Annotated in this window: 55 protein-coding genes and 4 pseudogenes (2 of these 59 cut by a window edge); 29 read left to right on the top strand and 30 right to left on the bottom strand. The window is 56.4% G+C overall.

Features of this window, described 5'->3' with window-relative positions:
* The 12 genes and pseudogenes from U8U68_RS02070 to U8U68_RS02015 form a co-directional block, all read right to left on the bottom strand.
* Positions 1-562: pseudogene (locus U8U68_RS02070) on the bottom strand (site-specific integrase); it reaches 683 nt to the left of the window's first position.
* A gap of 77 nt (positions 563-639) precedes the next feature.
* Positions 640-843 carry an excisionase gene (locus U8U68_RS02065; RefSeq protein ID WP_322199194.1) on the bottom strand — a complete coding sequence of 68 codons (204 nt, stop codon included), beginning with the start codon at positions 841-843 and terminating at the stop codon, positions 640-642.
* A gap of 431 nt (positions 844-1274) precedes the next feature.
* Complete coding sequence (locus U8U68_RS02060; RefSeq protein ID WP_322199193.1) at positions 1275-1508, bottom strand: helix-turn-helix domain-containing protein; 234 nt, start codon at positions 1506-1508, stop codon at positions 1275-1277.
* 5 nt (positions 1509-1513) lie between these two features.
* Positions 1514-1945 carry a sigma-70 family RNA polymerase sigma factor gene (locus U8U68_RS02055; RefSeq protein ID WP_322199192.1) on the bottom strand — a complete coding sequence of 144 codons (432 nt, stop codon included), beginning with the start codon at positions 1943-1945 and terminating at the stop codon, positions 1514-1516.
* A gap of 356 nt (positions 1946-2301) precedes the next feature.
* Positions 2302-2460, bottom strand: a complete 159-nt coding sequence (locus tag U8U68_RS02050; protein WP_322199191.1) for a hypothetical protein — start codon at positions 2458-2460, stop codon at positions 2302-2304.
* Positions 2461-3471: an ABC transporter permease gene (locus U8U68_RS02045; protein WP_322199190.1), complete on the bottom strand. Its 1011-nt coding sequence runs from the start codon at positions 3469-3471 to the stop codon at positions 2461-2463. It abuts the gene before it with no gap.
* 2 nt (positions 3472-3473) lie between these two features.
* Positions 3474-4340, bottom strand: coding sequence for an ABC transporter permease (locus tag U8U68_RS02040; protein WP_367575775.1), 867 nt, complete (start codon positions 4338-4340; stop codon positions 3474-3476).
* 128 nt (positions 4341-4468) lie between these two features.
* A complete protein-coding gene (locus U8U68_RS02035) occupies positions 4469-5317 on the bottom strand; it encodes an ABC transporter ATP-binding protein (RefSeq protein ID WP_304578575.1) in 849 nt (282 codons plus the stop codon).
* Positions 5314-5469 (bottom strand): hypothetical protein, encoded by a 156-nt coding sequence (locus U8U68_RS02030; RefSeq protein ID WP_304578574.1) that lies wholly within the window; start codon positions 5467-5469, stop codon positions 5314-5316. Before U8U68_RS02030 ends, U8U68_RS02035 begins: the two co-directional genes overlap by 4 nt.
* 167 nt (positions 5470-5636) lie before the next feature.
* On the bottom strand, positions 5637-6713 hold the full coding sequence (locus tag U8U68_RS02025; protein WP_322199188.1) for a HAMP domain-containing sensor histidine kinase: 1077 nt from the start codon (positions 6711-6713) through the stop codon (positions 5637-5639).
* Positions 6710-7378, bottom strand: coding sequence for a response regulator transcription factor (locus U8U68_RS02020; RefSeq protein WP_322199187.1), 669 nt, complete (start codon positions 7376-7378; stop codon positions 6710-6712). Before U8U68_RS02020 ends, U8U68_RS02025 begins: the two co-directional genes overlap by 4 nt.
* A 6-nt stretch (positions 7379-7384) precedes the next feature.
* Positions 7385-7570: a helix-turn-helix domain-containing protein gene (locus tag U8U68_RS02015; protein ID WP_322199186.1), complete on the bottom strand. Its 186-nt coding sequence runs from the start codon at positions 7568-7570 to the stop codon at positions 7385-7387.
* Between the two features lie 148 nt (positions 7571-7718).
* On the opposite strand from U8U68_RS02015, the gene U8U68_RS02010 reads away from it, so the two are divergent.
* The 4 genes and pseudogenes from U8U68_RS02010 to U8U68_RS22270 form a co-directional block, all read left to right on the top strand.
* Positions 7719-8063 (top strand): helix-turn-helix domain-containing protein, encoded by a 345-nt coding sequence (locus tag U8U68_RS02010; protein ID WP_322199185.1) that lies wholly within the window; start codon positions 7719-7721, stop codon positions 8061-8063.
* Positions 8064-8466: 403 nt separating this feature from the next.
* Complete coding sequence (locus U8U68_RS02005; RefSeq protein WP_322199184.1) at positions 8467-8676, top strand: integrase core domain-containing protein; 210 nt, start codon at positions 8467-8469, stop codon at positions 8674-8676.
* Between the two features lie 327 nt (positions 8677-9003).
* A complete protein-coding gene (locus U8U68_RS02000) occupies positions 9004-10233 on the top strand; it encodes a helix-turn-helix transcriptional regulator (RefSeq protein WP_322199183.1) in 1230 nt (409 codons plus the stop codon).
* 178 nt (positions 10234-10411) lie between these two features.
* Positions 10412-10618 (top strand): annotated as a pseudogene (locus U8U68_RS22270) (MerR family transcriptional regulator); the annotation flags it as partial.
* A gap of 540 nt (positions 10619-11158) precedes the next feature.
* On the opposite strand, the pseudogene U8U68_RS22265 reads toward U8U68_RS22270, so the two are convergent.
* Positions 11159-11800 (bottom strand): annotated as a pseudogene (locus tag U8U68_RS22265) (recombinase zinc ribbon domain-containing protein); the annotation flags it as partial.
* A 167-nt stretch (positions 11801-11967) separates the two neighbouring features.
* On the opposite strand from U8U68_RS22265, the gene U8U68_RS01990 reads away from it, so the two are divergent.
* The 24 genes and pseudogenes from U8U68_RS01990 (at position 11968) to leuS (ending at position 39363) form a co-directional block, all read left to right on the top strand.
* Positions 11968-12903, top strand: a complete 936-nt coding sequence (locus tag U8U68_RS01990; protein ID WP_322199181.1) for an alpha/beta hydrolase — start codon at positions 11968-11970, stop codon at positions 12901-12903.
* The gene (locus U8U68_RS01985) at positions 12893-14179 is read left to right on the top strand and encodes a hypothetical protein (protein WP_322199180.1); all 1287 of its coding nucleotides are present in this window, start codon (positions 12893-12895) and stop codon (positions 14177-14179) included. The genes U8U68_RS01990 and U8U68_RS01985 overlap by 11 nt, the downstream gene beginning before the upstream one ends.
* Positions 14166-14825 carry a DUF6320 domain-containing protein gene (locus tag U8U68_RS01980; RefSeq protein ID WP_322199179.1) on the top strand — a complete coding sequence of 220 codons (660 nt, stop codon included), beginning with the start codon at positions 14166-14168 and terminating at the stop codon, positions 14823-14825. The genes U8U68_RS01985 and U8U68_RS01980 overlap by 14 nt, the downstream gene beginning before the upstream one ends.
* A 297-nt stretch (positions 14826-15122) precedes the next feature.
* On the top strand, positions 15123-15656 hold the full coding sequence (gene infC / locus U8U68_RS01975) for a translation initiation factor IF-3 (protein ID WP_322199178.1): 534 nt from the start codon (positions 15123-15125) through the stop codon (positions 15654-15656).
* A 142-nt stretch (positions 15657-15798) separates the two neighbouring features.
* On the top strand, positions 15799-16002 hold the full coding sequence (gene rpmI, locus U8U68_RS01970; RefSeq protein WP_066539144.1) for a 50S ribosomal protein L35: 204 nt from the start codon (positions 15799-15801) through the stop codon (positions 16000-16002).
* 57 nt (positions 16003-16059) lie between these two features.
* Positions 16060-16413 carry a 50S ribosomal protein L20 gene (rplT, locus tag U8U68_RS01965; RefSeq protein ID WP_322199177.1) on the top strand — a complete coding sequence of 118 codons (354 nt, stop codon included), beginning with the start codon at positions 16060-16062 and terminating at the stop codon, positions 16411-16413.
* A 199-nt stretch (positions 16414-16612) separates the two neighbouring features.
* Complete coding sequence (locus U8U68_RS01960) at positions 16613-17434, top strand: TrmH family RNA methyltransferase (protein ID WP_322199176.1); 822 nt, start codon at positions 16613-16615, stop codon at positions 17432-17434.
* Positions 17427-18689, top strand: a complete 1263-nt coding sequence (locus U8U68_RS01955; RefSeq protein WP_322199175.1) for a DNA-processing protein DprA — start codon at positions 17427-17429, stop codon at positions 18687-18689. The genes U8U68_RS01960 and U8U68_RS01955 overlap by 8 nt, the downstream gene beginning before the upstream one ends.
* An 85-nt stretch (positions 18690-18774) precedes the next feature.
* Entirely contained in the window at positions 18775-20859 is a 2085-nt protein-coding gene (topA, locus tag U8U68_RS01950; protein WP_322199174.1) for a type I DNA topoisomerase, read from the top strand.
* A 9-nt stretch (positions 20860-20868) separates the two neighbouring features.
* Complete coding sequence (gene trmFO / locus U8U68_RS01945; RefSeq protein WP_322199173.1) at positions 20869-22209, top strand: methylenetetrahydrofolate--tRNA-(uracil(54)-C(5))-methyltransferase (FADH(2)-oxidizing) TrmFO; 1341 nt, start codon at positions 20869-20871, stop codon at positions 22207-22209.
* 453 nt (positions 22210-22662) lie between these two features.
* A complete protein-coding gene (gene plsX / locus U8U68_RS01940; RefSeq protein ID WP_322199172.1) occupies positions 22663-23658 on the top strand; it encodes a phosphate acyltransferase PlsX in 996 nt (331 codons plus the stop codon).
* Positions 23659-23749: 91 nt separating this feature from the next.
* Positions 23750-24430 (top strand): ribonuclease III, encoded by a 681-nt coding sequence (gene rnc / locus U8U68_RS01935; RefSeq protein ID WP_322199171.1) that lies wholly within the window; start codon positions 23750-23752, stop codon positions 24428-24430.
* Positions 24430-25452, top strand: coding sequence for an elongator complex protein 3 (locus U8U68_RS01930; RefSeq protein ID WP_322199170.1), 1023 nt, complete (start codon positions 24430-24432; stop codon positions 25450-25452). The genes rnc and U8U68_RS01930 overlap by 1 nt, the downstream gene beginning before the upstream one ends.
* Positions 25427-26494, top strand: coding sequence for a GNAT family N-acetyltransferase (locus tag U8U68_RS01925; protein WP_322199169.1), 1068 nt, complete (start codon positions 25427-25429; stop codon positions 26492-26494). The genes U8U68_RS01930 and U8U68_RS01925 overlap by 26 nt, the downstream gene beginning before the upstream one ends.
* On the top strand, positions 26491-30054 hold the full coding sequence (gene smc / locus U8U68_RS01920; protein WP_322199168.1) for a chromosome segregation protein SMC: 3564 nt from the start codon (positions 26491-26493) through the stop codon (positions 30052-30054). The genes U8U68_RS01925 and smc overlap by 4 nt, the downstream gene beginning before the upstream one ends.
* A gap of 244 nt (positions 30055-30298) precedes the next feature.
* Complete coding sequence (locus U8U68_RS01915; RefSeq protein WP_322199167.1) at positions 30299-31093, top strand: class I SAM-dependent methyltransferase; 795 nt, start codon at positions 30299-30301, stop codon at positions 31091-31093.
* Positions 31080-31982 (top strand): annotated as a pseudogene (gene ftsY, locus U8U68_RS01910) (signal recognition particle-docking protein FtsY); the annotation flags it as partial. The gene U8U68_RS01915 and the pseudogene ftsY, both read left to right, overlap by 14 nt.
* A gap of 521 nt (positions 31983-32503) precedes the next feature.
* Positions 32504-33550 (top strand): RdgB/HAM1 family non-canonical purine NTP pyrophosphatase, encoded by a 1047-nt coding sequence (rdgB, locus tag U8U68_RS01905; RefSeq protein WP_322199166.1) that lies wholly within the window; start codon positions 32504-32506, stop codon positions 33548-33550.
* A 4-nt stretch (positions 33551-33554) separates the two neighbouring features.
* Positions 33555-33854 (top strand): YhbY family RNA-binding protein, encoded by a 300-nt coding sequence (locus U8U68_RS01900; protein WP_322199244.1) that lies wholly within the window; start codon positions 33555-33557, stop codon positions 33852-33854.
* Positions 33855-33860: 6 nt separating this feature from the next.
* Positions 33861-34463, top strand: coding sequence for a nicotinate-nucleotide adenylyltransferase (gene nadD / locus U8U68_RS01895; protein WP_322199165.1), 603 nt, complete (start codon positions 33861-33863; stop codon positions 34461-34463).
* Positions 34464-34989: 526 nt separating this feature from the next.
* Positions 34990-35592, top strand: a complete 603-nt coding sequence (gene yqeK, locus U8U68_RS01890) for a bis(5'-nucleosyl)-tetraphosphatase (symmetrical) YqeK (protein ID WP_322199164.1) — start codon at positions 34990-34992, stop codon at positions 35590-35592.
* Positions 35593-35637: 45 nt separating this feature from the next.
* Positions 35638-35994, top strand: coding sequence for a ribosome silencing factor (gene rsfS / locus U8U68_RS01885; protein ID WP_322199163.1), 357 nt, complete (start codon positions 35638-35640; stop codon positions 35992-35994).
* Between the two features lie 6 nt (positions 35995-36000).
* Positions 36001-36513: a hypothetical protein gene (locus U8U68_RS01880; protein ID WP_322199162.1), complete on the top strand. Its 513-nt coding sequence runs from the start codon at positions 36001-36003 to the stop codon at positions 36511-36513.
* A gap of 441 nt (positions 36514-36954) precedes the next feature.
* On the top strand, positions 36955-39363 hold the full coding sequence (gene leuS, locus U8U68_RS01875; RefSeq protein ID WP_322199161.1) for a leucine--tRNA ligase: 2409 nt from the start codon (positions 36955-36957) through the stop codon (positions 39361-39363).
* A gap of 196 nt (positions 39364-39559) precedes the next feature.
* On the opposite strand, the gene U8U68_RS01870 is transcribed toward leuS, so the two are convergent.
* Positions 39560-40072: a hypothetical protein gene (locus U8U68_RS01870; protein ID WP_322199160.1), complete on the bottom strand. Its 513-nt coding sequence runs from the start codon at positions 40070-40072 to the stop codon at positions 39560-39562.
* Between the two features lie 468 nt (positions 40073-40540).
* Here U8U68_RS01870 and U8U68_RS01865 point away from each other — a divergent pair, with 468 nt between their 5' ends.
* Positions 40541-41608: a PTS sugar transporter subunit IIC gene (locus U8U68_RS01865; protein ID WP_322199243.1), complete on the top strand. Its 1068-nt coding sequence runs from the start codon at positions 40541-40543 to the stop codon at positions 41606-41608.
* Between the two features lie 285 nt (positions 41609-41893).
* Here the strand turns inward: U8U68_RS01865 and U8U68_RS01860 are convergent, their stop codons facing one another.
* The 16 genes from U8U68_RS01860 to U8U68_RS01785 form a co-directional block, all read right to left on the bottom strand.
* Positions 41894-42364 carry a 23S rRNA (pseudouridine(1915)-N(3))-methyltransferase RlmH gene (locus tag U8U68_RS01860; protein WP_322199159.1) on the bottom strand — a complete coding sequence of 157 codons (471 nt, stop codon included), beginning with the start codon at positions 42362-42364 and terminating at the stop codon, positions 41894-41896.
* Positions 42364-43146 carry an MBL fold metallo-hydrolase gene (locus U8U68_RS01855; protein ID WP_322199158.1) on the bottom strand — a complete coding sequence of 261 codons (783 nt, stop codon included), beginning with the start codon at positions 43144-43146 and terminating at the stop codon, positions 42364-42366. The genes U8U68_RS01860 and U8U68_RS01855 overlap by 1 nt, the downstream gene beginning before the upstream one ends.
* Before the next feature lie 62 nt (positions 43147-43208).
* Positions 43209-44081, bottom strand: coding sequence for a hypothetical protein (locus tag U8U68_RS01850; RefSeq protein ID WP_322199157.1), 873 nt, complete (start codon positions 44079-44081; stop codon positions 43209-43211).
* A 3-nt stretch (positions 44082-44084) separates the two neighbouring features.
* Positions 44085-45377, bottom strand: coding sequence for a UDP-N-acetylglucosamine 1-carboxyvinyltransferase (gene murA / locus U8U68_RS01845; protein ID WP_322199156.1), 1293 nt, complete (start codon positions 45375-45377; stop codon positions 44085-44087).
* A gap of 144 nt (positions 45378-45521) precedes the next feature.
* Positions 45522-46256 (bottom strand): glycerol-3-phosphate 1-O-acyltransferase PlsY, encoded by a 735-nt coding sequence (gene plsY, locus U8U68_RS01840; protein ID WP_322199155.1) that lies wholly within the window; start codon positions 46254-46256, stop codon positions 45522-45524.
* Positions 46257-46305: 49 nt separating this feature from the next.
* Positions 46306-47634, bottom strand: a complete 1329-nt coding sequence (der, locus tag U8U68_RS01835; RefSeq protein ID WP_322199154.1) for a ribosome biogenesis GTPase Der — start codon at positions 47632-47634, stop codon at positions 46306-46308.
* Between the two features lie 119 nt (positions 47635-47753).
* On the bottom strand, positions 47754-49100 hold the full coding sequence (locus U8U68_RS01830; protein ID WP_322199153.1) for a DUF512 domain-containing protein: 1347 nt from the start codon (positions 49098-49100) through the stop codon (positions 47754-47756).
* 283 nt (positions 49101-49383) lie between these two features.
* Positions 49384-49566, bottom strand: a complete 183-nt coding sequence (gene rpmF, locus U8U68_RS01825; protein WP_322199152.1) for a 50S ribosomal protein L32 — start codon at positions 49564-49566, stop codon at positions 49384-49386.
* A 57-nt stretch (positions 49567-49623) separates the two neighbouring features.
* Entirely contained in the window at positions 49624-50115 is a 492-nt protein-coding gene (locus U8U68_RS01820) for a YceD family protein (protein WP_322199151.1), read from the bottom strand.
* A 79-nt stretch (positions 50116-50194) separates the two neighbouring features.
* Complete coding sequence (locus U8U68_RS01815; protein ID WP_322199150.1) at positions 50195-50608, bottom strand: hypothetical protein; 414 nt, start codon at positions 50606-50608, stop codon at positions 50195-50197.
* 148 nt (positions 50609-50756) lie between these two features.
* Positions 50757-52097 (bottom strand): glucose-6-phosphate isomerase, encoded by a 1341-nt coding sequence (locus U8U68_RS01810; RefSeq protein ID WP_322199149.1) that lies wholly within the window; start codon positions 52095-52097, stop codon positions 50757-50759.
* A 572-nt stretch (positions 52098-52669) separates the two neighbouring features.
* Positions 52670-53806, bottom strand: coding sequence for a D-alanyl-D-alanine carboxypeptidase family protein (locus U8U68_RS01805; RefSeq protein WP_322199148.1), 1137 nt, complete (start codon positions 53804-53806; stop codon positions 52670-52672).
* 889 nt (positions 53807-54695) lie between these two features.
* Positions 54696-55163, bottom strand: a complete 468-nt coding sequence (locus tag U8U68_RS01800) for a (Fe-S)-binding protein (RefSeq protein WP_322199147.1) — start codon at positions 55161-55163, stop codon at positions 54696-54698.
* A complete protein-coding gene (locus U8U68_RS01795; protein WP_322199146.1) occupies positions 55160-56215 on the bottom strand; it encodes a baseplate J/gp47 family protein in 1056 nt (351 codons plus the stop codon). The genes U8U68_RS01800 and U8U68_RS01795 overlap by 4 nt, the downstream gene beginning before the upstream one ends.
* Positions 56190-56534 carry a histidine kinase gene (locus U8U68_RS01790; protein WP_322199145.1) on the bottom strand — a complete coding sequence of 115 codons (345 nt, stop codon included), beginning with the start codon at positions 56532-56534 and terminating at the stop codon, positions 56190-56192. Before U8U68_RS01790 ends, U8U68_RS01795 begins: the two co-directional genes overlap by 26 nt.
* Positions 56534-56579, bottom strand: the 3' end of a protein-coding gene (locus U8U68_RS01785; RefSeq protein WP_322199144.1) for a hypothetical protein. 284 nt of this gene lie beyond the right edge of the window; 46 of the gene's 330 nt are visible here — the last part of the coding sequence; its start codon lies beyond the right edge, outside the window — the gene reads right to left on this strand; the stop codon is at positions 56534-56536. Before U8U68_RS01785 ends, U8U68_RS01790 begins: the two co-directional genes overlap by 1 nt.

Below are 56579 nucleotides of genomic sequence, written 5' to 3'. Positions count from 1 at the left end.
CGCTGATTACTTCATTGATCTGGAAGTCAAACGGGTTTTTGCGGAGGCAATCATCCTGCACAGCCATATGAAAAGCTGCTTTTAAGGAACGCTTGTTGTTGCAGATGGTGTTGTAAGCAACTCCATTTTCCTGCATACGCAAAGCCCATTCTTTCGCATCGGACAACTTCACGTTTTCGATGCTGGCCGCCCCCAGCTTATCTTCGGAAAGAAGTTTTATCAACTGCTGGCGTCCTTTTTTGGTTCCCCGCTTCACGTTGCCCCGCTGCCGGATGTACTTGGCATAAAGCTGGCAGACCGTCATTTTCTTGCCTATGGTATCAATGCCATCGTCAAGGTCTTTCTGTATCTGCTTAACTTTCTCGGGGAGTGAAATATCAGCCCGCTTCCCGGCAGGGATTTTGTCAGTAGGAACCAGCTTCCATGAGTAAACAAACTTGGTTTCTCCAAAGGCGTCGGTATATTTGTAAGCATATCTTCCGTCTGCTCGCTGGCTCTCTCCAGACTTCAAAAGGCGGCCTTTGCTGTCGCGCCTTTTTTCATCTCGTTCTTTCTTCGTCATTCTCGTCATGCTCCTTTCATGACGGAAAGAGCCTTGATACGCCTATAAGATATTATAGCACGTTCAAGGCTCTTTTTCTATATTGCATCCAAAGTGTCGATGATTTTTTCAAACTGCTTCCGCTTGATTTGAATGCGGTTGCCGTTCATAATCAGCCAGCCAGCGGTGGGGTTTTCCTCGGCCAGCTTCCGCAGTTTGTTTTCACCGATGCGGAAATATTTAGACGCTTCCTCAATCGTCAGCGTGTATTTTTCCCAAATAGGCACATCTAAATTATTCATTATGAAGCCCCCTTTCTCTTGGCTAAAAATGATAATAAAGAAAAAAGGGCAGTAAAACGGACGGCTGCTGGCACAGCTCCACGGGACTTTCACCCCCGGCGTGGTTCTCACCCGGCCCTGCTCGTTGCCTGCGACGCTTTGAACGCTCGGACTACGACGACAAGGGAGTATCATTGTCCTGCCTGTACGTCGTAGCCCGCAAGCTGCCGCGCTTGCATTGCGGCAAGGTGTCGGTCGCTCCGCTTTCCCCGTAGGGGAAAGTATCCTGGCGCACCCGCCGTCCGGCTCGGTACAGATAGAATGTATCCGTCTGCCCTATGACGCGCCGCCATTATCCTGCGGGCGTATTTGTCAAAGTGCGGCCCTGCGGCCTCCGGGGTCAGATCAGCGCGGAAAGGGTAAGACGCTTCACTGGCCGGGGGCCGGTATCGTTAATTTTTAACGATAGCCTGGATAAGCCTGATTTCCAGACAGCGTTTCATGTACTCGTCAACGCACACATGGGGCTGTCCGTCCTCGTCATAGAGCGTCCGGGTACACAGCTTTCTCATGTAGCCGTCATAGTGCCGCAAGACACTTTCCACGGCTCCGGCGTCACCGGCGCTGGCCGCCTGGCTCAACGAAAGGGGCAAAAGTTCTTTGCCTCTGTGGATAGGCTCTTTCATCCGCGTCAACCTCCTTTCGGCATGAACGCCATCAATTTTTCTCGCAACTCTTTCAGGGTCTTTGTCCTGTGACGCTGGACGGCGCTGCGGGATAGTCCCATAAGGCTGCCGATCTCGCCGTCCGCCATATCCAGGACACAGTGCAAAACCAAAATGCTCTGCTCCGTCTTTGGCAGGCTGGCAAAGGCTTCGGCCACAAGCTCGTTGTCGATATGTAGGTCATGCCCGTGGGAACTAAAGATATGGCTGTCGCTGGGGTAGTGATCTACCGTGCAGAGCTTGTCCAACTCCACCTGCGATAAGTCGCTGAACATCGTTTCACGATCTCTCTGACGCCTCATGTTCCGCAGGTAAGCCCTGGCTTCATTCCGCAGTACCGTTTTACAGAAAGCGTCAAAACGGCATTGCTCGTAATAGTCGCGGGGGGTCGTTTCCATCTTCTCACCCCCTTTCCCTGGGGGATTTAGGTGGTACTCTCCCTTTCCGCTACTACCAATCCTGCGATACCGTCTGCTACCCGCTGAATGCCTCCTTTTTTGAAAAAAGTTGAATTTTATTTCGGCCCGCAGCGCAGACCGCAGGAAACGACAAAAAACGCCCGGCTGGACGCAGACGCATACCAGCCGGGCGCAGAACGAAGCGATATGAAGCTTATTTACATGATATAGTTCACACTCATAGCCGAACCTATCCCACGGATGGGACAGGCTTTTTTGATAAGGCGGCTTTTGTTAGATTGTGTCGGTTCGATATTCGCAGCATGGCGGCATCCTCCTATATGCCGCCGTAGCTTTTACGGTGTTAGGGTCGTCGTAAGTTTCTGATAGGCAAAAAGAAACGGCGGCTCTGAAAAATCAAAGCCGCCGTCTAAAAGCATATAATCTGCTCTAATGGCCCCTTTTCCTCTTGCGCGATCAAGCAACTCCTTTGACTGCGGCTTATTATGAACCATTTATGCGTTTTTCCTCTGATGTACGGAAAGGCCAATATATAACAGGAACCATCCAATACAATGAGCTAAGAGAATAAAAATATCTTTTACTGCTGCTGTCCCGCTGCCTGTTGATAAGTCCATAATACCCTCGAATGTTGCCTGCGAAGGGACAAGGTAGCAAACTGCGGAAAGAAGCGGCTGACTTATTCCCACAAGAAAGCTCAAGATTGGTACAGCCATAAATAGCAGCATAACGATTTTGATATAAACCACGCCGACCATCAGCCCATTGGAAGCTCTGCCAATGAATAAGCCTATCAATGCTGCCACAAATGCGGAAAGCACAATAAGCACCAGCATGAGAGCCGCATTTTGCAGAGAAAGCCGGAAGCAGATACAAACCGTAATAATGGAGGATAAGCACCCGCAGATAAATCCAACAAAGAGCTTTTGCATGATATATTGGCTGCGGGTCATTGGCAAAATCTCGTTGATAAACGCAACGCCGTCCTCCTTTTCAGAAATCATGTTCATTGCGTTAAAGGTGCATCCCATAAACATAGCGACAATCAATGTAACAGCAATGAACATATCTTGAAATCCAGCCATCACATTGGGGCGCTCTAAAACGTGAACCTTTGTCTGTCCTGCGGCATTTCGCTGTTCGTATAGGTCAGGGAGCGTGTCAGCGGTTTGGCGAAATATATCCAACTCGTCGCCGGAAAGAATTGTTTTGATGCTGCTTCCATCAGCTTCCACACCGATTAGATTGGTAGACGGCTCTTTGATTGCGTCCGTCAGTTCTTCCATCGTCGGATAAGCTGTCACCGGGCCATAGCGTTCCAGCCATGTAACGGTTTGTGTCGGCAAATCGCCTTTCAGAACCCCAAAATGCAACTCGCCCAACGTAGAAAAGTCGATTGCACCGACAAAGTTCAAAGCTACCGCAACGACAATAGGTAAAAGAAAGGTCATCAGGCAAAACTTGTCATGCAACACGCTTTTCAGTTGGTAGCGTAAACCTTTCATATTCAGCCCTCCTTTCCCATTTCTCTGCGGAACACACGCTGTACGCCTGCAAATAATACCACGATTGCAGCCAGACACCCCAAATAATAGGCAAGGCTATTCGAGGGATTTCCAAAGTAAGCGTTTTTCAGGCCCATATAAATATGATAAAATGGATGAAAGTAAATCCAATCTAACTTTACCGCCGTATTTGCAGCCAAAAACACAGGGGTTGCAACAAAAATGGCAATCAGAAGATAGGCCAATGTAAACTGCCGGAAGTCTTTTAGAAGCAGGGCGCAAATCAGGCCGGTCAAGGCCATAATCAAGGACAGAAGTGCCGTTTGAAGCAACACCGCAGGCAATATAGAGGCGGTATCTAAAACTCCAACATTCAGCACGGTAAGCAGTATTGCAAAGACCAGATCGGACAGCAGAAAGATTGCCAGTTTGGACAGGATAAACAGATTTTTTTGCAACGGCAAAATGGCATGAACACGGATAACGCCCATACTTTTTTCCTTGAACAGCACAGCGGCAATCCCTAAAAACCCGACAGCGGCAATTTCAAAAAACAGCAGTTCACAGGTGATCTCTTTCCTTGCCTTTTGCTCCGGCGTATTGGAGCCAATCACCTCGGCGCTGTAATGCCCTGACGGTTGCAGGAGAGAAAGCGCGTAGTCGGCCCGGTGACGGTCAGCATTTTCTGTTCCCTCATAGAATACAAGCTGTGGCTCTCCGACGCTGGCATCAATGCCGACACCATTGGTATCATCAAGCAAAACTGCGTCAAGTGCCTCTTTTGAAGAAACTTGCTGAACCAGCGTGGAAACCGTTTTCTGTGTTCCTGTCGGGTCATACAGGTACACGTTGTATAGACTGGCATCCATGAATTTGATATATCCAAAGTTCACATACAGAGTGTAAAGAACCAAAAAGCCCAACGACATGAGGAAGAATTTCCCGGAAACCATTATCCGACAATCCTTTTTGAACAGGGAACAAAGACTTTTCCACATCAAGACAGCCCCCTTCCCGTGTACTGGATAAACATATCCTCCAATGTCGGTTCCTGGGAATGGATACTGATGATCTCGTCATGCGCAAAAGGAATACCTGCTTCTAATTCCGGGGCCTCAATCGTCTTTTCTTCCCGCTTCCCCTGATACAAATAGTCGATTACAACGCGATGATTGCTGTTACGCTCTTTCAAATTTTTTGGAGTGTCCAACGCCTTGATTTCGCCGTCCGCGATAAATGCCACCCGATCACAGAGTAGGTCGGCATCCAGCATATTGTGGGTCGTCAGAAATACCGTTGTGCCTTTTTTACGTTCTTCCTCAATGATCTTGCGGAACAGGACAGCGCCGGAGGGGTCAAGCCCGCTGGTCGGTTCGTCCAGAAACAGCAACTTGGGATTGCTGATTAGCGCCCGCGCCATGCTTGCCCTTTGCCGCATACCCTTTGAGTAGGACGAAACCGGCTTTCTCAAGAAGTCTGGCTTAAATTCCAATTCCTCCAAAACTTCCTCAATACTGCGTATTTGCTCTTTCGGATAGAACGAAGAAAAATATTTAAGATTGTCAACGGCGCTCAAATTGGCATACAGATAGGGAAACTCAAATAAGACGCCGATCTTTTGAAAAAACTCCTGCGTGTGTGCCGCAGAAATATCCTGCCCGAACAGCGACACCTTGCCGCCGTGTCCTTTCAAAATCCCGGTCAGTATTTTTTGGGTCGTTGATTTCCCGGAGCCATTTGGCCCCAGGAAGCCAAAGATTTCCCCATCTTCTACAGTGAAGTCCAGGCCGTGCAGCGCCTGTTTGTCTTTGCCGTAGGAGAACGTCAAATCCTTTACTTCAATCATTCATCATCACCCCATTTCCCGTGCTGCTCCTTTTTCTTTTCCTGCTCCCGCTTGCTCCACCACTTCATAACCTTAATCTTGAACGGGATAGAGATTGCCAGCACCGCCACGATTACCAGCCACCAGTACCATTCCAAACCTAAAAACGTCATAAAAATCACCTCCTTTGTCTGTGAGGACTGACCGTCCTCTTGTTGAGGTAAACTTATGAAAATGCGGTGAAGTCGGTGTGAGGCTGGTGTGAAATTGGCGTGAAATCTTCAAAATAAAACAGCTCTGCCTTTGAGTAAAGGCAGAGCCATTTCATAGAAAACACGGTTTAACTGACGGATGGAATAGAAAAATAAAACTCCACGCCATCGGAACAGTTTTTTACGCCGAAGTCCAGTTCCTGCATGGACAGAACTTGTGCGACGATGGCAAGCCCCAGCCCGGAACCGCTGTATTTGGAATTGCTGTCCCGGTAGAATTTCGTCCAGATTTTTGACAAGTTCTCCTGTGGAATTGTGGGGCCTTGATTGTAGATGGAAAATTGCAAAACACCCGGCTGTTCCAGCAGGGATAATTTCAAAGTACCTCCCGGCTGGACATTTTTCTTTGCATTGACGATCAAGTTGTCTAAAACCTGCTCCATACGGGTCTTATCCGTATGGACATAAACCTTGTGTTCGGGAAGCTCATAGTGCAACTCAAAGTTAGCGTCTGGCACGTCGATTAACAGCCGCCCGGCAACAGTTTCAAGAAATTCCACAAAATCAAATCGTTCCGGGACAAGCTGGGTAGCGCCGGTTTCCAACGCGGATAAATCTAATAGCGTTGTGATTAGCCCGCTCATTCGTTCCGTTTCGGTGATGATGATTTCCGAATACTTCTGTTTTTTGGCCTCGTCGGTTTCGTCCTGCAAGCCCTCGGCGTAGGCGCGGATCACGCCCAGCGGAGTTTTCATTTCATGGGAAAGCTGGTCTACCAACTCTTTGCGCTCGGCCAGCAGCCGCCGCTCCTGCTCCACATTTTTTTCAAGCCGTGTATTTGCCGCTTCCAGTCTGGCAAGGGCCTGTTGAAGATTATCAGCCATCGTATTGAGGCTTACAGTTAGTTCTCCGAATTCATCATTAGTCGTAATGGCGCATGGAGCGGAAAAGTCCAGTTTTGCCATCTTCCGGGCCGTTTGATTGAGTTTTGAAATGGGTTTTGAAATAAAGTGCCCCATTAAAAAATCGACAACAAGGACAAGGGCAATGACAAAGGCGAACCAAAGGGCAAGTGAAATATCAGGATCAATTTCCAACTTGGTCGAAAGGATGTATGAAAGGATAAGCAGAATACCAGCTAACTTAGAAACCATCAATATCTTTTTACGGACGGTGCGGAACGTAAAATTATCCTTTATTTTCATACTGTTACCTCGAATTTATAGCCGGAGCGAATAAGAGTGACAATGTGTTTTCCCTCGTCGCCTAATTTCTGCCGCAGGGTTTTGATATGCGTGTCTACCGTCCGGGTAGTTCCCTCAAAGTCATAGCCCCAAATCCTGTTCAGCAGTTGGTCACGGGTGAAAATCTGTCCGGGATTTACCATGAAGAAATACAACAGTTCGTATTCCTTATGGGTGAGCGTGATTTCCTGCCCGTCTATAAATACTTTGTGAGAGGACGGCACTACTGTTATTTTCCCGAAGCTCAATGCGTCCAACGGAACGGAGGAAGAACGGCGGAGCAGTGCGTTTGCCTTTGCAAGCAGCACCTTGGGGCTGAAAGGTTTTGTCATGTAGTCATCGGCCCCATACTCATAGCCTTTTAGTTTATCGTCCTCGCCGCCCTTGGCGGTCAGCATGATAATGGGCATATTACTCATTTCCCGCGCCATTTTACAGACAGAAAAACCGTCCAGATGGGGCATCATCACGTCCAGTATCATCAAATCCATCGGATTATTTTTCAATACCATTAAAGCGTCCACGCCATCGTCAGCGGTAAAACAGGTATGCCCGCCCCGCTGCATATATGCGGCAATGATGTCCTGCATATTCTTTTCATCTTCAACAATCAAAATATTCGCCACAGAAAATCACTCCTTTCCATCGTTAGTGCTTTTATAGCGTCTGTCAACTGGCTTTTCCGCGTCCTTTGGCACAAGCCAGATCGTCGCTATCTTCACAGCGCCGGGAATACGGCCACCAGCGCAATAATAATTCACCCGGCGCGGGGTCACGCCCCATTTCTCGCCAGCTTCTTTCAACGTCATATATTCCATTTCGCACCTCCAACGGATATATTATAATTCCTTTGCCCGAACAATACAAGGCATAAGTTGTGAATTATAAAATGCAGTTAAAACGCATATGCCATCATTCCCAACCCATACTATGAACTATAAAATGTAAGTGTTGGAGGTGAAGCGTATGGCGAAAGTCAAAGACTGCCCCGGTTTTGAAACCTTTGGAAAAGATGTTCAGACGGCGCGTGAGGCGGTGGGCCTGTCCCGCAGGGCGTTGGCCGAACAGGTAAATATAGACCCGCGCTATCTTGCGAACATAGAACTTGTCGGGGATATACCGAGTATGCCCGTAGTGATACAGCTAATCAAAATTTGCAGGCTACCCTTTGAACGGTATTTCAATCCTGAACTTGTCAAAGAAAGCAGCAATGACCGGCAGCGCATAACCCATAAATTACAGCTCTGCCCTGAAAAGTATCTGCCCATCGTTGAGGCTACCATTGACGGAGCAATCAAACTGGAAGAATAGGGGGCGCTTTGTGAGAGCGAAGCGCCCCCTAGTTTTTGCGCTCTTTTCCCGAAAATGCCTGCCTTTGGTGGGCATTTTTGCTTCTCCCAGGTGTCTTGTTAGTACGGAGGACGGGGGAAGCGGAACGGGGGGAGGGGTAACGTAGCAAGCATATGGGTGTTAAGCACATTCCATGCTGCATCAAATACTTCTTGGCTGATGTCAAATCTTGTAGAGCATAAATGCTCTGCCATTTTTTGTGTCATACTTTCTGCACCATATGAAAGCCGAAAGCTTATAGATCCTCTGACGTTCCACACCGACCGAGGTACGAACTATAAGAGCGAAAGTATTTTGTGTTTATCTAAAATCTTTGGGAGTTACGCAGTCGTTTTCAAGAGTCCGCGTTCTATATGATAACTCCATGATGGAGTCGTTCTTCTCCAACCTAAAGCGGGAAGAACTGTATCGATCAAAATACCGCTCTGAAAATGAATTCAGGGCGGCGGTGGATAAGTATATGACTTTTTACAATGAGGAGCGGCCCCACGCCACGAATCAATACAAGACGCCTGCACAGAAGGAGGCTGATTTTCTTAGTAATCATGCCGGCCTAGCAAGGACTTCAAATTAGACATGGGAGTTCGAATGTTAGGTTATTGAATTTTTTGAGTAGCCGTTTTAAGATTTTCCAATGCTTGTGTCCAAGTTAACCGGATAACGCGCGTGCCCGAAGTCTTACGAGGAGCCTAGGAAAATGGAAATCACCTATTTGCTGTCCAAACCACAGGGGGGCAGATTGCAATAGGTGATTCAGCCTATCAACTCTCATGTAAACCTCAGGTTGATATTTCACACCCACCTTCAACCATCTATATATTGTTAAAAGGTTCCGATTCCCCTATAATATTCTGGAAGGGTAAACCTGCCCTACCCCAGCAAAATGGTAAGGAGAGTTGATATGTTCGATAACGTAAAAGCTGGCCAGAAAATTGCAGATTTAAGAAAAAGCATGGGCCTGACCCAGGATGAACTTGCCAGCCGGCTGAATATCAGCCCACAGGCAGTCAGCAAATGGGAGAACGGCCGCGCCATGCCGGAGCTGTCTCTGCTGGTGGAATTGGCGGAGATTCTCGGCAGTACCATTGACGCCATTCTTTTCCCAGACAACGCTTGTCCCGTGGCAAACGCGATCTTTGAGCATATCCTGTTACCTTACGCCCCCATCGCGGACTTCTCCGGCAGGACATGGCCCCGGAGCATGGCCTACCCTGCTATGCTCCAAGCGGTCAAGCTGTTTATGGGCCTTGAGGAGCATAGAGACCCCATGGGGCGGCAGATAAACGATGACACGGAATATGTTCTCCAGTCAGCGTTTACCTCTATCTGCTTTGGGTATTCCTGGGGCGCGGATGACGCGCTGGACACCGGCCTTTCTATATACGGCCTGACCGGTAAGCTCTGCCGGGGAACAGACTGCACGGAGGAGGATTTCATCCGTTTGGCAGTGGAAAACATCCTAAGCGGGTACCCTGTCATCCTCCTCCCTCGGGAATACTCGGATATGATACTTGCGACCGGATTCTCCCATCAGGGGAAGGTGCTGAAGGGCCTTTCGTTCCTGGACGGTGACGATGAGAAAAATTCTGTGATGTCCTTTCAGCAGTTGAAAAGCTTTCCGGAATGGTTCGCGAAAAAGCCGGATATCCTGTTGATAAAACCGGGCCCCAAGCCTGTTTCCATCCAGGAAAAGTGCAGGGAGGCCATGAAAAAAGGGCTGGCGCTCCTACAAAATGAGCGCGATATTTCTGACGAGCCGATGGTTGGGTACGGAGTTGTCATATATGATAATTGGCGCCAATTACTTCAAAAAGAGAGCAACCAGGGTATGGTGGATATAGAGTGCCTGTCCCCGCATATTTTCATTCATTATGAGGGAAAACTTCGTATCAAGCAATTTCTGGAGCTATGCGTGCGGCTGATAGACGGCTTAGACCACCGGCCTATTACAACGGCGATTTCCAAATATGAGGAAATTATCAGTATGTGCGAAAAATTCCTGCAAGGACTGCAAACTCCTGAGACCGCCGGGGAGGCCAGCGAAAAGCGACAAATACTGATCGCTATTCTGCAAAGGAGCAAGGAACTGGAGATGGACGCCCTGAAAGAGATTTCATCTGTCATGCTGTAAAAATGTTTTTGAAAAGGGCTTGACTCTGCCGTTGGGGAAGCGTGTAAAATCGTAAACGCGGTACAAGAAAATTTTTCGATTTCCTTGTACCAGGCGGCAAAAAGCCGGCTTGAAAACTAATAACCAGTTTTCAAGCGTGTTAACTATCACACTCAAAACCACGGAAAGGGTGTTTTACATGACAGATTTAATCAAAATCCGAGAGGTCACAGAGCGCTACAATATCCCGGCCCGTACGCTGCGGTACTATGAGGATATGGGGCTGATTGAGAGCGCTCGGGTGGCAGACTACGCCTACCGCCTGTACGACCAGCGGGCGCTGAAACGGCTGGAGCAAATTCTTATCCTCCGCAAGCTCAATATCAGCATCAAGGACATCCAGCTCATTTTCCAGTCTGCCGGGTCGGATGTGGTTTTGGATGTGCTGGGAAGAAAGGTGGAGGACATCAACGACGAGGTGGACCTGCTCCGGGATCTGCGGGACATTATTTTGGAATTTATCGAGCAGATCAGGAAGATGGATTTCAGCAGCGACGCCGATGTGAAACTGCTCTATGAGCGGGCCGCGACCGTGGAGACCCGCATTGAGAATATTCCTTATGAGGGCAACGCCTCCAAGGCAAATCGACTGTTTGATATTTCGGAGAAGCTCAAAAAGGCCCCGGAGGTGCGGATTGTTCAAATCAACCCCTTCAAGGCGTTTTCCTCTGGCGCGGACTCTATCGAGAACGTGATGGGACCCTTCCAGGAGTGGCAGGAGGCACACAACCATCTGGTGAAGAAGATGATGTACGGTTCGCCGGACTTCCTCTGGTTCGAGGAGGACAAGGCCACCTGGATCTGGGCGGTGGAGGACGGCGTTTCGGGCGTATTTTTCGTTTTGCAGTATCGAGCACACCGTGGAGCGGTGCCATTTTCCTTGGCCGCTGGAGGTGGGTGCGCCCATCTCATCAAGCGTTTCCACAATCCTCCTCATGCTTTCCCCGGCCAGGGACCGCTCATAAATCATCTTGACGGTCTGACATATCTTATCTTGGCTCTCGCCGCCACGGTTCTGCATCATCTCCATCTGGTGGATCAGCGTACCCAGCAGGTCTGGCCGGTGAGAGGCAAGCTTATCTGCCATCAAGCAAAAAGTGTCGTACACAGCAGTTTTCCGCACAGGTCTGCTCTGGCAGTTTGCGGCGCCTGCCGCCTTATCACTGCACATCCAGTATACAGTTCCACGCAGCAGCTGCCGGCAGAAAGTACTCCCGCAGTCGGAACAGCGCAGGATGCCAGACAAACTTGAGTTGTGTTCGCGCCTTGTGGTTGTAATTCTGGATTTCTGCAGCCGTTGGGCCGCTTGAAACACCTCCCGGCTGACGATTGGCGGGTTGCTGTTTTCGATGCTTCCAACAAGCCCTACCTTGCGCGTTAAACGGAATACGGCTTTTAAGCGGCATGACGGCCCGTGAATTCTGGGCGTGTCCAAAATGAAGCTTTTAAAGGCGCAGCCCCGACGAACAAAGGGTAAAAGTCTCGCCCGCAGATGAAACCGGCTGGTGAGACTCCACTCAATCGTCATAAACTCTTCTTTTGAACGCTCCCTGAATTCTATACAATTTGACAAACTAAAATCATTGGAGTACAATATACTATTAATAGGTTATCTTAACAGGCACGAATGTTTTCCGCGTAAATCACACAACGTCCCTATGGCTATTCATTCGCCTAGAATAAAGAGGAGTCACTATGCCCATCCATAAAACCATGCTGGCAGCGCTTAGTCTATTATCATACCCTGATCTGGACATAGAAAGAACCTATCTGGTGGAACGCAAGCTGCAAAAGCTGACCGCCCGCCGTGCCAGAAAACCCTGGCTTTATCGGATATGGGAGCATAGCATCCCCTCTGGTGAGCACCATATTCCCATGCGCATTTTTACGCCCACACAGCGGAAAAGGAACTGTGTTCTGCTGTTTTTTCATGGCGGAGGTTGGGTAACGGGCTCCATTGACTCTTACGATGGCATATGCGGTGATATGGCTGCCCAGACCGGCTGCGTGGTGGCCTCAGTTGACTACCGTCTGGCCCCTGAACACCGTTTCCCCGCGGCAGTGGAGGACTGCTACGCGGCAGCTTGGGAGGTCTTTTTGCACAGTGACCTGCTGGGAGCCCCCCCTGAAAACGTGGTGCTGATAGGAGACAGCGCTGGGGGCAACCTGGCTGCCGCTGTCTCTCTTATGGCCCGGGATCGAGGGGAGTTTCTGCCCACGGGGCAGCTCTTGATCTACCCCGCGGTGGGAAACGACCATTCAGAAAACTCCCCTTTCCCTTCTGTACGAGAGAACGGGACAGGCTATTTGCTTACCGCCAAACGTGTGCGAGACTTTTTTTCCCTATACCGCGAGTGTGAATCCGACCTGGAAAACCCCTATTTTGCGCCGCTGGCCGCCAAATCCTTTGCAAATCAACCGAACACCCTGATAATCACCGCGGAATTCTGTCCCCTGCGGGACGAAGGCGAGGCCTATGGCGAAAGACTGCGGGAAGCGGGAAATCATGTGGAGATCCACCGAATTCCTGACGCTTTGCACGGTTATTTTTCTCTCCCTGTTTGGTTTAAGCAGGTCAAAAAAACGTATGCCATTATAAATTCTTTCCTGGAGGAAAATTATGAGCGATAGGAATTATCTGCCCTGGTGGCGGCTGGACAACGCCGCAAAGATATTTCCCTCCACCAGCTCGGCGCACGACTCTAAGGTATTCCGCTTTTTCTGCGAACTGAAGGAAGATGTAGATCCCGCCGCCCTCCAAACCGCTCTTGACAAAACCATGGAGCGGTTCCCTCTTTACCGATGTGTGCTCAGGCGGGGCTGGTTCTGGTACTATCTGGAGGAGAGTCCTCTGCCTGCTCTAGCGCGCCCAGAGCAGACGCCTCCCTGTTTTCCCATCTACCCCTCTTCCCGGCGCAGCCTGCTGTTTCGCGTGCTCTACTACCGTAGGCGCATCAGCCTGGAGGTGTACCACGTTTTGTCCGACGGAGCCGGGGCTCTTGACTTTTTGCGGGTCCTGGTCTATGAATATCTTTATGTCCGACACCCAGAGGATGGTCTTTCCGCTAGTGGCGTGCCGGTCTTAGGCATATCCGACCAGCAGAAGGAGGCGGATAGCTTCCAAAAGTATTATGAAAAGCCTGTACGCCGGCTGGGCCTTTCCCCTTCCGCTTACCAGATCCCTGGGGACCGCCTGCCAAAAAACCATCTGGCCATCCTGGAAGGAAGAATTTCCGTTAAAGAACTGCTGGCCTGCGCCCGCACCCAGAAAGCTACTATCACCGAACTGCTAACCGCTGTTCTGCTTCGCTCCATCTATGAGGGCATGTCGGTACGGAGCCGGAAAAAGCCAGTCGTTGTTACCATCCCTGTAAACCTGCGCAATTATTTCCCTTCATTTTCCTCACGAAACTTTTTCGCCATCATTCACGTAGGCTATGACTTCAGCAAAAACAGCACGGATCTGGCGTCTGTACTAGCCCAAGTGAAACGCGGCTTTCAAGAAAAGCTTGCTGTGGAAAAGCTAAAGGCCCATGTAGACAGCCTCTGCGCTTTGGAACACAATTTTCTCGCACGAATCGCGCCGCTGCCCCTGAAGGATGTTGTACTTCGGTATGCAAACCGTATTGCCGCGCAAGCCGCCACCGTCTCCTTTTCCAATGTAGGAAAGCTCTCCATGCCAGAGGGCGCGGAACAGTATATCCAGCAGTTCGGCGTTTTCACCTGCGCGGGATGCCTACAGGCCTGCTCCGTTTCCTTTGGAGACAGCTTTGTTATCACATTCGCCAGCCCTTACCGGTCTCGAGAAACCGAACGGATCTTCTTTCAGGAACTCTCCCGGCTGGGGCTGGATGTGACCTTGACTACGAATATGGAAGACGAGGTAGAACAAAATGCTGTTTTGTGAACAATGCAAGGTGCATATAAGGGGGGCTCTCCATTGCTGCCCTCTCTGCCAAAGCCCGCTCTCAGGCAAACAAGAGGAAACCGTCTACCCGGTTCTTCCGCCCACCCAAAAGACCATGCGGCTGTTTCTCCGGCTGGCCGCTTTGGCTACCATTGTGGTTGCGGTTATTTGCTCCGCTGTGAACTTCAGTTTACCCCAAACCGGCTGGTGGAGTGTTCTTGTCATGGCCGCCTTGGCCAGCACCTGGCTGGTATTGGGCGTTACCATCCATAAACGGGGCAGCCCCATGAAAGCCATTGTCTGGCAGCTGGGGGCCATCTCTGCCATCACCCTTTTGTGGGACCTATTCACCGGGTTTGCTGGCTGGTCCCTGAATTTTGTCCTGCCCATCTTTATCCCCTGCGCCCAGCTGGCCGCTTTCATTGTCGCCATGGCACTATGCCTGCGCCCGGCGGAGTACCTGTTTTGTATGACCCTCTGCATCCTTGCGGGTTTTCTCCCGCTGATTCTTTTGCTGTGCAGCGTACTGAAAATCATTTATCCTTCCGTGATCTGTGTGGGCGTCAGCCTGGTGGCTCTGGCAGGTCTGCTCTTGTTTAAAGGAAGGGAGCTAAAGGACGACGCCGTACGGCGGCTGCATCTGTAAACAGCGCGTTTTGGCCTTTGCTTAGCGCATGTCAATTGTAATGCTTGCAAAAAAAGCCCTTGACTTTCCGCTTGCGCCGTAGTATAATTTTTATGGAAAATGAAGTGGGAACGGTTGTCCGCTCTTCTTTAATTAGAGGTAAACCTTTCTCCACCCGTGCGGCAGGTCCGCCACAGGTCGATAAGAGCAGAGTCAGAACCGCCTTTTAATGAGGGGTGGTCTATACTTTGGCAAATCGCTTTTGTGGGTGGAGCTTTTCCGCCCGCTTTTTTCGTTCTCAAATGAGGATATTGCTTGATGGAGGTGCTGACAATTAGCAACAAGGAACTACAGATCAACGAGCAGATTCGCGACAAAGAGGTCCGGCTCATCGATGCCGACGGCTCACAGCTGGGGGTTATGCCCGCGCGAAAGGCCCTGGAACTGGCCGAACAGAAGAACCTGGACCTGGTGAAGATCGCTCCCCAGGCCACGCCTCCGGTATGTAAGATCATTGATTACGGCAAGTACCGGTTCGAGCAGTCCAAGCGGGAAAAAGAGCAGCGAAAAAACCAGCGAATTGTTGAGATCAAAGAAGTACGGCTCTCGCTAAACATTGACACCCACGACTTTGATACCAAACGCGGCCACGCGGCCCGGTTTATTGCCGAGGGAAACAAGGTAAAGGTGTCCATCCGGTTTCGCGGCCGGGAAATGGGACACCCAGAGCTGGGGCAGGACATTATGCGCCGCTTTGCCGAGGCCATGGCGGAAACTGCCAACGTGGAGCGCCAGCCCAAGCTGGACGGCAGGACCATGCTGATGTTCTTGGCGCCAAAGCCGACAAAGTAAGGCCCACCCAGCGGGAACATGGCCGGTCTTTCTATATTCTTAATAAATAAAAGAAAAGCCGGCGGGCCCGCTCTTTTGCGGGGCAGGGCCACAGGACGGCGCAGGGATATGGCCTGCCGCCGAAAAACAAGGAGGAATCATTATGCCGAAACTAAAAACCCATAGCGGCGCAAAAAAGCGCTTCAAGCTCTCCAAAAACGGGAAAGTCATCCGCGCTCACGCCTTTACCAGCCATCTGTTCAACGGTCACGGCAAAACCCCCAAGGTAAAGCGCCACGCCCGGGGCACCACAGTGACAGACAAGACCAACACTGCGGCTGTGAAGAGAATGCTGCCCTATAAATAAAGATTTGCAAAACAGGAATAAATAATCCGGCGGCGGCCGGGAAAGGATTGAATCGATATGGCAAGAGTAAAGGGCGCGATGATGACGCGCAAAAGAAGGAAAAAGGTACTAAAGCTGGCAAAAGGCTACTGGGGTTCTAAAAGCCGCCACTTTAAAATGGCCAAACAGGCTGTAATGAAGTCTGGCAATTACGCCTACATTGGCCGCAAGCAGCGCAAGCGGGACTTCCGCCGGCTGTGGATCACCCGCATTTCCGCTGGATGCCACATGAACGGGGTAAATTATTCCACCTTTATGAACGGCCTGAAAAAGGCGGGAGTCACTCTAAACCGGAAAATGCTTTCCGAGATCGCGATTGCGGACCCTGCGGGCTTTACCGCTCTGGTAGAGAAAGCCAAGGCCGCGCTGTAAGAGTTTTTTTATAGTTAAGAAGATTGCGCGCCTGGATTTTTGCGGGCCTACAGTCTGCCTTATAATTTTGTTGACCGCGCCAAAGGCAGCTGCCTTTGGCGTTTCCGTTTGCCGGGCGAACGCTTGGCCCCATGGCGCTTTACACTTTGTTCCCCTGTTTTTTCGCTGGTTCCATTATTTTTCAGGAGGTGCCCATCCTATGGAAATCGTGCCCATCACCAGCCGCCGCAGTCCGGTTGTTCGGGCAGCGGCAGCGCTTTCCTCTGCCAAGGAACGTCGGGAGCGGGGCGCTTTCCTTTGTGAAGGGGCGCGTCTCTGTCAGGACGCAGTGCTTTCCGGCATTCCGGTGGAGGCCTGCTTTTTTACCCCGGACGCCCAAAAAAAGTACGCCTCTTACCTGGACCTAATTCTAAAGGCTGCTAAGACCGTTTATCAGGTGGAGCCGCCTGTGGCCCAATTGCTGGCCTCCACCAAAAGCCCTCAGGGTATTTTTTGCGTGTGCGCCCGTCCCGCCAGTTTTGGCCAGGTAATCGGCTTTGCCCCCCGGCGCCCCTGTTTAGTGCTGGAAAATCTCCAGGACCCGGGCAACTTGGGGACTATTTTGCGTACCGCCGAAGCCCTGGGGCAGTTTCAGGTATTCTTGTTGGGAGACTGCTGCGATCCCCTCTCCCCCAAAGTGCTGCGGGCCTCTATGGGGGCGGTGTTTCGCCTAGCCCTCTCAGAGCAGCCCTCCGCCTCTTTTTTGCTTAACCTGCTGCACCGCCAGGGCTATACCTGCCACGCGGCCGTGCCCCAGCCGGCGGCTGGGGACGTTACTCAAATTGACTTTACCCGGGGCCTGCACGCGGTGTTTATCGGCAACGAAGGCAGCGGGCTCTCTCCTGCTGTTCAGGCGCTTTGTGACGGGCCCATTACGATTCCCATGCTAGGGCGGGCGGAATCTTTAAACGCGGCGGCGGCGGCCACTGTGCTTTTGTGGGAGATGTGCCGGACACCGAGAAAGGGGATGTGTTATGATTGACCATCGGGTGTACTGGATGTGGCTACAGCATGCTTTTGGCGAAGGAAGCCCTGTGCCCTGGATGATCTACAACTACTGCGGCGGCGATTTGGAAAGTTTCTTTCGGGCAGGTTCGTCCTTGTGGAATCGTCTGCCCTATATTAAAGAGCGCCACGCCATGGCCCTTAGCGCTCACGCTTTGGAGGAAGCCCAGGTACGGCTGGAATACGCCGCAAAAATGGGCTGGGGGGTTCTGACCCCAGAGTGTGAGAAATATCCCGACAGCTTCAGGAATATTTCAAACCCTCCTGCGGTACTGTATATAAAAGGAGCTCTGCCCAACCTGGAAGGTTCTCCGGTGGTCGCTGTGGTGGGTTCGCGAAAAGCCCGGGAGGAAAGCCGCGACGCGGCTAAGCGCATTAGCTACCAGCTGGCTGCCAGCCAGGCCATTGTAGTCAGCGGCGGGGCCGCCGGTGTAGACCAGGCCGCGTTGCAGGGAGCGCTTATGGCTTTTGGACGGATCATCTGTATTCAGCCGGTGGATCTTTCCAGTGAATATCTGGCAGGGACCGCTGTGCTGCGCCGGCAGGTGCTGGAAATGGGCGGCGCTGTAATAAGCGAATATTTCTCCGCCCGCACCCCTGGCCATGGCTGCTTTCAGCTTCGCAACCGGTTGATCTCTGGTATCAGCGACGGCGTAGTATTGGTGCAGGCTAAAGAGAAGAGCGGCACCATGATTTACTCCCGTCATGCCATTGAACAGGGCCGGGAAGTATTTGTATATCCCGGTCCTCCGGGTGACCCCGCCTTTTCCGGCAGCCAAACTCTCATTGATGACGGCGCTATTCCCATTACCAGCGGTACGGAAGTGCTAGAATTTCTCTCCAAATGCTTTCGGCCCTTTGCGCCCACTCCTGTTCACCCACCGCCGTCCGTTCAGCCGCTGATGCCAAAAGCTGCCCATCCCCCAGCGCCTCGGCTCGCAGACGTCTTTCAGCCAGAGGATGTCTTACCCGCCAGCACCGCCTCTCCTTTTTTGGCCCTGGCAGACTCTGGCGGACCCGGCCCAAAAGAGGCTTCCAGGCCAAAAGAGCTTCTGAATGCTAAGCAGCGGCAAATTGTAGAGGGGTTGGACGCGGGTGAGCAGACCTTTGGCCAGCTGGAAGAGCTCACCGGGTTAAAGGCCGGACAGCTGATGGCCCTGCTTACCGAACTGGAACTAGACGGGCACATTGCCTCTTGTTCTGGCAAACGGTACCGGTCCACAAAGAAATAACCGGGCGGCTGCCAGCCCCAGCCCGAAACTACCCGTCCATCCGTTGGGGCGGGGTTGCCCTCATGAGGGAGGAAAGGATTGTATTATGTCAAAATTAGTCATTGTGGAGTCGCCTTCTAAGGCGAAAACCATTCAAAAATATCTTGGGCCCGGATACAAGGTGGTGGCCTCCATGGGCCACGTGCGGGACCTGCCCAAGGCCAGGCTCTGTGTGGACGTGAAGGACCACTTTAAACCCAAGTATACCATTATAAAAGGCAAAGAGCAGCTGGTGAAGGACCTAAAGGCCGCCGCCGCAGACGCGGACGACGTGCTGCTGGCCACTGACCCGGACCGGGAGGGCGAAGCGATCTCCTGGCACTTGGCCTATATTTTAAACCTGGATGAAAGCGCCCCAGACCGGGTAACCTTTAACGAAATAACCAAGACCGGCGTGGCCGAGGGAATGGCCCACCCGCGCACCATTGACATGGACCTGGTAAACGCCCAACAGGCCCGGCGTATCCTGGACAGGCTGGTGGGCTATACCCTGAGCCCGTTTTTGGTCAAGACCATCCGCAAAGGCCTTTCCGCCGGCCGGGTGCAGTCCGTGGCTGTACGGATGATTGTGGACCGGGAAGAGGAGATTCGCGCCTTTGTGCCTAAAGAGTACTGGAGCCTGGACGCCAAGCTGACCGCGCCCCCCAGCCGCTCCATATTCCCCGCCGCCTTTTACGGGGATGAAACCGGGGAAATCGCCGTGGGGTCTAAGGAAGAGGCAGACGCCCTTTTGGACTACCTAAAGCAGCAGGAATTTGTGGTGGGCCCGGTAAAAAAAAGCAAGCGCAGCCGCCAGCCCGCCCCGCCCTTTATCACCTCTACCCTACAGCAGGAGGCCAGCCGAAAGCTGGGCTTTCAGGCCTACCGCACGATGCGGGCCGCCCAAGAGCTGTACGAGGGCGTGGAGATTGAGGACCAGGGCGCCGTGGGCCTGATTACCTACATGCGTACCGACTCTCTGCGCATTTCCGAGGACGCTGTCCGAGACGCGGCAGAGTTTATAGAGGGACGCTGGGGCGGCAAGTATCTACCCCCAAAGCCCCGGCACTTTAAGTCTCGGGCCGGGACCCAGGATGGCCACGAGGCCATTCGTCCTTCCACTATCAGTCTAACCCCCGAGCGGGTGAAGGACTCCCTGACCTCTGACCAGTATAAATTATACAAACTTATTTGGGAGCGGTTTATCTCCAGCCAAATGGCCAACTGCGTGCTGAACACCACCCAGGCCAACATTCTGGCCGGAAAATATATTTTTAAAGCCAGCGGCTTTAACGTGGCCTTTGACGGCTTTACCGCCCTGTATGAAGAAAGCCGCGACGAGGACGAAAAGGCCGGCAAAGATCTGCCTCCTCTGGAGGAAGGCATGAAGCTGAAGGTGCGGGACCTCTCTGGCAACCAGCACTTTACCCAGCCGCCCCCGCGCTACACCGAGGCCTCGCTGATTAAGACCCTGGAAGAAAACGGCATTGGCCGTCCCTCCACCTACGCGGCCACCATCTCCACCATTACCATGCGGGAGTACGTGACCCGGGAGGGTAAAGCCTTTCGTCCCACAGAGCTGGGAGAAGTGATTACCCAGCTGATGAAGGAGCAGTTTCCAAAAATTGTCAATGTGAAGTTTACCGCCCAGGTGGAAAATGACCTGGACGCCGTACAGCGGGGCGACGAGCAGTGGGTGGACACCCTACAGACCTTTTACGACGACTTTGACAAAACCGTGCAGAAGGCTAAAAAGGCCATGGACGGGGTGAAGATCCACCTAAAAGAGGACGAGACCGACGAGATCTGCGATAAATGCGGACGGCCCATGGTGGTAAAACACGGGCGCTTTGGCAAGTTCATTGCCTGCTCCGGCTACCCAGAGTGCCAGAATATCAAGAAGATCGTCAAAGACACTGGCGCGGAATGCCCCAAGTGCGGGGGCAAAATTATTGAGCGCAAGTCCAAAAAGGGCCGGGTGTTCTACGGCTGCGACCGCTACCCAGACTGCGACTTTGTCAGCTGGGATCCGCCCACCAAGGAGAAATGCCCGGTGTGCGGAAAAACCCTGTTGCAGAAGAAAACCAAGGATAAGCGCATCTACTGCGCCACCCAGGGCTGCACCTACCCGGGCCGGGTCCCCAAGGACTAAGGGTTGCTTATGGATAAAATCACCGTAGTAGGAGCAGGCCTGGCCGGGTGCGAGGCCGCCTGGCAGATTGCCTGCCGGGGCGTGGCCGTGGACCTGGTGGAAATGAAGCCCCAGCGCTTCTCCCCGGCCCACAAGAGCCCGGGCCTTGCAGAGCTAATTTGCTCTAACTCCTTAAAAGCCGCCCGAATTGAGAGCGCCGCCGGTCTGCTAAAAGAAGAAATGCGCCGTATGGGCAGCCTGCTGGTACCCATTGCCGAAAAGGCCGCGGTGCCCGCCGGCGGCGCACTGGCGGTAGACCGGGACCTGTTCTCCCGGCTGGCCACAGAGGCCATTGAGAACGAGCCCCTTATCACCCTGCGCCGGGAGGAACTGACCCGCCTGCCAGAGGATGTGGCCGTTATTGCCACTGGCCCCTTAACGGCGGAGGCCCTGTCTACCGAGATACAGTCCCTGTGCGGGGGCGGGCTAAGCTTTTTCGACGCCGCCGCGCCCATTGTCACCCGGGAGAGCATCCGTATGGAACGCTGCTTTACCGCCGACCGCTACGGCCGGGGCCAGGGGGACGGGGACTATATCAACTGCCCCATGAACAAAGAGGAGTACGAGGCCTTCGCCGCCGCCCTGGTCTCGGCCCAGCGCGCCCCTGTCCACGGCTTTGACCAGGCTGGGCCCAAGGTCTATGAGGGCTGTATGCCCATCGAGGTGCTGGCCAGCCGGGGCCGGGACGCCATGCGCTTTGGCCCCATGAAGCCCGTGGGCCTTACAGACCCCCGCACCGGCCGCCGCCCCTGGGCCGTGGTACAGCTGCGCACCGAAAATCGGGAGAACTCCCTTTATAACCTGGTGGGCTTTCAGACCAACCTGAAGTTCGGGGAGCAGCGGCGGGTGTTCGGGATGATTCCCGGCCTGGAAGAGGCGGAGTTCGCCCGGTACGGGGTCATGCACCGGAATACCTTTTTAGATTCCCCCCGGCTGCTGAACGGCGACTTTTCCCTTCGGCAGCGGCCCGGTCTGTTCTTTGCCGGGCAGATTACCGGGGTGGAGGGCTATATGGAGTCCGCCGCCTCTGGCATCCTGGCGGGGCAAAACGCCGTGCGGCGGCTGCGGGGCCAGCCCGGGCTGACCCTGCCCGCCACCACCATGATGGGGGCCCTAAGCCGGTACGTCTCGGGGTATGAGGGAAAAGACTTTCAGCCCATGGGGGCCAACTTCGGGGTACTGCCGCCCCTGGCAGAGCCCATCCGGGACAAACGGCAGCGCTACGCCGCCCTAGCCCAGCGCGCCCTAAACGACCTGGCGAAAAAAACAGAGAACAGCGCAGCGACAGAAAAAGTTCTTGAAGATTGTTAAGAAACTTCTTTCAAGAAGTTCCTTAACCCGCCGGAGGCGGCCTTGCCCGTAAAGGCGGCGCGGAACGCAAAAAGGAGCGGCAAGAAAACCACGTCCCACCCAGTTAAAATAGGACCTCGCTGGTACCGCGCCGCCCCCAAAAGTAGCGCCTTTTCCCATCATTTGTAAAAAATGATGGGAAAACAGCGGCCCTCCAAGACGCCGCAAAAAGCGCCATCCCAAGCCCAAAGCTAAGGCTTAATAAGCCCAGCCGTCGCGGGCCGGGCAAAGCCCGGAGCCGCAGGGGGGCGCGAACTTCGCCCCGTTTCTCCCGCAGGGAGAAATAGACGGCGGCCCCTCTTCCCCCAGGCAAAAATCCTGCGCCTGCCCGAAAGCCCCCGGCCCCTGCCCGCAAAAAAAGATATACCCAGCCCAATCTCCGGAGAAAACTACTTTCCGAAAGGATGATCCACCTTGAAAATAATTGTAGACGGCTTTGGCGGCGATAACGCCCCCAAAGAGATCCTGCTGGGCTGCGCCCAAGCCATGGAAGAACTGGGGGTGGACATCCTCCTCTCCGGCAGCAGGGACAAGCTGGCCCAGTGCGCGGCCGAAAACGGCCTGGAGGCCGCCTTTAGCAAAATGGAGGTGCTGGACTGCCCGGACATCCTGACCATGGAGGACGAGCCCAGCAGCGTACTGAAGGACAAAAGCCACAGCTCCATGGCCGTGGGCCTGCGGGCCGTGGCGGAAGGCCGGGGCGACGCCTTTGCCAGTGCGGGAAACAGCGGGGCCCTGACCATGGGGGCCACCATGATTGTCAAGCGGATCAAGGGCATCAAGCGGGTGGCCTTTGCCCCGGTAATGCCCAGCACAAAGACCCCCTTTATGATCGCCGACGCGGGAGCCAACGTAGAGTGCCGGCCGGAAATGCTGCTGCAATTCGGCCTGATGGGCTCGGTATACATGGAAAAGGTGATGGGCGTCAAAACGCCCCGGGTGGGCCTGGTGAACGTGGGCACCGAGTCCCATAAGGGCGACCCCCTGCGCCAGGAGGCCTATAAGCTGCTGGAACAGTGCGGCGCACTGCGTTTTGTGGGCAATGTGGAGCCCAGGGACATTCCCTATGGAGTTTGTGACGTGGTGGTGGCCGACGGCTTTACGGGCAACACGGTGCTAAAGCTGTACGAGGGCACCGCCCTGGCCATGATGGGCATGGTGAAGGATATTTTTAAGAAGAGCGCCAAAAACAAGGTGGCCGCCGCCATGATTTACGGCGACCTGCAAGGCCTGAAAAAACAAATGGACTACAATTCCTACGGCGGCGCGCCTATTATCGGCGCGGCAAAGCCTGTGTTCAAAATGCATGGCAACGCCACTGCCCTGGCGGTGAAAAACGCTCTTGGGCTGGTAAGGGACTGCGCTGGGTCTGGGTATGTGGAGGCTATCTCTGGCGCGCTGAATTTGTAAGGAACCTTGCCCGGCCCCTGTGGCCCCCGTCTAAACCGCTGGGGAATCTCCCCTCTCCCCTTCAAAACTCTGCCGCAAAAGGAGCTAGAACATGAGATCACTGGACGAATACGAAAAGAAAATTGGCTACACCTTTCAAAATAGAAAACTGCTGGAAACCGCCCTTACCCACTCCTCTTACGCCAATGAGCACAAGTGTGAAAGCTATGAGCGTCTGGAATTTCTAGGCGATTCGGTGCTGGGCTTTGTTACGGCGGAGTTTCTCTTTCGCCATTACGCCAGCCTGCCTGAAGGCCAGCTGACCAAAACCCGGGCCGCCCTGGTGTGCGAAAAGTCCCTGTGCGGCTTTTCCCGGAGCCTGGAGGTAGGCAGTTTTTTGCGGCTAAGCCACGGAGAAATGCATTCTGGGGGACGAGAGCGGGCTAGTATTCTGGCAGACGTGTTCGAGTCCACCACCGCCGCTATTTATCTGGACAGCGGCGACTTGGACCAGGCCCGAACCTTTATCCTGCGGTTCATCGCCCCCGCCGCTAAAAGCCGCAGCGGCAAGGCCTTTAAGGACTATAAGACCACCCTGCAAGAGATCATCCAACAGAACCCAGAGGAGCAGCTGGAGTATGTGCTCACCGGCGAGAGCGGCCCGGACCACGAAAAGCACTTTACCGTAGAGGTGCACCTGAACAGCAATGTGATTGGCAAGGGAGGCGGACGCAGCAAAAAAGAGGCCGAGCAGCAGGCCGCCCGAGAGGCCCTGGAACTGATGGGCTACTGATGGGCCACGTCAATATCGCTCTATTCGTGCCCCATCTGGGCTGCCCCCAGCAGTGCAGCTTTTGTGAGCAGAACACTATCACCGGCCAAAACCATACGCCCCCGCCCACCCCGCGGGACGTGCTTTCCGCTGCCCAAACCGCTGCCAAAAGTCTGGGGCCTTGCTGCTCCCAGGCGGAAATTGCCTTTTTTGGGGGCAGTTTTACGGCCATTGACCCGGGATACATGCTGGCCCTGCTGGACGCGGCCAAAGCCGCTGTGGACCGCTACGGCTTTTTTGGGGTGCGCTGCTCCACCCGGCCGGACGCTATAGATGAAGGGACGCTTGGGCTCTTAAAAGAGCGGGGCGTCACTGCCATAGAGCTGGGGGCCCAGTCCATGGACAACCGGGTACTTTATGCCAACCGCCGGGGCCACACCGCGGAAGCCACCCGTCAGGCCGCTTTCCTTATCAAAAAAATGGGCTTTGAACTGGGCCTGCAAATGATGACCGGTCTATACGCCAGCTCCCCGGAAAAGGACCTTTCCACCGCCCAAGAGCTAATTGCCCTGGGCCCAGCCACTGTGCGGATATACCCCACCCTTGTGCTGCCGGGCACCTGTTTGGCAGAGCTCTGCGGCCGGGGCCTGTACGCTCCCCAAACCCTGGAAGAGGCAGTGGACCTGTGCGCCCAACTGCTGGAACTCTTCCGGGGGGCCGGGGTGCGGGTGATCCGGCTGGGGCTGCATCCCGGGCCAGAACTGGAGCGCCGGGTACTGGCTGGCCCGTACCACCCAGCTTTGGGCCAGCTGGTGGAAAGCCGGATCTTTCTGGGGCGGCTGCTGAAAAGCCTGCCCGGCCCCGGCTCCTATCAGGTGGCCGTACACCCCCGGGACCTCTCCACCGCCCTGGGGCAAAGGCGGGGCAACCTGGCGGCCCTGGCGGAGCGGGGGTATTCTGTGGCCTTTGTCCAAAGCCCGGATACAGCCCGGGGCGAATTCTATTGGGAGGAAGCCTATGGCACAAAAGCTGATCATCATTAGCGGTTCCCCCTGCGTGGGAAAAACCACCGCGGCAAAAGTTTTGTATGAGCAATACCATAATTCCGCCTATTTGGACGGCGACTGGTGCTGGTGTGTCCATCCTTTTTCCCTCGATGATCCCCGGCTGCGGGAGGGGGACAAGGCTATGTCTGCGGTGCTTTCCAACTACCTGCGGCTGGGCTTTGACTATGTGGTGTTCTCCACTGTAGTGGCCATGTATGAGAATATCCGGCAGGGCATCCTGCGGGACATCACGGCCCAGCAATATGAAGTCATCGGCTTCACCCTGACCTGCACGGGAGAGACCCTCCGCCAGCGGCACAAAGCCCGTGGGGACCAGACCCAGTGTTCCTTTGAGTGGCTGAGCCTGCCCCCTTACCCTGGGGACCACGTGATACACACCGACGACCTTACCCCCGCCGAGGTGGCGGCGAAGATGAAGGAGATCATCGACACGCCCTGCCTGACGCTTTCCGCAGGGCCGCTGATCCTGCGGGCCCCGGGTCCAGAGGACCTGCCGGAGGTAGCCAGGATCTGGGACATGGACCAGGGGCCTATCCCAGAGGATGAGGCCAGGAGGGTGCTGGCGCGGATAGAGGATAACCACCGGAAGAACCGCCCCGGATCTATCTACCACCTGTGCCTGGCAGTGACAAAGCGGGAAAACCCGGGTTTCCTCCTCGGCTGGTGCGGCCTGGATGGGACCAACGGCCATGAACTACACATATTCTATTCCATTGTGCCAGAGTACCGAGGGCGGGGCTTTGCCACCCAGGCGGTCCGGGCCCTTTTGGACTATGCCTTTACCCAAGCCGGCGTGCCCTTTGTAAACGGCGGCTGCTACAAGGATAACCTGGCCTCTGCCAGAGTGATGGAAAAGTCCGGCATGCGCCCCGCGGGGACTAGCGAATGCGGCGACCCCCTGTATTACCTAGACCGAGACACGTGCCTAAGAGATTGTGCAAGTAACCCCTCCGCTTATACCCGCGCAGCCGCTATTTGTGCCAGCACAAGCCCTCATGAACAGGAGTTAACGGAATGATTCTGAAATCTCTCGAGCTGCAAGGCTTTAAGACCTTTCCCGACAAGACCACGCTTTCCTTTGAGCCCGGCATCACTTCCGTGGTGGGGCCCAATGGCAGCGGAAAAAGCAATATTAGCGACGCTATGCGCTGGGTCATGGGTGAACAGTCTCTGCGTACTCTGCGCTGCTCTAAAATGGAGGACGTGGTCTTTGGCGGCACCCCCCAGCGCAAGGCTCTGGGTTTTGCCGAGGTGACCCTCACCATTGACAACAGCGACCGCCGCCTGCCCTTTGACAACGACCAGGTGGCCATTACCCGCCGGTACTACCGCTCGGGCGAAAGCGAGTACCTGATTAACAAGAGCACGGTCCGCCTGCGGGACATTAATGAGTTGTTTATGGATACGGGCCTGGGCCGGGACGGCTACTCCATTATTGGCCAGGGCAAAATTGACAGCATTGTGGCTGCCCGCAGCGAGGACCGCCGGGAGATCTTTGAGGAGGCCGCGGGCATTTCCCGCTACCGCTACCGCAAAGAGGAGGCCCAGCGCCGCCTAACCAAGGCAGAAGAGAATCTGGTGCGTCTGCGGGATATTCTCAGCGAACTAGAGGGCCGGGTGGGCCCCCTAAAAGAGCAGGCTGAAAAGGCCGAAAAGTTCATCCAGTACGACGCGGAAAAGAAAGAGCTGGAAATCGGCATTTGGCTGGAGACCCTGGAGCGCAGCGGCCGCACCCTGCGGGAACACGAAGAAAAGCTGGGGGTTATGCGGGCCCAGCACCAGGAGATCGAGGAAGAAATAGAGGGCGTCAACCGCCGCACAGAAGAAAACTACCGGGAGACCAACCAATGCACCGCCAGCATGGAACTGGCCCGGAACCAGGCCGCCGCCCTGGACGAACAGGCCCTGCGGGCCGAGGGGGAAATTGGCCTGTTAAACAGCGAAATTTCCCATAACCGCCAGGATGTGGAACGGCTGAAAGGGCAGATTCAGGCCGCCCAGCAGTCTCACCAGGACACCCAGCAGGAGATGGAACGAAAAACCCAAGAGCTGGCTGCCCAAGAGGCCCGTATCAACCAAAGCCGTCAAAAGCTGGTGGACTATACCGCCCGGCTGGAAGAGCTGCGCCAGGGGGCGGACCAGTCCACCCGAGAAATTGAGCAGGCCGCGGTGGAACTGGCGGGCATTAACGCCAGTCTCTCTGAGGAGCGGGTACGGATGACCTCGGCCCAGTCCTCTATGGGTGAAATCCGCCTGCGGGCCCAGGCTGTGGAAGAGAGCCTATGCCAGGCGGAACAGCGGGAGGCCGCCGCCCGGGAAGAGGGCCGGGAACTCTCGCAAATGCTGGAAGAGGCCGGGGCCGCCATTGTGGCCAAGGAGAATGAGGTCAGCGGACACCAGCTGCGGCTGATGTCCCGAAAAAAGCGGGCCCAGGCCGCCCGGGAACAGCTGGATAAACTGACCCTGGACGCCAACGAGCAGCTGCGCCGGGCCCGGCTTCTAGAGGACCTGGAACGAAACCTAGAGGGCTTTGCCCAAAGTGTAAAAGCCGTGATGAAAGAGGCCCAGCGAGGGATGCTGAAAGGTGTATGCGGGCCGGTGACCAGGCTTTTGAAGCCTCCGCCAGAGTATGCCGTAGCCCTGGAAACCGCCCTGGGCGCGGCCATGCAGAATATTGTGGTGGAAACCGAACAGGACGCCAAAAGCGCCATTAGTCTTTTGAAACAGCGGGATCTGGGCCGTGCCACCTTTCTGCCCTTAACCACCATCAAAGGCCATGTGCTGGACCCCCGGGAAATGGAAAACATGCCGGGTTTTGTGGGGGTGGCGGCCCGGCTTTGCCAGTGCGAGGAAAAGTACGGCGGTATCCGCGACTCCCTTTTGGGCCGGGTGGCCGTGGCGGAGGACCTGGACAGCGCGGTATCCATTGCGAAGCGCACTGGATACCGGTTCCGGGTGGTGAGCCTGGACGGCCAGGTGGTCAACGCCGGGGGCTCCCTAACCGGCGGCTCCCGGGCAAAAAATTCCGGGCTGCTCAGCCGCGCGGGGGAGATCCAGCGCATAAAAGAAAAAGCGGCGGCTTTGCGGGCACAGGCCGAACAAGCTAACCAGACCTATAAGGCCAGCCAGGGGGAGGTTTCCGCCTGCGAGGCCCAGCTGAACGCGGCCCAGGGCGAACTGTACGCCTGCCAAGAGGAACGCGCCAAAATCTCAGCCGAATTAACCCAGGCCCAGCGGGAACTAGACGCCATTTTGGAGAGCGCCCAAACCCTGAGGGCGGAACGGGAGGGAACCAACGCCCGGCTGGAAACTCTTTCCGTTCAAGAGGCCGCCAGCCGGGAACAACTGGACAAGCTGGAAGAAGCGGCCCGGGTTTGGGAGGAAAAAAGCCAGAGTCTCTCAGGCAGCAGAGAGATCCAGATGGCTCGCTGCAACGAGATTGGCGACACCATTCAGGCCCTGCGCATGGAAGAGTTTTCCGCCCAGAAAGACCGGGACACCCTGGCAGCGGGTCTGGAGGAGCTAAAAGCCCGCCAGCAGGACGCCGCCGGGCTCCAGAGCCGCCTGGCGGCTGAAATTGATGGGCTGGAGGAAAAGTCCGGCCAGCTGGCCGAGGAAATTCGCGGCCTAACCGCCCGGGTAGACGACCTGCGGGCCCAGGCCCAGGCCCAGCGCCAGTCTGTGGAAGAGGCCGCCCAGCACCGGGCAGAGCTGGAAAAAGAGTCCGCCCAGCTGCGCACCCAAGAGCGGGAGGCGGTCTCCCGCCGGGAAAGCGCCGGCCGGGAGCTGGCCCGGCTACAGGAGCGCTCGGACAACCTGCAAAAGGAGTATGACGGCATTATTACCCGGCTGTGGGAAGAGTATGAACTCACCCGCCGGGAGGCCGAGGAACAGGGCAAACCCATTGAGGACCTCCCCACTGCTCAGCGGCGCTTGCAGGAACTGAAAAACAAAATCAAGGCCCTAGGCGCGGTAAACGTGGGAGCAGTGGTGGAGTACCAAGAGGTAGCGGAGCGCTATAACTTCCTAAATACCCAGGTAACCGACGCGGAGACCGCAAAAAAGGAGCTGCTGGATCTAATCGGCGACCTAACCGGGGCTATGCGGGAGCAGTTTACCCAGCGGTTCGGAGAGATCAACGAAAACTTTGGCCGCATTTTCCGGGAGCTCTTCGGCGGCGGCGCGGCAGAGCTGAGCTTTAGCGACCCTGCGGACGTTCTCACTTCCGGCATTGACATCAAGGTACATCCCCCGGGCAAAATTGTCACTCATATCGAGTCCCTCTCCGGCGGAGAGAAAGCCCTGGTGGCCATCTCCATCTACTTTGCCATTATGCGGGTGAATCCCCCGCCCTTCTGCGTGCTGGACGAGATAGAAGCCGCCTTGGACGACGTGAACGTGGCGCGGTTTGCCCAGTACCTGCGGCGCATGACCAGCCAGTCCCAGTTCATCACCATCACCCACCGCCGGGGTACCATGGAGGGGAGCGACATGCTGTATGGAGTGACCATGCAGGACCAGGGGGTCAGCAAGCTGCTGGCCCTAAAGACCGACGAGGCGGCGGAGTTTTCCGCTTGACCGGCCTACCCTCTACCTTCCGGCCAACAAACAGGAAAAGTTTTTCCGTCTCGCCTGCCGGCCCGGTCGGGTCGGTCCCATTCCTTGGCTTTGCCAAGCAACCGGGGAACTTCCTCGACTCGGTCGGCGCCTGCCGCTCCCCCACTGGAAACCAGCGCCCTTTTCGAAAGATAGCCAACACATCGTCAAAAGCCTTTTCCTCCCCAGCTTTCAAACAAACTCTAGAACATAAGGAGGCCCCTTGATGAAAGACCACACCATCATCCAGGTAAACCGGCAGTACTGGAACGACCACGCGGACAAATGGTTTGGTACCACGGCCCTGCCCGTGTACGGTGTAAACTGTGTCACCGAGGAGGATTTGCACTTGTTTGGGGATGTGCGGGGCAAGAAGCTGCTGGAAATCTGCTGTGGCAGCGGGCACTCGCTGAAGTACCAAGCGGACCACGGGGCGGGAGAGCTATGGGGTGTGGACCTCTCTGAGAAGCAGCTGGAAAACGCCCAAAGGTACCTGGCGGAAAACGGCCGCAAGGCCCGGCTGGTCTGCGGGGCCATGGAGGAGGACCTGGGCCTGCCCCAGGAATATTTTGACTATGTGTATTCCATCTACGGCATGGGCTGGACCACCGACCTGGACGGGACCCTTGCACGCGTCGCGCCCTACCTAAAGCCCGGGGGCATATTCATTTTCAGCTGGCACCACACCCTGGCCTACTGCGTGGGCTGGACGCCGGAGGGGGGCCACTGCTGGGAGGGGGAGGAAATGCCCTTTACCCGCAGCTACTTTGACGAAGAGCCTTTCACCATGCCGGTGGACGGCAGCCGGGTGGTGCTGTGCAACCGGAAGATATCCACCTATGTAAACGCCCTTAGCCAGGCTGGCTTTACCATAGAACAAATGGTAGAGCAGACCAGCCGGGCCACCCTGGAAAGTCAGCCCGAGAGCCAGAAGGTACGCAAGGCGCAGATGCTGCCGTTCTCGGTGATTTTTAAGGCCAGAAAGCTGTGTAAAAAGGAGAGAGATTATGGGAATTTTTGAAAAAATCCGCCAGGGCTTAAAAAAGACCCGGGAGAGCATCAGCGGGCAGATTAGCCAGATGGTGAACTCCTTCACAAAAATCGACGAGGAACTGTTTGAGGAACTGGAAGAGCTGCTGGTGATGGGCGACGTGGGCATGGACACCGCCCAGTTTATCACCGGCGAGCTGCGGAAAAAGATTAAGGAAGAGGGCATTACTGACCCGGCGCTGATTATGGATCAGCTTCAGGAAATTGTGGCCCAGCTGCTGGAGGGGGACTGCGCCCTGCACGCCGGCACCCAGCCCTCTGTAGTGCTGGTGATCGGGGTCAACGGCGTGGGCAAAACCACTTCCATTGGCAAGCTGGCTATGATGCTGAAAAATCAGGGCAAGTCCGTGATTCTGGGCGCGGCGGATACCTTCCGGGCCGCGGCCATTGAGCAGCTGGAGGTGTGGGCCGACCGGGCCGGGGTGCCCATCATCAAGCAGGGCGAGGGCGCGGACCCCGCCGCCGTGGTGTTCGACACCATTGCTGCCGCCAAAGCCCGGGGCTGCGACGTAATCATCTGCGATACCGCCGGACGGCTGCACAACAAGAAGAACCTAATGGACGAGCTGGCGAAAATCAGCCGCGTCATCGACCGGGAGCTGCCTGGCTGCGACCGGGAAAACCTGCTGGTGCTGGACGCCGCCACTGGCCAGAACGCCGTGAACCAGGCCCGGGAGTTCCAGAGCGCGGCGGGCATTACGGGCATCATCCTTACCAAGTTGGACGGCACCCCCAAGGGCGGCGTGGTGCTGCCCATTAAGCGGGATCTGGGCCTGCCCGTGAAGTTTATCGGCGTGGGCGAGCGGCTGGACGACCTACAGCCCTTTGAGCCCGCCGCTTTTGCCGCCGCGCTGTTTGATACCACCGGCCGCCCGCCGGAACCCGCCCCGGCACCCCAGCCCCCAGAGACCCCAGCGCCCCCTGTATTACAGCAGGCCGAAGCCGCCCCCCCGCTGGAGGCCCCCGCCCAGCCGGAAAGCCCCGAGGAACGGCACCAGCGGTTCCGGCGGTTTGTGGAGGACCTGATGGCCCGCATGGACCGTGGCGAAAACGTGGCCGGGCTGCTGCCGGAGCTGAACCGGTGGCGGGACGACCGGGAGCTGGACCGGGACGACCAGCGCCTGGTGCGCAACCTGCTGCTGACGGTGAGTAATATGAGCCATGGATGATGGCGTACTCTGCTTCGTGGAAGGGCCTGACGGAAACATCCACGTGGGACGGCAGTAAAAGCTTCGCCGGCCTTGCCAGAGTCAGCCACCGGTGCTGACGGAGCCCCCCCCCAATCCCTCAGGGGACAACCATCCCCTGGACCCCATCTTTCCCCTCAAAATCCATGCTATTTGGAGCAAGCATATCAACCAAAACCGCAGGAGGATACCAAATGAAATTCGTCATTGCCACCCATAACAAAGGCAAGCTGGCAGAGTTCCAGCGCCTGCTGGAGCCCATGGGCATCCAGGCCGTCACCATGGACATCTCCGAGCCCGAGGAGACCGGCAAGACCTTTGCCGAAAACGCTTACATCAAGGCCGCCGCCGCCTGCCAGGAGACCGGCCTGCCCGCTGTGGCCGACGACTCTGGCCTGTGCGTGGACTACCTGGAGGGGGCCCCCGGCATCTACTCCGCCCGGTTCGCCCAGCCCGGCCAGCGTCGTCTAACCGTGCTGGAAAAGTTAAAGGACGTGCCCTGGGACCAGCGGGACGCCCACTTTGTCAGCGCGGTGTGCTGCGTGTTCCCCAACGGCGACCGGGTGGAGGCCGAGGGCAAGTGCTTTGGCAAAATCGCTTACGAGTCCCGGGGAGAAAACGGCTTTGGCTACGACTCTATCTTTCAGCAGGGAGAGCTGACCTTTGGGGAGCTCTCCGCCGCCGAAAAAGACGCCCGCAGCCACCGGGGCCACGCCTTTGCCGCCTTTGAGGAAAAGTTAAAGGCCTACCTGGCCAAGGGCGGGCCCACCCCCTGCGGCCTGGACTGCGCCCAGTGCCCGGGCCGCAAAAACGACTGCCCCGGGTGCGGGGAACTGGCCAAGGGCTGCGTCGTCGCCCAGTGCGCACATCAAAAAAATTCAGGTCCCTGCGCCAGCTGCCGGCCCTTTGAGGGCCCCTGCGCCCTAAAGGCCCAGCTGATTCGGGAGTTCAACGCCCTGGGCATAAAGGATATGGAAGAGGTCACGGACCTGAACGCCCTGGCGGGCTCTTACGTCAATCTAGCGTACACCCTGCCCGGGGGCCAAAAGGTGACGCTTTGGGATGACGGCCGGGTCTACCTGGGCAGCCAGCTGCACAAGCGGGGCAGCGACCGGTGCTACGGCCTGACCGCCGACGAGCGCTACCTGATGGTGGCCGAGTACGGCGACAACGGCGCGGACCCGGAGCTGGTGGTATTTAAGAGAAGAGAAAAGCCGGGTTCTCAACAAACAGAGAAATGAGGAGATTCTATTGACCAGCAAACAACGTGCGTATTTACGCTCTTTGGCCGTTAATGAGGACACCATCCTCACTGTGGGCAAGGCTGGCCTGGGCCCCCAGGTGGTCCAGCAGGCCCGAGAGGCCCTGGAAAAGCGGGAGCTTATCAAGGGACGGGTGCTGCCCGAGACCTGCCCGGTCTCCCCCCGGGAGGCCGCCGAGGAAATCGCCGCGGCCACCCGCAGCCAGGTGGTGCAGGTAATCGGCTCCCGGTTCGTGCTGTACAAGCGGCGCAAGGACCAGCCGAAAATCACCCTGCCCAGGTAGCCGCCTATGAAAACAGGAGTTTACGGCGGCACCTTTAACCCCATCCACCTGGGGCACCTGCATATTTTAAAAGAATTCACCGCCCGGCTGGGCCTGGACCGAGTGCTGCTGGTGCCCGCCGGCGTTCCCCCGCACAAGGCAGCCCCCGCCCTGGCCCCGGGCCAGGACCGGGCCATGATGTGCGGCCTGGCGGTGCGGGAGGCCGACCTGCCCGCCCGGGTAAGCACTATTGAGCTGGACCGGCCGGGGAAAAGCTTTACCTCAGATACCCTGCTGGGCTTTAGGGAACGCTTTCCCCAGGACGAGTTTTTCCTCTTGATGGGCGAGGACATGTTCCTCACTGTAGACAGCTGGCATCAGGCAGATACTATTTTTCGCCTGTCCAGTTTATGTGCTTCGCCCCGCAGCCAGGACGGCCTTTCAAAGCTGCTGAAAAAGCGGCAGGCTCTAGAGGCCCTGGGAGCCCGCTGCTTTGTGGAGGATATTCCCTTTTGGGATGTGTCCTCCACCCAGGTGCGGCAGCTGGCGGTCCAGGGCGGCGGCCTGGAAGAACTGACGCCCAAAAGCGTGGCGGACTACATCCGCCAGCACAGATTGTATTGCTCTTAAGGCAACACCGCGTAAAGATTGTGCGTGAGCTGCGCGGTCAGGACTTTTCGTCAGAGGTTAGGGCTTGTTTGAAAATAGAGGAAAAGACGAATTTTGGGCCAGAAGGGGACAATTTCAAGGAGAAGAACCGCTGTAGTTAGCTGCGCTAACTACGTCACTCTGGCGATTGACGAGGATTTTCGACGTAGAAAGTGGCCTCTTATGGCAAAAAAGACGACGTTTTCGATTTTTCAAACAAGCCCTAGCAAGCGTTGGCAAAACCAGCTCTATTGCGTGCGGCCAATTAGACCCTATATGGTCTTAACCACGCATGGTTTTGTGATTTGCCAAACGAAAACTGTGCGCAATCGCGCGGCCGTATTATGATGGAAAAGGCGCAAGCAGACCGCGCGCAAAGTCTCTGTGCGGTGTTGCCTCAAATACTATACGCGTCCAGTAAGGCTCTTTGGCAGTTTAGAGACACTATTCCTAAAGACTCCGCCAGAGGCTGTGCAAAATTTTGATCCATCAAGAGGAGGAGAACCCTATGGATTTTGAGTCCTGTTGCCAAGAAGCGCGCCGGCATCTGACCGAAAAACGCTTTTACCACTGTGAATGCGTGGCAGAAAGCTGCGTGCATCTGGCAAAAAAATATGGCGCCAATGTGGAAAAGGCCCGGCTGGCGGGCATTCTCCACGACATCATGAAAGATACTTCTGATGAAGAGCAGTTGAAAATTATGGATAAATTTGGTATAATGCTCTCAGAAAGCCAACGGAAAAACCAAAAGCTGTGGCACGCGGTGTCGGGCGCGGCCTATATACAGCACTATATGGGCATTACCGACCAGGAAATTTTGGATGCCATCGCCTGCCACACTGGGGGAAAGTCCGGCATGACCCTGCTGGACAAGGTGCTCTTTGTGGCGGACTACATCTCCGCCGACCGGGATTATCCCGGGGTGGAGGAACTGCGGCGGCTGGCGGAGAGCAGCCTGGAAGAGGTGATGATTGAGGGCATTGCTTTTACCATTCCAGAGCGGATGGAGGCGCGGCTGACCCTGGAGCCCCGATCCATTGACGCGTATAACGAGGCCCTGTGGACCCTGGAGGCCCGAAAACAGCGGAACGCTCCTACGCAAGCCCTCTAAAGAAAGACCGTCTCCACTCTTTATAATCAAGAAAGGAAATAACCTATGGAATCCTTTGAACTGGCCAAGCAGGCCGCAAATCTGCTGGACGAGAAAAAAGCCGAACACATCAGCGTCATCAAAATCGACGACATCTCCAGCCTGGCCGACTACTTTGTGATTGCCACTGGCCGGGGCGAGACCCACGTGCACTCGCTCTCGGACGAGCTGGACGAAAAGCTGAAAGCCCAGGGCGCGGCCCCTGCCCGCATAGAGGGCTACCGCTCTAACAGCTGGATCCTCCTGGACTATGTCCACGTGGTGGTGCATATTTTCACCCAGGAGGCCCGGGACTTCTACGACCTGGACCGGCTGTGGGCGGACGGCGCCCGGGTGGAGTGGGCGGACCAGCCGGAGGGGTAAAAGACCATGCGGACTGAGAGGCAGACCCAATTGATACAGGCCTTTTTGGCAAACCTGGACTTAGAACAAGGCGAAGTATACCAGGATCTGGTCCTCCACCTGTCCCTCCTGGGGTATGACCCGAAAAAGCAGCGGGCGAACATTGTATTCACCTGTCCTTGGCACGGCAAGCAAATTGCCAAAATCGGCTTTGATAAAGAGGAAAAGCCCTTTTTCGGCCTGCGCTTTTCCGCCTGCCAGGAATACTCTTCCCGATTCGAGAAGATTGTGCAGGATTGGGTCACGGGCCCCAGGTACCGGGCGGCCCCCTGCACCCAAAACGCCTGCGGCTTTTGCCGGGGAGAGCCCAGCCAGCACACCTACAGCCACACCATGCCGGACGGGGAGGTCCGGCGACACTGCGGTACCGTGCCCTTGGTCATCCCTGGCCTTTGCCGGGCCGATGTGCCGGAGGTAAAGCGCCTTATAGAGGAGGAACACCGGTTTTTGATGGAGTATGAGGCAGAAGCGGAGAAATAGGTTGGTGAGGTCAATATGAATCTAAAGACCATAATCGCCCGCCCCCTATTTCCAGCTTGACAAACCCCGCCGAATCGTATATAATTAGAAAAAATAGTGAAAGACTGTGACGGGAAGAAGGCGCCGCGATCACCTTTCAGAGAGCTTGCGGGTGGTGTGAGCAGGCAGGCGGCGGGCTGCGTATACTGATCCCTGAGTCTCCCTGCCCAAAGGCGCTGCTTTTTTTATCTCGCTTAGTAGGTTTGGGACGTGTGGCGGCGTTATAGGCCCAGTCTTGTTGGAGACTATGAGGGAATGCGCGTGAGCACATTCCAAAGTCACGGGTGGTACCGCGAAATCTTCGGATTTTCGCCCCGGATGCTTTTGTAAGCGTCCGGGGCTTTTTTCTGCCGCCTTACTATCCCGTCGCGGGACCGCAATCCATAGAAAGGATGATAGAAAATGAAATACGACCATCGGGCCGTGGAGCCCAAATGGCAGCAAAAATGGGAAGAGGCTGGGGTATTCCATGCCCAAAACGGCAGCGATAAACCCAAGTACTACGCTCTGATTGAGTTCCCCTATCCCTCGGGCCAGGGCCTACACGTGGGCCACCCCCGGCCCTATACGGCCCTGGATGTGGTGGCCCGCAAGCGCCGGATGCAGGGCTATAACGTGCTGTACCCCATTGGCTGGGACGCCTTTGGCCTGCCGGCCGAGAACTACGCCATTAAAAACCACGTGCACCCAGAGGGCATTACCCGGGACAATATTGCCCGCTTCACTGCCCAAATCAAGTCCTTGGGCATCTCTTTTGACTGGAGCCGGGAGGTTAGCACCATTGATCCAGATTACTACAAATGGACCCAGTGGATTTTCCTCCAGCTGTATAAGCACGGCCTGGCCTATAAAAAAGAGATGAACGTTAACTGGTGCACCAGCTGCAAATGTGTGCTGGCCAACGAAGAAGTGGTAAACGGAGTGTGCGAGCGCTGCGGCAGTGAAGTGGTGCACAAAGTGAAGAGCCAGTGGATGCTGAAGATTACCGAATACGCACAGCGGCTGATTGACGACCTTGCCCTGGTGGACTACCCCGACCGGGTAAAAACCCAGCAGGAGAACTGGATTGGCCGTTCCACTGGCGCGGAGGTGGACTTCGACACCACCGCTGGGGACAAACTGACCATCTACACCACCCGGCCCGACACCCTGTACGGGGCCACTTACATGGTCATCTCCCCCGAGCATCCCTATATTGAAAAATGGGCTGAAATCCTTCGCAACATGGAGGCTGTGCGGGAGTATCAGGCCCAGGCGGCCCGGAAGTCGGATTTCGAGCGCACCGAGGTGGCAAAGGACAAAACCGGCGTACGCCTAGAGGGTGTGGCCGCGATCAACCCGGTGAACGGGAAGGAAATCCCCATATTCATCTCCGACTATGTGCTGGTCAGCTACGGCACCGGGGCCATTATGGCCGTGCCCGCCCACGACGACCGGGACTGGGACTTTGCCAAAAAGTTCCAGCTGCCCATTATCGAGGTGGTCAAGGGTGGCAACGTGCAAGAGGCCGCTTTTACCGACTGCGACACTGGCGTGATGGTGAATTCCGGCATTTTAGACGGCCTTTCCGTAGAGGACGCCAAGGTGAAAATCACCGAGTTTTTGCAGGAGAAGGGCATTGGCCACGCCAAGGTGAACTATAAGCTGCGGGACTGGGTGTTTTCCCGCCAGCGGTACTGGGGCGAACCCATCCCCATGGTATACTGTGAAAAATGCGGCTGGCAGCCCATCCCGGAAAGCGAGCTGCCCCTGCGCCTGCCCCAGGTGGATAGCTATGAGCCCACCGACACCGGAGAATCCCCCCTGGCCAAGATGACAGACTGGGTAAGCACCACCTGCCCCCACTGCGGCGGCCCTGCCGCCCGAGAGACCGACACCATGCCCCAGTGGGCCGGGTCCTCCTGGTACTTCCTGCGGTACATGGACCCTCACAATGACCAGGCTCTGGCCAGCAAAGAGGCCCTGGACTACTGGTCTCCCATCGACTGGTACAACGGCGGCATGGAGCACACCACCCTGCACCTGTTGTACAGCCGGTTTTGGCATAAATTTTTGTATGATATTGGCATAGTGCCCACCCCGGAACCTTATGCCAAACGCACCAGCCACGGGATGATTTTGGGCGAAGATGGCCAAAAGATGAGCAAGTCCCGGGGCAATGTGGTAAACCCAGATGACATTGTCCAGGAGTACGGCGCGGACACCATGCGCCTGTACGAGATGTTCATCGGCGATTTTGAGAAATCCGCCCCCTGGAGCAGCGCGGGCATTCGGGGCTGCCGCCGGCTGGTAGACCGGTACTGGGCCTTGCAGGACAATCTTGCCGCCGGAGAGGGCATCCGCCCCGCCCTGGAGGGCCCCTTCCACAAGACTATTAAGAAGGTTACCGAGGACACCGAGGTGCTGAAGTTCAACACCGCCATTGCGGCCCTAATGGCTTTGATGAACGACATCGGCGCCCAGGGCGGCATCACTCGGGAGGAACTGCGGTTGTTCACCCTGCTGCTAAATCCCTTTGCTCCTCACATCACCGAGGAGGTCTGGGAGGCCTGCGGCCTGGGCCAGGGCATGGCCTGCCAGCAGCCATGGCCTGCTTATGACCCAGAGAAATGCAAGGAGAGCACGGTGGAGATTGTGGTACAGATCAAGGGGAAGGTCCGCGCCCGGCTAATGGTGGCGGCGGATATTAGCCAAGAGGACGCCATCGCGACCGCAAAGGCCGACGAGAAGATTGCGGCGGAGATCGCCGGCAAGGCCATTGTCAAGGAGATCTATGTTCCCGGCAAGCTGGTGAACTTGGTGGTGAAGTAGGACAAAAGGTCAAAAGGGTAGCAAAAGTATCCTTTTAGAAGTAGGTTCTGGCGGCCAAACCGTAAAGGTTTCGTCCACCTTTTCAAAGGTGGTGGGGTTCTTAGGGGCAACGCCCCTAAGCCGCCGGTGGCCATACCAGCGTCACAAAAAATAAAAGCGCCCCGGCAACTGCGCCCGGGGCGTTTCTCTTTTTCTGTCAGCCGAAGCTAATCTTCGCGTGCTGGCGGCGGTAAGTGTCGTTGTCCTTCAGCTGAACCTCGTTCTCGGCCTGCCGCAGCTGCTTCTCCAGCCGGTCCCGCTCCGGGCCCTCCGGGGCGTGGTCCACCTGCTGCTGTAGCTGGCTGGCCTTCTCCTTGGCCCGCTTAATCTCCCGGTCCACCTCGTCGGTGTCGGTGGTGGTCCGCTCCACCGACTCTTTGGGCTCCTCTTTCTCGGGCTTTTCCGGGTCCTGGTCCTCTTGGGCTGGGGTCGCGCCGTCCTGGCGGATGCGGGGGCCGTTCTCGCCGGGCTCCACCCAGTACAGACCGCTGGGCGGCTGGGCCTGGCGGGGGCTGTACTGGTCCGGCTCCTGGTAAAACTCCCCTTGAGCGGCGCCCTCCACCGGCTTTTCGTCCAAGGGGCGCTGGGCTTCTTGGGCTTCTTGGACCCTTTGCAGCTGTTGGGCGCTAAGGCTTGCATTAATATTGTTCTTCACAGTATTCATTTCCATAAGACCATCCCTTTCTTAATCATCATTATACACCTGGAACCATATACTGTCAACCGTCTCTTCCCCCAATTCACAGCCAAAGGGACGTGACTTGGCATCTATAGCGGGTCCTGCCCTGGCTCACAGAGCCAACATTAGGACGAAACTTTTTGCCCCCGGCTTTGCTCACAAAACTATTGACCTTTCGCCCCTTTGCCGCTATAATAGTTCTTGAACCCAACACGGCCCGGTTGACGCGGACCGCTACTAGGACAAGGGAACGACCTTTTGGGCAAAAGCCTGGCCGGAAAGCCTCCGGCGGCGATTCCCCCACTGAACGCGGCTGCACCGCCTGGGCAACATAGTGAATATAGATGGCTCTACCAATAAAATTTGCCGGAGGGATCGAAAGGCCCTCTGGGGCTTTCTCCCTCCTGATGGAAGGAAGGAAATCTTTTGAGCAATAAAAAAAATGCCTCCCACACGGTCCTGCCCGCTCAGTCCCAGGGCGTTTGGGGCTCTGTTAAAGCCTACTTGCGCCTATACTTTGTGGACGCCATGAGCGCTATGGCCCAGGGGCTTTTTGCCTCTTTGCTGGTGGGCACCATCATCTCTACCCTGGGCTCTCAGTTAAACCTGCCTATACTGGTGGAGGTGGGTAATTTTGCCAAATCCATGTCCGGTCCAGCCATGGCCATTGCCATTGGCTACGCTCTAAAGGCCCCGCCCTTGGTTTTGTTTAGCCTAACCGCCGTGGGCAGCGCCTCTAATACCCTGGGGGGCGACGGCGGGCCTCTGGCCGTGCTGCTCATTGCCATTGTGGCCGCCGAGCTAGGCAAACTGGTAAGCAAAAAAACCCCGGTGGACATTTTGGTTACCCCTTTGGTAACCATTGGCAGCGGGGCTGTGCTGGCATATCTATGCGCCCCCTGGGTGGGCTCTGCGGCCCATGCCTTTGGCCAGCTCATTAAGGACGCCACAGTCCTTCAGCCTTTTTGGATGGGCATTGTGGTGTCTGTGCTGGTGGGCATTGCCCTCACCCTGCCCATCTCCTCCGCTGCCCTGTGCGCGGCTTTTGGTCTCACCGGCCTGGCGGGCGGCGCGGCTGTGGCCGGGTGCTGCGCCCAAATGGTGGGCTTCGCGGTTATCAGCTTTCGGGAAAACCGCTGGGGCGGTTTGGTGGCCCAAGGCCTGGGCACTTCTATGTTGCAAGTGCCTAATATTATCAAAAACCCGCGGGTGTGGATTGCCCCCACTCTGGCCGCGGCCATTACCGGGCCTATCGCCACCTGTTTATTGGGCCTGGAGATGAACGACCCCTCGGGGGGCGTGGCTTCGGGCATGGGCACCTGCGGGCTGGTGGGTCAGATCGGCGTGTACTCCGGCTGGGTCAACGACGTGGCCACTGGGGCCAAGGCCAGCATTGGGGCCATCGATTGGCTGGGCCTGCTGTTGATCTGTTTTGTATTACCGGCTGTGCTAAGCTGGATTATTAACCTGGGCCTGCGAAAACTGGGCTGGGTAAAAGACGGAGATCTCAAATTGGACTTAGTGTAAAAAAGCACAAGTATGAACCCAAAAGACAGCAGACCCTAGCAGGTGGGTCTGCTGTCTTAGCTTTAAGGGGAGCATGTACGGCGCAAAATCCGGCCATTCGTAATTTCGCTTTAGGGCCTGTTTGAACATAGAGGAAAAGACGAATGATTGCGCCCAGGAGGTTTGACGCGGAAAGAGGCCGCTTCTTGGGCACAGTGTTTTTCGATGTTTTCAACAAGCCCTAACAATGCATCTGGAAACAGGACCAGGGTAAAAAGTTCTGGACCAGGCACACCGGCGGCGCTTCTACTTATGGTAAGGCGCCCCCCGTAAAATTTGCAGCCCTCTGTATGCCTGTTCGCACAACATGACCCGGGCCAACTGGTGGGGAAAGGTCATGGCAGACATGGAGATGGGCCGCCCCGCCCTCTTCACCTGCTCAGACAAGCCAAAAGAACTGCCAATGACAAAGCTAACCGCCCCTGGCGACCGCATGGCCTCCTTTAGCAGCGCGGCCATTCCCAGCGAGTCTATCCCTTTCCCCTCAATGCACAGGGGGTATACCGTCCCCTCCAGCTTGGAAAGAATGGCGGCCGCTTCCTTTTCCAGGGCACTGGCCACTTCTCCTGGACTGGGGGCGCTGGGAAGCCTTGCCTCTGGCAGCTCTGCCAATTCAAACCGGCACAGACCTGCCAGCCGCTTCTCGTACTCCTGCACAGCCTGCCGCCAAAAGGCCTCTTTCAGCTTGCCCATACACACAAGCTTTACCAAAAGCATTAGAAAATCACCACCCGGCCCCCTATATTTTCCACCGGCGCCACCTCTAAGGTATAGTCCACGTCACCTATGTATCCAGCCATGGTCAGGGCGCAGCGGGCGGTTTCCAGGGCCAGGGCCGGGGTGTTGTTTTCCCGGCTGATATGGGCCAGCATAAAACGCCGGACGCCTGTATTCAGCAGCTGGGGCAAAAATCCCGCGCACGCCGCGTTAGAAAGATGCCCCTGGTCTGATAAAATGCGGCGCTTTAGCGGGTAGGGATAGGGCCCGTTGCGCAGCATCTCCACATCGTGGTTGGATTCAATCACCACCAGGTCGCAGCCAAAAAGGGCCTCTTTGGCCTGGTCCGAGAGAAACCCCAGGTCCGTGGCCAGACAGAACTTCCTGTCATCCCCAGTATGTATCCGGTAGCCCACCGGCTGAGCACAGTCATGGGACACAGAAAAAGGCCGCACCCCCATGCCAGCCAGGTTCACCTCTCCTTCTATGGGCCGCAGGTCCAGGCCCTCCAGGCCAGCGGGCAGGGCCCCCAGGGTGCCGGGGCTGGCGTACACGGGTAGGCCGTACTTTTTGGCAAACACCCGCAGGCCGTTAATGTGGTCCGTGTGCTCGTGGGTAATGAGAATGGCATGAATGGCCAGGGGGTCAATGCCGCAGAGCTTCAGCATCCCGTCCAGCTGGCGGGCGCTGCGGCCCGCGTCGATGAGCACCCCCTGGCTGCGGGAGCCAATATAATAGCTGTTCCCAGAACTGCCCGAGAACAGCGGACAAAGCCGTGCCATTGCAAGTTCCTCCTCACAAAATCACCCTGCCGGGCTCTCATCCCGGGCAGGGCGCAGTTTTCTTATGAATCTTCCTTCCGCCGGAGTCGGGCTAAAATGCTCCCGACCCACTGGGTGCAGTCCGCCTGCCGGGCTCCTTTTCTCCGCCAAGATTCTGAAAGGGGCAGATGAACCCCGTCTTTGGCCTTTGGCCCTAGGTCCCATTGGCCCGAACTATCCCGGTTCTCCTCCATCCAGTCCGCCGCAAATCCCAGCTTCTCCGCCGCAAGAGCATAGCCTGACAAAAGCTCCACCCCGCTCAAGTACCGCACCGTCTCCCGGGAGGCAAACTCCTCCGGCAGACAGCCCACGGGGCCGCAGATATAGTATATCCCCTCTGGCTTCCCCATCACATAGTGGAGAAACCTGTCCTCTGTCTCCGGGGTGAGCATCCCCTTAAGCAGGCTCACATGGTAAAAGTCCACAAAATCCCGCTCCCGGCCGCCCCTTACCGGCGAGTGGAACTCCCTTCCATACGCCTCCCGGTACGCGCCGGCAGCATACGTACCATCCGCAAAGGTCCGCTCCATCACTCTGGCCCATTTTTTGGCAAAGTCCAGCGCCAGGGGCTCGTCCGGGCAAAATTCCCGCACCCACGCGGAGAGCATCAGCTTGGTAAAAAGCGCCCAGTCATGGCCTTTTTCCCAATAGCCGTCAATCTTCCTCTCCCCCCGCAGGCAGCGGGTCATGCAGTCCACCGCCCGGCGGATGGGCTCGTCCTCCAGGGTATAGCCCAAAATTTTCAGCCGCCGCAGGGCCTGTTCGGTGGTGATCAAGCCCCTGCGCCGGTCCGGCATGGAGAGGGTGTGGAACTGGCTCCCCCAGGTGCCGTCCGGGTTCTGTAGGGCCAGCACCGAAGCCGCGCTGGCCTTATAGCGCCGCCTTGCTATCTCCATAGCTCATCCAATATGATACATCCTGGGCTCCGGCGCGGACTGATAGAAGATATCCGCTCCCAGCCCCGCCAGCTTGTCTACAATATTTTCGTAGCCGCGCTCGATAAACCGGATGTTTTCCACCTGGGTGACGCCGCTGGCCATCAGCCCAGCCAAAATCATGGCCACACCGGCTCTCAGGTCCAGGGCCCGCACCGGGGCGCCCTTTAGCCTTTGTACGCCCTCTACCACGGCCAGGCTGCCCTCTACGGTAATCTGTGCCCCCATGTTCCGCAGCTCGTCCACATATTTAAAGCGTCCGCCGCTAAAGATGCTCTCTGTCACCATGCTGATGCCCCCCGCCGTGGTCAGCAGGGTGGTGATTTGGGGCTGCATGTCGGTGGGAAAACCCGGGTGGGGCAGAGTTTTTACATTGCATTTGCGCAGCTGCCGGTCGCAGGTAACCCGCACCGTATCGTCGCCCTCTTCCACCCGTACCCCCATTTCCACCAGCTTGGCGGAGATGGACTCCAGGTGCTTGGGGGTCACGTTTTTCACAGTGATGTCCCCGTAGGTGGCGGCCGCGGCCATCATATATGTGCCGGCCTCAATCTGGTCTGGGATGATGGTATAGGTCACCCCCCGCAGCTGCTGAACCCCATGGATCTTGATGGTATCCGTGCCCGCGCCCCGGATATCGGCCCCCATGGTGTTCAAAAAGTTGGCCAGGTCCACCACGTGGGGCTCTCGGGCGGCGTTTTCAATGACCGTAACGCCCCGGGCTTTAACGGCAGTAAGCATAATATTCATGGTGGCCCCCACTGTGACCACGTCCAGATAAATATGGGCCCCGTGCAGGTCGTTCGGCGCGGTAACAGAGATCATGCCGCCGTTGTCCAGGCTGTGCTCACAGCCCAGGGCCTCAAAACCCTTTAAATGCTGGTCAATGGGCCGTACGCCAAAGTCGCAGCCCCCGGGCAGGGGCACCAGCGCCCGGCGGCACCGGCCCAGCAAAGCGCCAATAAAATAATACGAGCCCCGCATCCGCCGGGCCACGTCGGCGCTCACGGTGTCCGTGTCAATGGGGCGGGGGTCAATCACCATGGTGTGCCGGTCCGGATACTCCACCCGGGCCCCCATCTCCTCTAAAATATAAGCGGAGTTTTTCACGTCTGAAATATCTGGCAAATTTTCTATACAGCAAGGAGAATCGGACAGAATGATGGCGGGCAAAATAGCCACTGCCGCGTTTTTTGCACCACTAATATTGACCTCGCCGCAAAGGCGACGCCCCCCATGTATCACATATTTATCCAAATTTACACTTCCTTATGGCCCGCAGGACAGGCCGGAATTGACTTTACTCTTAGTATTGGGTCCAAGAGCTATAATAATACATCCGGGCAAAAAAGTCAATGGGCAGCTGGTAATATGTGAAAATTATGTAAACTTTAAAGCCCGCTACTTCCCTTTGCCAATAATCGGCTTTTCCTGGCCCCGTAGCAGCCGCCCTATGTTGGCCCGGTGCTTTACCAGCACCAGCACCCCAATGAACAGCGCCGCCCCTGTGGCCACCAGCAGGTATGCCAGCGAGTGCCCCTTGTTCCCGGCCCAGGGGCTGCCCCCGTAGTCCAGGAAAAAGGCCACCAAAAAGGTATATACCGGGTACGCCGCCGCGCACACCACCGAGGCCAGGGAGATAATCCTTCTGGCGATAAAGAGAACCAGGAAAGTGGCGATGACCAGCAAAAACACCCGCCAGTCTACCAGCAGAATCATGGCCGCGGCGGCCACAATGCCCTTTCCCCCCCGGAATCCGTAGTAGATGGGGAAAATATGCCCCACCACGCAGGCCGCGCCCGCCAGGTACCGGGCATACTGGAACACCTCGCTGGAGAAAAGGGTGGAACCGGCCAGCACCGCTGGGCTCATCATAACCCAGCGCATCACCAGCTGGCCCAGCAGCACCGCCGTCACGCACTTGAGAAAGTCCCCCACAAAGGTCAGCAGCGCCGGCAGCTTGCCCACGCTTCGCAGCACGTTGGTCATGCCTGCATTGCCGCTGCCCTGGTTGCGGATGTCCTTCCGCTGGACAATGCGGGTTAGGATAATGGCCCAGTTAATCCCCCCCAGAAGATACCCGATGACCGCCGAAACGGCCAGCCCGATCCCACAGTAAAGCTCTTGCTTTGACATGTTCTTTCCCCCTATAGTTTGGACGTATTCCCATAAGCGTTCGTACGCCCTACGCTTTCTCGTCCTTTTTGTCTCGAATCAGCAGGCGCACCGGGGTGCACTCCAGGCCAAAGGTCTCCCGTATGCGGTTGACAATAAACCGCTGGTAAGAGTAGTGGAACAGCTCGTGGTCGTTAACAAAGCACACAAAGGTGGGGGGCTTGGTACTGGCCTGGGTAATATAGTAGATCTTCAGCCGCCTCCCCTTGTCCGTGGGGGGCTGCACCCGGGCTGTGGCCTGGGCCAGCACGTCGTTTAGGGCCCCGGTGGTCACCCGCATCGCGTTGCTCATGGCCGCCAGCTTGATGAGTTCAAACATCCGGTCCAGCCGCTGGCCTGTTTTGGCAGAGATAAAGATAATGGGCGCATAGCTCATAAAGGCAAAGTCCTGGGCCAGTTTTAGGCGCATTTGGTCCATGGTCTTGTCGTCCTTTTCCACCGCGTCCCACTTGTTCACGCAGATGACGCAGCCCTTGCCTGCCTCGTGGGCAATGCCCGCCACCTTAGAATCCTGGTCCGTAAAGCCCACCGTACCGTCGATAAGAATCAGGCACACGTCCGCCCGCTCCACAGCCATTTCGGCCCGCAGGTTGCTGTAATACTCAATGGAATCCTCCACCTTGGCCTTTTTCCGCAGCCCAGCGGTGTCGATAAAGGTGAAAGTGCCAAAACGGTTCTCAATGGTCATGTCCACCGCGTCCCGGGTGGTGCCCGCCATATCAGAGACAATGCAGCGGTTTTCCCCCGCCACCCGGTTCACCAGCGAGGACTTGCCCACGTTGGGCTTTCCAATCACTGCCACTTTAATAATCTCTCCATCGGGCCCCTCTTCCTCCGCTTGGGGCAGGTCCTCCAGCACCCGGTCCAGCAGGTCCCCAGTGCCGTGGCCATGGACAGAAGAGACCATCACCGGGTCTCCCAGGCCCAGGTTGTAAAATTCATAAAACTCTGCCGGAGGCTGGCCCACGCTGTCGCACTTATTGACGCACAGCACCACAGGGCGGCCGCTTTTTTGCAGCAGCTCGGCCACCTCGATGTCGTTGGCTGTCACTCCGGCCCGCAGGTCGGTGACCAAAATAATCACACTGGCCGCGTCAATGGCGATCTGTACCTGTTCCCGCATCTGGGAAATTAGAATGTCCTTAGAGGCAGGCTCCAGACCGCCGGTATCCACCAGGGAAAATTCCCTGCCGCACCATTCGGCGTCGCCAAAAATCCGGTCCCTGGTGACACCGGGGGTGTCCTCCACAATGGAGAGCCTGCGCCCCACGATTTTGTTAAACAAGGTCGATTTGCCCACATTGGGCCGGCCGACAATAGCCACAATGGGTTTTGCCATATGAAAGCCTCCTTTTGAAAATGCAAATTTCCCCGCGGCCCCGGAGAGCACCAGTAAAAGCTGGCTCCAGAACCGCAAAATGCCTGGCAGGGGCAAGGGGTAAGCGTCTGCCGGAGCTTTTAAGTTCCCGCACCCTCATAGGGCTGGTGTTCTGTCACGCCCGGCGTTTCTTGCCCCAGAATGGCCGCCAGCAGTTCCTCTCCCGTGCTGCCCACCCGCCGGGCCGGTTTGCCCAGGGCCTGGCTCAGCCGCTCCAGGGTCATGTCATCCAGGAAAACATCCTCTCCTGCCTTCAGCATATTCCCCGCAATCAAAATCTCGTTTCCCAGCTCTCGCCCGGAAAGTTGGGCTATGATGTCCCGCCCAGTCAGCAGGCCCGTCACATTCACCGTGCCCCCAAAGAAATCATTGTGGATAGGGACTAAGTCGATAGTTAAATTATCGCATTTTTCCCGGAGCACGTCAAGCATTTTATTCAAAAAACCCAAGGCCGCTTCTCCCGTGGGGATGGTCACCCGCCGCTTTCCGCCCCAGGGCTCCAGATCCTCCACGGCCCATAAAAAGCCCTGTTCCAGGTCCCGCAGCATGCCCACGCCGTTCTCAATCTGAGGAAAATCTTCGTAAAATTCCACTGGCGGCAGCTCTCTCTCTGCCAAAAGATATAGCTCGTCCGCCGCAAACACGGTTCGGGCCCCCCGCTCTTTCAGGCAGCGGCTCCCCCATTTTTCAATGATTTCCAGCGCCGCCCCGGCTGTGTCTTGATCAAAAGGAATCAGCGGATACAGCCCTTGGCGGTAGCGGGTTAAGCCCACTGGCACACAGGCCACGCTCTGTATGGCGCCCCCAAGTTTACATAACTCTCTCAAACTATACTCCAGCGCCGCCCCGTCGTTAAGCCCAGGGCACAGCACAATTTGGCAATTCAGTTGCACGCCCCCCTCTGCCAGCCTGTAAAGATACCGCAGAGAATCCCCGGCAAACCGGTTGTTCATCATCTTGCAGCGCAGCGCGGGGTCCATGGTGTGCACGGAAATATTGATCGGACTAATGTGCATTTGCAGAATGCGGTCAATCTCCCTATCATCGATATTGGTTAACGTAATATAGTTTCCAAACAGAAAGCTTAGCCGGTTATCGTCATCCTTAAAATAAAGGGTCTCCCGCATTCCAGGGGGAAGCTGGTCAATAAAGCAGAACACGCACTTGTTTCGGCAAGAACGCTGCTGGTCCATCAAGTAGGTCTCAAATTCCAGCCCCAGCCCGGCATACTGCGGTTTTATCAGTTCCACCGCCAAGTCCCGTCCCTCCCGTCGCAGTACCAGCCGAAGCTCTCGCTCGGTCTCATAAAAGCGGAAGTCCAGCACATCTGTTACTGAGTGGCCATTCATACTCACCAGTAGGTCTCCGGGCAAAATTCCGGCCCGCTGGGCCCGGCTTCCCGGCTCTACTCCGTCAATTCTAACCATTGCCTCCTCCTTACCGGGAAAGCTGTCCCACATTTATGGAAAATCCCTGGCAGCCGCTTAAAAAGCCCGCCCGCGCTCCTGAATCCACGGCAGGTTTTCCCCTTAAAAAAGCCGGGTTCCAGGGCTCTAAAGCCTTCCACGCAAACAAATCCTTAATGATGCATTGTTTGATATGCACTGCTTTCCGCTTTTTATTCTCACTAAATCAAAAAAGGGAAGCACCCATCTCATTGGCATTGCCAAGGGGGCGTTTCCCTTTTCGATCTTCCTTATGGAAACCTGCTTATTGGTCCACCTCAACCACTTTCCGGCCATTATAATAGCCGCAGGTGGGGCAAACCCGGTGAGGAGCCTTGTAGCTGCCGCACTGGGCACACTTGGTCAGAGCAGGGGCTTGCAGCTTCCACACATTAGAGCGCCGCTTATTCTGCCGCGCACTGGACACCTTTCTCTTGGGTACCGCCATTTTCAGCACCTCCTTAGCTTCAAAAACTCGTACATTATCCCAACTTTTTCATTTAACCTACAGCAATTCCTTCAAAACCTCCAGCCGCGGGTCTATCACCGGGCCGCCGCAGCCACACATCCCGTGGTTCCAGTTGGTTCCGCAGGTGGGGCACAAGCCCTTGCAGTCCTCTTTACAAAGGAACTGACCGGGCATGTTCAGCAGGACGTCCTCCAGCACTAGCCTGTCCAAGTCCAGCTTTTCCTCAGGCGTCAGGATGGTGTCTTCATCCTCTTCACCCTGGGTCTCCCGAACCAGCATATGACGGAAGGTTTTCTCGTACTCTCTGGTGAACTCCTCCGCGCAGCGGTCACAGGGCATCAAAAGGGAAAACTCCACCCGCGCCTGAAAATCCACCGCGCTCGCAAAGCCTTTCAGCGCAGCCTCTACCTTCACGGGCGCACAAAACGGCTTGACGCCGCCCAATTCCACCCCGGAAAAGTCCAGCTGGCAGCTGACCTTGTCCTCAAGGCCATCAGACTGAAAATACTTTTTTATATCGATCACCATATCGCACCTCATGCCGTACCGGTATATTATACCTGTTAAAAGGACCTTTGTCAAGCCCGAAGCCAGGAGAATTTTGCCGTTATTTCAGCACACAGTCAGCCACCTGGGCGGGAATATCCTCGTCGGCGGCAGAGATGGAAAGCACAATCGAGGTACTGGCGGACTCGCTAAGCTTTTTCAGCTCGGGTACCAGGTAAGCGCAGGCCTCGGCCCCAGTGCCGGTAATCTTTAGGGTGGAGTCCACAAAGATGTCGGTCACGTCATAGTTGCCCGCGCAAATGCCGCTGATAAAGCCCAGCAGGGCGTCCTCGCCCTTAATATCATAGGCGTCAGAATCCACCAAGCGGGCGGCATAGGGAATGTTGTAGGTCATCTGCTGGCCTTTCTCAATGACCACCACGTTGCCGTTGGACTTTTCCAGGGCGGCGTTGACCATCTCAATGAGCTTCTTTGTCTTGCCCGAACCTTTTTTACCAGTCAAAAGAGTAACCATTTTTTTGCTCCTTTATTTTTAAATTATTGCTCTCACAAAATAGTAAGAGCATTTACCCGGGCCAAATGACGGGAAAGATTTCCCACGGGAACTTCTCCCTCTGCCAATAGGCACCGGCCTTTGCCCAATGTCCGGTACTGGACTTTTTTTAACCGTTCAGGCGCTCCTCCAGCGCCGCCTTTTGGGCTTCGTACCCGGGCTTGCCCAGCAGGGCGAACATGTTCTTCTTATAGCTTTCCACCCCAGGCTGGTCAAAGGGATTCACACCCAGCAGATAGCCGGAAATGGCGCAGGCTTTCTCAAAAAAGTAGATAATCTGCCCCAAAGTCTCTTCAGAAAAGTCGCTGGCGTGCAGCACCACATTGGGCACGCCGCCGTCGTTGTGGGCCAGCACGGTCCCCTCAAAAGCCTTCTCGTTGACAAAGGCCATGGTCCGGCCCTCCAGATAGTTCAGTCCGTCCACGTCCGTGGGGTCCTTGCCCAGAGTCACCTGGTGCTTGGGGCTGTCAATGAGCACTACGGTCTCAAACAACTGCCGCCGGCCGTCCTGGATATACTGCCCCATGGAGTGCAGGTCCGTGGAAAACACCACCGAGGCTGGGAACAGGCCTTTCTGGTCCTTGCCCTCGCTCTCTCCATACAGCTGCTTCCACCATTCGTTCATCATGGCGTAGCAGGGCTCATAGCTCACCATCACCTCTACGGACTTGCCCTTGTTGTATAGGATGTTCCGGGCCGCCGCATACTTGTAGCAGTCGTTCTCCTCCAGCACCGGGCTGCTATAGGCTTTCATGGCCTTGCGCGCCCCTTCCATCAAGGCGTCAACGTCACACCCCGCCACGGCAATGGGCAAAAGCCCCACGGCGGTCAGCACCGAGTAGCGTCCGCCCACATTATCCGGTACCACAAACGTCTCGTAGCCCTCGGCGTCAGCCAGCTGCTTCAAAGTGCCCTTGGCCTTATCCGTGGTGCAGAAAACGCGCTGCCGGGCCCCTTCTTTGCCATATTTCTTTTCCAGCAGCTCCCGGAACACCCGGAACGCAATGGCGGGCTCGGTGGTAGTGCCGGACTTGGAGATCATGTTGATGGAAACGTCCTTGTCCTGGCAAATCGTCACCAGCTCCTGCAAAGCGGTAGAGCTAATGCTATTGCCGGTAAAATAGATATCCGGCGTATCCTTTGGCAGGGCGTTGTAATGGTCGGACTTCAAAAATTCAATAGCGGCCCGGGCCCCCAGGTAGGAGCCCCCGATGCCAATGACCACAAACACCTGAGAATTTTCCTTTACCCGCTGGGCCGCGGCCTTGATGCGGGCAAACTCCTCCTTGTCATAATCCTCGGGAAGGGTGGTCCAGCCCAAAAAGTCATTCCCCGGGCCTTTTCCAGAGGCCAATAGATCGCTGGCGGCCTGCACAGCGGGCTGCATACCGTCGAACTCATGTTGAGAAATAAAGCCTTTTAAATACCTGTCGTCCAATTTTAGCGGCATTTGCAAAACTCCTTTACTCTTTCCGTCCGCCAGGGAAGAAACCAGCCTCTATAAAACTGAAAGATTCCTCCGCCCAACGCCGGGATTTTTATTACTCTTATTTTACAATATATTTTTCTGTTTTGCAAGAGGGGGTTTTATGAAATATCTCTAAATTCTCCGGGCGTCTTTTTGTGCAGAGTCTCTGCCAAAAGCGGGCGCCGCCAGAAAAAAGGGGAAAATCCCCCTTGCCGCCTGGAAAGCCGCTTCCCAAAAAGGAAAGGGCACAGCACCGCCCTTATGGATCCGGCCAAGACGGCAGACAAAGCCCGGGCGCTTCATCCCCGGACCCGAGAAGAGGCGAAGCATGGACTAAAGCCAGCTCTTCGCCTCTTCACCGTCTGCTCTTTCCTTAAGGCAATACCGCACAATTCTAAGCACCGTATTGCGCAGTCAGATTTTTCTTCAGAGGGTACAGATTGAGCGCCGTCCATCTCACCATTGACCAGCGAAAGCTGTGCGCTATCACGGAAAATCTGCAAGCAGGACGGTGCTTAGAATTGTGCGGTGTTGCCTTAAAACCCTTCTCGCTCCTATAGCGTCAGCAGCCCCCGCAGCAAATATCCAAAGGCCGAGCCAAAGGTAATGGCCGCCACCTCTCCCGCCGCTTTAATCTCCACCTGGGCCACGGTCTCTCCCCCTGCCAGATAGCTGATCTTCCCCAGCACATCCCCCTCTTTTACCGGAGCAGTCACCCCCTGCTTCCAGCTGATTTTTTCCTCCACCTCTCCTTTAGCCGAGGTCCTCATCAGAATCTCCGGCATCTCGCCCGCGCGCACGGGTACTGTTTCCTCCATGCCCCCCGCCACCGCCACCGGCGGCAGCTCCGGGCTCTCGGGCACGGTGACGGTCCACCCGGCAAACCCATAGTCCAGCAGCGCCGCCGCGTCCCGGAACCGGTCGTCCGTGCTGGGGGCCCCCAGCACCACCGCGATCAGCCGCAGGCCGCCCCGCTCCGCCGTGGCAGTGATACAGCTGCCCGCCTGGGTGGTAGTGCCGGTCTTTAGCCCCGTAATGCCCTGGTAGCTGCGGATCAGTTTGTTGGTGTTCACCAGCTGGGTGGCCCCGTCCCGTACATAGTCAATCCAGGTGAGCGTGTAGTCCTGAATTTTTTTGTGTTTGATCAGTTCCCGGCTCATCAGTGCCACGTCAAAGGCACTGGTCACATGGCCCTCCTCATCCAGCCCGTTGCAATTTTTAAAGGTGCTGTCCCCCATGCCCAGCTCCTGGGCTTTTTCGTTCATTCTGGCCACAAAGGCCTCTTCGCTGCCCGCCACGTTTTCGGCCAGCACCACCGCCGCGTCGTTGGCGCTCATAATCACCGTGGCTTTTAGCAGGTCGTCCACGCTCATCTGCTCTCCCTCTTTCAGCCAGATGTCCGACCCGCCCATGGAGGCCGCGTGGGCAGAGGCCGTCAGCTGGTCCTCCAGGCGCAGCTGGCCCGCCTCCAGGGCGTCAAAGGTCAGGCACAGGGTCATTACTTTGGTGATAGAGGCACAGGGACGCACCTCATGGGCGTTTTTTTCAAAGAGTACCTGCCCGGTGCCGGCCTCCATCAGCACCGCCGCCGGGGCCGAAAGGGTCAGCTCCTCCTGGCCGTGGGCGGTCAAAGCCGGCAGAGAGAGGGCCGCTGTCAGCAGAGCAAGAAGAAGGGCCAAATACTTTTTCACAACAGATCATCCTTTCCCTTTCAAAGCAACACTGTGGCAAGGTTTTTGTGGGGTGTTGCCTCCATTGTTCTACTAATATGCGCCCAGCGGCCCGGTCATGCCCAGTGAGTGCCCCCTTTACGGTATATGTTCCGGTTGTGGGGCTGCTCCTTTGCGGTCTACGTTATTTGATGCAGTACGATTTGCCCTGGGGGTCCCCCTTGCGGTATCTGTGGTTCGGGGGCCTGGGGTTTACCGTGCCGCCCTTCCTCTGCTCTCCGCTGCCGGAAAAAACCGCGGCAAGCCCCCTGGCCTTTGACTATGGTCCTGTGCCCCGGCGCTGCGCCGGCCGGGGCGGGCGCTATCGTCCATCCACTAAAGAAACAGCAAAATCAATTTTTCAAGTTAAGATATCCTTGTTTCTGTCCTAAAACAAAAGATTCTAAATTTTAATAGAGCTTGTTTGAAAATAGAGAAAAATGATCTTTTTTGGCCCGGAAGAGGGGCCCTTGCAAGGAAAAAAGCCGCAAGAAATGCTGGCGCCTTTCCAGAATTTTTGACGCTGAAGCCACCATTTCTGGGCAAAACAGCCCCTGTTTCGGAGTTTTCACACAGACTCTAGGGCTGGTTTGAAAACAGAGAAAATGCCGTCTTTTTGCCCTGGCCGGTGCGGTTTGACGAAGAAAGCCGCAAGGAATCCTTTCGTATTACAAGGATTTTCCACACACAAATCCGCCCGGACCGGGCAAAAAGACGGTGTTTGCGATTTTTCAAACAAGCCCTAGCCTGTGTGAACCATAAGCTTTATCTGTTGCCAAGGAGACGCCCTCTGTGGTCCCGCCGGCTTCCCCTTGGGGTTCTGGGCCTTTCCGAAAAAAAGAGGGCTTCCCCTGTGAGAAGCCCTCTTCGCCTATTCCGTTTCCACAATCAGTTCCCAGTTTAGATGCAGTGGCATCAGCCTCGCCAGCAGCCGTCTGGCCTCCGTCTCGCTCACGCCCAAAAATCCTTTAGCCCGAATGATTACTCCTGTCTCTGTCTCTTCCACCGCGCCGTCAATCCCCGCCGCTTCTACCACGCTCCTCAGTTCCGCCAGGGTCCCCGGCCCCCGGTAGGCCCCCAGCAGCCCCAGCAGCGCCCGCCTGCGGTCCGCCGGTTCTCCCGGCAGGGCCTGGCCGTGGAACAAAATCTCCCACTGGCCCAGCGTTTCTTCTGGCGCGGTCTCAATGAACAGCTCCGCCAGTGCCCGGTCTACCTGTGCCCACGCCGCGTCCAATCCTTCGGCGTAGGCGTCCAACTCCCAGTCCAGCGGACTGCTGCCGGTCAACTGGTACGCGCCTGTGGCAGAAAGAATCCGGCGCAGGTCCTCCCCGGCGCTCATGCGGCCTCCGTCAGGGAGACCACGCCCATAATGGGCAATACTCCCGCCGCCCCGGCATAGTCCGCAATCGCGTTGTTCAAGGTCAGCTTGCCAATGGCGGAGTCTCCCAGGATTACCCGGGCTAAGTCCCCTGTATACACCCCGCCGCCAATCTCCCTTTGGTCAAACCACTGACCCAGGGCGGCTTTGGCCCGCTCCTTGGCCTCTGCAAAGTTCAGCCCGGGCCGCATCTTCATGGTGGCCATCACATTGCATTTGCGGGTGGTGGCCGCCTGTATGGTCAATGCCGCCCCCAGGGGCTTTTCCCGGCTCAAAGCTTCTGTGGCCGCGGCCAGCAGGGCTTCGTCCGGGGCCTGGCCTTCTCCCCAAAGGTACACTGCCGCCCCGCCGCTTTCCGCCGCTACGGCCTGGGCCTTTGTCACCCCCGGCACCGCCCGGGCCAGGGCCTCATAGTAGGCCGGATTGCCCATTAAAATAGGCCGGGAAAAGGCCTCCAGCACCCGCTGGCGGTAGGCCTCGTCGTCCTCCGCCTCGGCCCCACCGGTAAAGGCGCCGTGGTTCATCACATACTGTATGCCGTTGACCGGCGTCACCAAAGTGTTAATGTAGTTAGAGGCCGCGTTTCCCCGGCTGCCTGCTTCCACCGCCTGGGCCGGGGCCCCCACAGCTAGGTCTCCAGCGGGCAAAGACACGTCCTGGGTGGTCTCATACTCCACCGCCTCGTCTCCGTAAGCGGCGCATACCGTGCCTTTGGGAATCACCAGGTCAAAGCTTAGGGGCAGGTACCGGCAAAAGTGCAGCACCCCCTGGGCTTTTTGGGCGGGCTTTCTGGCCAGCCCCCGCTGGGCCCCGTGGCGGTCCAGCTGCTCCCCCTGGGCCGTTTGGGGAAACGCCTCCCGCCGGACCCACTCAATCCCCGCCTGCAAGCGGTAGATTTCTCCGGCCAGCACCTGTAGGCGTATGCCAATGTCCCCCGCTTCGTCGGGTGTCCCGCCGCTTTTGTCCGCGTACTGTCTCCGCATCCTGTCAAGTATCTCTTGGTATGTCTCCAATGATAATTTCCCCCTCTCCCAGCGGCGTCTCCATCAAAAACCGCACGCCGTCCTCTGTTGCCTCCGCCCTTTTGGCCCGCGCCCCCGGCAGGTCCAGAAGGGCTTCATTCGCCAGTGCCACAGCCCGGTCCAGGGCGTGGTCCTCCTGGGGGTCCCACTGCCACAGTCCGCTGCCCAGTTCCCGGCAATAGGGCAGGCTGCCCCGGCGGATGCTCAGCCGCAGCCAGGCGTTTTGCAGCAGCTCCTCCAGGCCTCCCACCATCTGGGGCAGGCCCCCAGGGCCCAGGGCGATGTTTCCGTTTTCCAGCTTTAGGTCCATCACCCCGCCTCCTTTGGGGCAAAGACCTGGCCGTTCACCACCACC

Source organism: Acutalibacter intestini (assembly GCF_034334985.1).
Lineage (GTDB): Bacteria > Bacillota > Clostridia > Oscillospirales > Acutalibacteraceae > Acutalibacter > Acutalibacter intestini.
This window is presented reverse-complemented; position numbering and strand designations above follow the sequence as displayed.

Coding starts and splice junctions, on each gene's coding strand:
- U8U68_RS02065 (WP_322199194.1), bottom strand. CDS start 843: ATGAATAATTTAGATGTGCCTATTTGGGAAAAATACACGCTGACGATT.
- U8U68_RS02060 (WP_322199193.1), bottom strand. CDS start 1,508: ATGAAAGAGCCTATCCACAGAGGCAAAGAACTTTTGCCCCTTTCGTTG.
- U8U68_RS02055 (WP_322199192.1), bottom strand. CDS start 1,945: ATGGAAACGACCCCCCGCGACTATTACGAGCAATGCCGTTTTGACGCT.
- U8U68_RS02050 (WP_322199191.1), bottom strand. CDS start 2,460: ATGGTTCATAATAAGCCGCAGTCAAAGGAGTTGCTTGATCGCGCAAGA.
- U8U68_RS02045 (WP_322199190.1), bottom strand. CDS start 3,471: ATGAAAGGTTTACGCTACCAACTGAAAAGCGTGTTGCATGACAAGTTT.
- U8U68_RS02040 (WP_367575775.1), bottom strand. CDS start 4,340: ATGGATGCCAGTCTATACAACGTGTACCTGTATGACCCGACAGGAACA.
- U8U68_RS02035 (WP_304578575.1), bottom strand. CDS start 5,317: ATGATTGAAGTAAAGGATTTGACGTTCTCCTACGGCAAAGACAAACAG.
- U8U68_RS02030 (WP_304578574.1), bottom strand. CDS start 5,469: ATGACGTTTTTAGGTTTGGAATGGTACTGGTGGCTGGTAATCGTGGCG.
- U8U68_RS02025 (WP_322199188.1), bottom strand. CDS start 6,713: ATGAAAATAAAGGATAATTTTACGTTCCGCACCGTCCGTAAAAAGATA.
- U8U68_RS02015 (WP_322199186.1), bottom strand. CDS start 7,570: ATGGAATATATGACGTTGAAAGAAGCTGGCGAGAAATGGGGCGTGACC.
- U8U68_RS02010 (WP_322199185.1), top strand. CDS start 7,719: ATGGCGAAAGTCAAAGACTGCCCCGGTTTTGAAACCTTTGGAAAAGAT.
- U8U68_RS02005 (WP_322199184.1), top strand. CDS start 8,467: ATGATGGAGTCGTTCTTCTCCAACCTAAAGCGGGAAGAACTGTATCGA.
- U8U68_RS02000 (WP_322199183.1), top strand. CDS start 9,004: ATGTTCGATAACGTAAAAGCTGGCCAGAAAATTGCAGATTTAAGAAAA.
- U8U68_RS01990 (WP_322199181.1), top strand. CDS start 11,968: ATGCCCATCCATAAAACCATGCTGGCAGCGCTTAGTCTATTATCATAC.
- U8U68_RS01985 (WP_322199180.1), top strand. CDS start 12,893: ATGAGCGATAGGAATTATCTGCCCTGGTGGCGGCTGGACAACGCCGCA.
- U8U68_RS01980 (WP_322199179.1), top strand. CDS start 14,166: ATGCTGTTTTGTGAACAATGCAAGGTGCATATAAGGGGGGCTCTCCAT.
- infC (WP_322199178.1), top strand. CDS start 15,123: ATGGAGGTGCTGACAATTAGCAACAAGGAACTACAGATCAACGAGCAG.
- rpmI (WP_066539144.1), top strand. CDS start 15,799: ATGCCGAAACTAAAAACCCATAGCGGCGCAAAAAAGCGCTTCAAGCTC.
- rplT (WP_322199177.1), top strand. CDS start 16,060: ATGGCAAGAGTAAAGGGCGCGATGATGACGCGCAAAAGAAGGAAAAAG.
- U8U68_RS01960 (WP_322199176.1), top strand. CDS start 16,613: ATGGAAATCGTGCCCATCACCAGCCGCCGCAGTCCGGTTGTTCGGGCA.
- U8U68_RS01955 (WP_322199175.1), top strand. CDS start 17,427: ATGATTGACCATCGGGTGTACTGGATGTGGCTACAGCATGCTTTTGGC.
- topA (WP_322199174.1), top strand. CDS start 18,775: ATGTCAAAATTAGTCATTGTGGAGTCGCCTTCTAAGGCGAAAACCATT.
- trmFO (WP_322199173.1), top strand. CDS start 20,869: ATGGATAAAATCACCGTAGTAGGAGCAGGCCTGGCCGGGTGCGAGGCC.
- rnc (WP_322199171.1), top strand. CDS start 23,750: ATGAGATCACTGGACGAATACGAAAAGAAAATTGGCTACACCTTTCAA.
- U8U68_RS01930 (WP_322199170.1), top strand. CDS start 24,430: ATGGGCCACGTCAATATCGCTCTATTCGTGCCCCATCTGGGCTGCCCC.
- U8U68_RS01925 (WP_322199169.1), top strand. CDS start 25,427: ATGGCACAAAAGCTGATCATCATTAGCGGTTCCCCCTGCGTGGGAAAA.
- smc (WP_322199168.1), top strand. CDS start 26,491: ATGATTCTGAAATCTCTCGAGCTGCAAGGCTTTAAGACCTTTCCCGAC.
- U8U68_RS01915 (WP_322199167.1), top strand. CDS start 30,299: ATGAAAGACCACACCATCATCCAGGTAAACCGGCAGTACTGGAACGAC.
- rdgB (WP_322199166.1), top strand. CDS start 32,504: ATGAAATTCGTCATTGCCACCCATAACAAAGGCAAGCTGGCAGAGTTC.
- nadD (WP_322199165.1), top strand. CDS start 33,861: ATGAAAACAGGAGTTTACGGCGGCACCTTTAACCCCATCCACCTGGGG.
- yqeK (WP_322199164.1), top strand. CDS start 34,990: ATGGATTTTGAGTCCTGTTGCCAAGAAGCGCGCCGGCATCTGACCGAA.
- rsfS (WP_322199163.1), top strand. CDS start 35,638: ATGGAATCCTTTGAACTGGCCAAGCAGGCCGCAAATCTGCTGGACGAG.
- U8U68_RS01880 (WP_322199162.1), top strand. CDS start 36,001: ATGCGGACTGAGAGGCAGACCCAATTGATACAGGCCTTTTTGGCAAAC.
- leuS (WP_322199161.1), top strand. CDS start 36,955: ATGAAATACGACCATCGGGCCGTGGAGCCCAAATGGCAGCAAAAATGG.
- U8U68_RS01870 (WP_322199160.1), bottom strand. CDS start 40,072: ATGGAAATGAATACTGTGAAGAACAATATTAATGCAAGCCTTAGCGCC.
- U8U68_RS01860 (WP_322199159.1), bottom strand. CDS start 42,364: ATGCTTTTGGTAAAGCTTGTGTGTATGGGCAAGCTGAAAGAGGCCTTT.
- U8U68_RS01855 (WP_322199158.1), bottom strand. CDS start 43,146: ATGGCACGGCTTTGTCCGCTGTTCTCGGGCAGTTCTGGGAACAGCTAT.
- U8U68_RS01850 (WP_322199157.1), bottom strand. CDS start 44,081: ATGGAGATAGCAAGGCGGCGCTATAAGGCCAGCGCGGCTTCGGTGCTG.
- plsY (WP_322199155.1), bottom strand. CDS start 46,256: ATGTCAAAGCAAGAGCTTTACTGTGGGATCGGGCTGGCCGTTTCGGCG.
- der (WP_322199154.1), bottom strand. CDS start 47,634: ATGGCAAAACCCATTGTGGCTATTGTCGGCCGGCCCAATGTGGGCAAA.
- U8U68_RS01830 (WP_322199153.1), bottom strand. CDS start 49,100: ATGGTTAGAATTGACGGAGTAGAGCCGGGAAGCCGGGCCCAGCGGGCC.
- rpmF (WP_322199152.1), bottom strand. CDS start 49,566: ATGGCGGTACCCAAGAGAAAGGTGTCCAGTGCGCGGCAGAATAAGCGG.
- U8U68_RS01820 (WP_322199151.1), bottom strand. CDS start 50,115: ATGGTGATCGATATAAAAAAGTATTTTCAGTCTGATGGCCTTGAGGAC.
- U8U68_RS01815 (WP_322199150.1), bottom strand. CDS start 50,608: ATGGTTACTCTTTTGACTGGTAAAAAAGGTTCGGGCAAGACAAAGAAG.
- U8U68_RS01810 (WP_322199149.1), bottom strand. CDS start 52,097: ATGCCGCTAAAATTGGACGACAGGTATTTAAAAGGCTTTATTTCTCAA.
- U8U68_RS01800 (WP_322199147.1), bottom strand. CDS start 55,163: ATGAGCGCCGGGGAGGACCTGCGCCGGATTCTTTCTGCCACAGGCGCG.
- U8U68_RS01790 (WP_322199145.1), bottom strand. CDS start 56,534: ATGGACCTAAAGCTGGAAAACGGAAACATCGCCCTGGGCCCTGGGGGC.